Here is a 57671-nt window from a genome sequence, read left to right as displayed (position 1 = left end):
TACTGCCATATCCAACCGGAATTATTTTGAAAATCTTGCGACAACGCAGGACAACAAAGTCAGCAGTCATTTTGTGATAGGTTTGGAGGGAGAAGTGGTACAATGTATTCCCACTTCAGAAATATCCTATGCCACAAATTCCAGAAATGTAGATACCATATCCATTGAATGCTGCCATCCGGATGAAACAGGGCAGTTTAATACAGCAACCTATGATTCGGCGGTAAAGCTGACAGCGTGGCTTTGTACACGCTTTGGACTGACTTCGGATCAGGTGATCCGTCATTATGATGTCACAGGTAAAGACTGTCCGAAGTATTACGTGGAAAATCCCGATGCATGGATCCAGATGAAATCAGACATTGCAGCACAGATCCAGACAGATTATGCATTACAGGGGAAATAAAGTGTTATTGTTTATTTTGTGAGCAACAAGAAGTCTGGAAAAATAATTTCTGAAAATAGGGGCTTGAAAATTAAGAAGAAGTATTGTAGTATAACAGCAGAAGCTGCATGACTGGCGGAAAGTAGGATTACCTACAGGGAGTGCAGTGAAGTGAGAAGCCGACCGCCTGGGCAGCCTGATAAGGGGTGTCCAGGCGGTTTTTTGTTACCGTTCATATCCTGGGATAAGCCCCGGGCCTTACATTAGACAAGGAGGACTGTGAAAAATGACGACATTTTCACTTGAAAAAGAACTGAAAGAAAATTCCTATCCGGGAAGAGGAATTGTGATCGGACGTTCCGCTGACGGGAAACATGCAGTTACTGCATATTTTATTATGGGAAGAAGCGAGAACAGCAGAAACCGTATTTTTGTTGAGGATGGGGAAGGAATCCGTACACAGGCTTTTGATCCGTCCAAGCTTACAGACCCGAGCCTGATCATTTATGCACCGGTACGTGTCCTTGGAAATAAGACCATCGTAACAAACGGTGATCAGACAGATACGATCTATGAGGGAATGGACAGACAGCTCACCTTTGAACAGTCTCTCCGCAGCAGAGAGTTTGAGCCGGATGCGCCGAACTATACACCTCGTATTTCAGGTGTTCTTCATGTTGAAGACGGTAAATTCAATTATGCGATGTCTATTTTAAAGAGCAATAACGGAAATCCGGATTCCTGTCTTCGTTATACATTTGCCTATGAGAATGCGGCGGCAGGACAGGGACGTTTTATCCATACTTATAAATGCGATGGAAATCCACTTCCAAGTTTCGAGGGAGAGCCGAAGCTGGTAGAGATCCCAAGCGATATTGATGAGTTTACGGATCTCCTCTGGAAGAGCCTGAACCAGGATAATAAAGTTTCTCTCTTTGTTCGTTTTATTGACATTGAGACAGGAAAATATGAATCCAGGATCGTAAACAAGAATAAATAAGAAAATAGGGATATCACAGAGAACGGAGGAGCTTTTTCATGAAAGAATTACAGTTAAAATACGGATGTAACCCAAATCAGAAACCATCAAAGATCTATATGGCAGATGGAAGTGAGCTTCCGATCCAGGTACTCTCCGGAAGACCAGGATACATCAACTTCCTGGATGCCTTTAATGGCTGGCAGCTGGTACGTGACCTTAAGAAAGCAACCGGACTTCCGGCAGCAACTTCATTTAAGCATGTATCTCCGGCAGGTGCTTCCATCGGACTTCCGCTGAATGAGACACTGGCAAAGATCTACTGGGTAGGTGATATGGACTGGAAGAATTTTTCCCCGCTTGCATGTGCGTATGCAAGAGCAAGAGGTGCAGATCGTATGTCATCATTTGGTGATTTTATTTCTCTTTCTGATGTCTGCGACAAAGATACCGCAATGCTGATCAAGAGAGAGGTTTCTGATGGTGTGATCGCACCAGGATATACAGAGGAGGCTCTTGAAATTCTGAAGCAGAAGAAAAAAGGCAATTACAATGTGATCCAGATCGATGAAAACTATGTTCCAGAACCTTTGGAGCACAAACAGGTATTTGGAGTCACCTTTGAGCAGGGCCGCCAGGAGCTGGCAATTGATGATGCGCTGATCTCCAATATTGTAACAGAGAATAAAGAGCTTACGGAAGAAGCCAAGAGAGATATGAAGGTTTCTCTGATCATCCTGAAATATACACAGTCCAATTCTGTATGCTTTGTTAAGGACGGACAGGCTATCGGCGTTGGTGCAGGACAGCAGTCCCGTGTACATTGTACACGCCTTGCAGGTCAGAAGGCAGATAACTGGTATCTCCGTCAGTGTCCGAAAGTACTGGAGCTTCCGTTTAAAGACACGATCACACGTGCGGAGAGAGATAATGCCATTGATGTTTACATTGGTGAGGAATATATGGATGTCCTTGCAGATGGTGCATGGGAAAAGACATTCACAGAGAAGCCGGAAGTGTTCACAAAAGAAGAGAAGAGAGCATGGCTGGATGGTCTTACCGGCGTGACACTGGGATCCGATGCATTCTTCCCATTCAGTGATAATATCGAGCGCGCATATAAGAGCGGTGTAAAATATATTGCAGAGCCGGGTGGATCTGTACGTGATGACGCAGTTATCGATACATGTAATAAGTATGGAATGGTGATGGCATTTACAGGAATCCGCCTTTTCCACCACTAAAAGATGCATGCCTTGGCCATGATATGCAGCTGAAATAAAAGATAAAAAATATAAAGTCCCGAATCTGAATTTCTGGAAAAAAGAGATCAGACCCGGGACTTTTTGATCGAAAAAGGATAGTTTTAAAAATAAAAAAGAACTCTGAAAAACTCAGAGTTCTGAAGAGCGATAGACGGGGCTCGAACCCGCGGTCTCGACCTTGGCAAGGTCGCGCGTTACCAACTACGCCACTATCGCATATGTCTTATCGTTTCAAGTGTTTCCCTCAGCGACAAGACATATATTAGCATAGATTTTATATTCTGTCAAATGTTTTTTGGAATTTTTTTGAAATTATACACAACATATAAAGTTTATTCCAGACGTCTGAAATAGAACTTGTATATGACAATATTTCGGTGGTTTATGAGTTATTGTCTAAGTGGTAATAGCGCAAAACATGATCCGGATAGTATTGGTCACCATAGTCCCATGGACCGGCAGGATCATGAAGGGGATCATCTTCATCACGTTGTGTGCCGCCGCTTGCCATCTGAGCAAAGGCCTGAGCACTTTGGGCCGTCCACACAGTCTGACCGTTTTCTTCCAGATAAGCAAAATAGGAATCGGCTCCGAAATTGTATGCCTGCAGAGCCAGACGGATTTTGGAAAGATCAGTCGGACCGGTACAGACGGCCTTTTCCAGAGCATATTTCAGTTCCTGGATGCCACAGGAAATAGAGTAAGAAGGATCTGTGATACCATTGGGCTGCTGAGGATATCTGGTGTTGTAGGCTCCTTCTGAGGACTGCATGGGATCGGTACCCTGTCCGGAGCTTTCCTGCATCATCACAGCCAGGATCAGGTCTACATAGTCGGACATATCATATTGTGCTGCTTCGCTGGAAACCTCATCGCGATAAGCTTCACAGGCTGCATTGATCTGATGGGTTTCCTTCTGCCTGCCGGAAAATTTGGAAAAACGCAGAAGGATACAGCCCACGATCAGCAGAAAAAGACATGTCAGAAAGATCTTCTGCCTTCGCACCTGCTGTACACGGAGTTTGTGGCGCTGTTTTTTAGTAAGGGTTGGTTTCTTGTGTTTTGTATTCATATAAGTATTGTATCCGTTACGGATAGATTTGACCAGTTAAAAAATATGATCTTTTTGTTAAAAATTTCTGAAGACTGTCCTGTGAAATTGCAAAATATGATCTGATATGCTATGATAGTCGGGACAAACCGTAGAATGCCGGAAGAAAGGAGGCAAGATTTCATGCGAAAAAAGCTTCTGGCAATTATTTTATGTGCTTCTATGCTTTTCCCTGCATCCGTATCAGCAGAGGTACTGGGATATGAAGCAACACTGGATACATATACAAAGGAGAAAAAAACACCTCAGCAGTTTCAGATCGATGATGGGGCGGGAAATACAGTAAATGTTTTGGCGAAGAGTGATACGCTTTATGTTACAGCGAAAAATACGGAAATCCGGTCCAATCCGGGAGACAGTGGTACAGAGCTGCGTTCTGTGATCCTGGGAACGAAACTTGAAAGAATTGCAGTCTGTGACAATGGCTGGAGCAAGGTGACCTTCCAAAAGAAAGGTGAGGACAAGATCATCGGTTATGTTTCGGACAGCGTGCTCAGTGATACGGAGATCGTAAATAAATTTACAGATACAGTTACAGCGGCACAGGACAGTGATATCCTGGATTATCCCGGCAAGAAGGACGGAGAGGTTGTAGGAGAGGTCCTTCAGGATGATGAGCTGAAAAGAACAGGTACGGTAGATGCTATCTGGAGCAGGATCGTTTACACAGATGACAGTGGTTCAGATCACGTCGGCTATATTCCGACCAGCTGCCTGGAAGGTTATCAGGCTACGGAAGTGGCCAAGGCAGAGCAGGAAAAGAATACAAAAGCAGGATCCCTTACCAAGAGTTCCGGGGAGGGCGTTTTTGCGGATGCGGTGGATGGTGTAACTTCCACAGGTGGTTCCGGAAGTATCGCAGCTGGCGTACAGATCGGAACGCCGGTATCAGTATCTTCGGACGCGACACTGAAACCACTGGGAACATTCCGGATCACGCATTATTGTCCGTGCAGCATTTGTTGCGGACCATGGGCGAATGGAATTACTTCCACAGGAGTAACGGCCACTACCAACCGTACGATCGCAGTGGATCCGAGTCAGATCCCATACGGTTCCAAAGTAGTGATCAATGGACAGGTTTATGTTGCAGAGGACTGCGGAGGAGCGATCCGGACCAATTGCATTGATGTATATGTGGCAACACACTCCGAAGCAGAGCAGAAGGGCGTGTTTTATACAGAAGTTTATTTGCTTCAGTGATCAGAAAAAGACTGCTGTAGATTCCACAAGGGATTTGCAGCAGTTTTTTGTATAAAAAAACTCTGACCAGCAGAGGCTATTCTGCGATCAGAGTAAAAAAATAATGCCCAGAGCCGGAATCGAACCAGCGACACGAGGATTTTCAGTCCTCTGCTCTACCAACTGAGCTATCTGGGCATGTCTCTTTCGAGTACTTTGTTACTTTAACACATTTATGTAGAGAATGCAAGGAAAAAATAAAAAAAGCAGATGTTTTTCTGAAAAATCTGATTTTCAAAAAAACATCTACAATATTATGGCTACAGATTTATCTGGCAGCAAGATAGATTTTTTCCATATCTTTCATGTTCAGCTGTTTGAACACACCGATGGTACGGGTGTCTTCAAAGCTGCATTTAAACGCTAGATCATGGATCTCCTTTTCTGTAAGATCAAGACCAAGCTCATGAAGGCTGGTAGGCATCTGGATGGAACGGAAATAATCTTCCATGGCTTCTATGCCGGCAAGAGCAGTTTTGTTGAAGTCGGTACTGCAGGGAATGTCAAAGATATTGACTGCAAACTGGGCAAAGCGTTCCGGATTTGCATCATAAACGTAACGTGCCCAGCTTCCCCACAAAGCGGCAAGACCGGCTCCGTGAGCCACATCGTAGGTGCCGCCCAGTTCATGCTCCAGCTGGTGACAGGCCCAGTCACCACCGCCGGTTCCGCAGCCGGTAAGTCCATTGTGGGAAAGACTGCCGGCCCACATGATCTCTGCCCGTGCAGTATAATTATCCGTCTCCTTCATCAGGATCCGGGAGTTATAGATCACGGTCTGCATCAGAGATTCGCTGATACTGTCGGTGATCTCCATGGTTTCGATATTTACAAAGTACCGTTCCATAGTATGCATCAGGATATCCACACAGCCGCTTTCGGTCTGATATTGCGGCAGGGTATAGGTGAGGCGGGGATTTAAAATAGCAAAACGTGGGCGGCACAGATCGTTGCGGGCACTACTCCGTTTCAGCCAGCCCTCTTCATTGGTGATCACACAGGATCCGCTCATTTCACTTCCGGAAGCTGCGATCGTCAGGATAACGCCTACAGGAAGACAGGCTTTTGGGGTTTCGGTGCGGAGAAAAAAGTTCCATACATCTGTATCCGGATTGGCAAGTCCATAGCCGATGGCCTTGCAGGAATCAATAACGCTGCCACCGCCAACAGCCAAAAGAAAATCAACCTGTTCTTTGCGGCAAAGCTCAATACCCTCACGTACCTTGGAGAGACGGGGATTGGGAACCACACCGCCAAGAGTGACATAGGAAATTCCAGCTTCATCCAGAGAAGATCGGATCTCATCGATCAGACCGGAGCTTACTGCACTGTGGCTGCCATAATGGATCAGTACTTTGTTGCAGTTCTGCTCTTTTAGAACAGTGCCGATCTTAAGGTGTGTATCTTTTCCGAAAATAACCCGGGTAGGGGTAAAATATTCAAAATTTCTCATAGAGATTAGGCTCCTTTTTATGATTCATGATCTATTGATAAATATAAGGAATCCGTTTCCTTACAGGTCAAGCAGATATTTATGATCCCGCAGGGGTATCATCTTGATTCATTTAATTGGTTTAAAGTCGTTATAATAATAGCATAGAAGAGAAACAGACGCAAATAAAAGCTATTGAAAAAAAGGTGTAATTTTGGGGGAATGTGGTATAATGACTTCTGTGAAGGAAAAGTGACCTGATCACAGAAACAGACCAATGCGAAGCGTATATTATAGAACAGATCCAAACGAAGAAGAAAGCAGGTGTCTGAAATGGAGAATATCATTATCATAGGAGCAGGTCCGGCCGGAATCTCGGCAGCACTTTATGCGGCAAGAGGAAATATGGATCCGCTGATCATAAATACAGGGATCGGTTCACTGGAAAAAGCGGAGAAGATCGAGAACTATTACGGACTGGAACAGCCGCTGTCCGGCAGAGAGCTTTTCGAAAGAGGTCTTGCCCAGGCAAGAGCACTTGGAGTACGGATCCTGGATGCCCAGGTTGTGGGAATGGGTGGTTTTGATACTTTTGAGGTGAAAACTACCGCAGGAGATTTTGAGGCACGCAGCGTGATCCTGGCAACCGGAAGCAGGAGAGCTTCTGCCAGGATTCCGGGAGTAAAGGAATTTGAGGGAAAAGGTGTCAGCTACTGCGCAGTATGTGACGCATTTTTTTACAGAGGAAAAGAAGTGGCAGTGCTTGGAAACAGTGATTTTGCTCTTCACGAGGCGGAAGAACTTTCTCATACCGCTTCCCGTGTGACGATCTTTACAGATGGAAAGAAACCGGAATTTTCAAGAGAAAATCCGCTTCCGGTTAACACCATGAAGATCCAGGCGATCGAAGGGGATGAGCGTGTTTCCGGCATCCGCCTGAAAAGTGATGTGTCCATGCAGGAAGCAGGTACCGGAGCAGATTCTTTTGTGCCGGCAGAGGGAGTCTTTGTAGCACTTGGTACAGCCGGAAGCTCGGAGATGGCCCGCCAGATCGGAGCGGAACTGAATGAAAAAGGAAATATCCGGGTCAATGAAGAGATGGAGACTACAGTTCCGGGACTGTATGCAGCAGGTGATTGCACCGGTGGACTTCTCCAGGTGGCAAAAGCTGTTCATGACGGTGCCCAGGCAGGACTTTCCGCCTGTCAGTATGTGCGGAAGCTTCTGAAGGCGTAAGCATAAGCTGATACTAAAAATAAATACAGGATCAAGGAGGAATTTTATCATGGCAAAAGTTTTTACAACAGACAATTTTGAAACTGAGGTATTAAAGGCAGAAAAGCCGGTACTGGTAGATTTTTGGGCAACCTGGTGCGGACCATGCAGACGTCAGGCTCCGGTCGTGGAAGAGCTTGCAGAAGCCGGATATGAGGTTGGAAAGGTTGACGTAGACAAAGAGCCATCACTGGCACAGCAGTACAAGATCATGAGTATCCCCACACTGCTGGTATTCAAAGAAGGAAAAGAGACCGCACGTTTTGTGGGACTGACATCAAAGACAGAGCTTGAGGCAGCGCTTCAGTAACCAAAACAGAAAACAGAAAAAACAGATACAGCTCTGGGAACCGAAACGGTTTCCAGAGCATTGTTGGCTTACTGAAAATTTAGACAAGGGTTAATCAAAATATGGATGAGAAAATAATAAAAAAGAATGCAGTGCCTGTGATCGCGGCAATGATCACAGCGCTGGCCTTTTCTTTTACGGGCCTTCCAATGGATGGAAATACTTCTGTAGAAAAAATGAGCGATGTTTATAATGGATTGGGATGCACGGGCTTGCTTGCATGGATCCTGCTTCTTATTTTATACGTGAAAGGATGGGAGGGCTACCGGAAATACAGAAACTGGCAGGCACATGTTTTGGCAGTGATCTTTTCGGCGGGAATGCTTCTTGGAACTTCTTATTTTACAAATGGAAACTGGGATTTTCTGTTTGGCGCAAAGAAACAGATCCTGATCTCAGCCGGATGCTTTATAGGATTTTATATTATCTGTGATATGGGAATCACTTATTTCTGGAGGATTCCTGAGATGGAGTTCTTCCGAAAGGCCTGCGGGCGTATCCCGGCCAGAGAGGAAGAAGTAATGTGGTTCCGCCTGGCAAAGATATCTATGATCATTGGATGGACACCGTTTATCCTGGCATTTCTCCCAGGTTCGATCCCGGCAGATGGATTTCGGCAGCTGGATGTATTTTTGGGAGCTATGCCGCTGGACAATCATCATCCATGGGTCCTGACGATGATCATGGGTGGACTGCTGACACTTGGAAAAACTATCTGGTGTTATAATTTTGGAGTATTTTTGATCGTCATTGTGTTTACTTCTGTGGAAATCTGGTGTTACAGTGCGGTAGTCCGCTATCTGTACAGATGGAAGGCTCCAAAATGGATACTTTTTGGTACTGTTCTGCTGTTTGCATTTGTTCCCATATTTGGAAGCTATGCCCAGGCAGTGATCAAAGATGGATTATATACGGCAGTCATTACTTTGTATTTTGCAGTGTATATAGATATTTGTCATTCCTTTTCCAAGAGAAAGGCAGTATATTTATTTCTTCTGGGAATCAGTGTTTGTCTTACCCGAAATAATGGCATTCATCTGGTCCTGCCTTCTTTGATCCTTTTGTTTTTCTTCCTGGTAAAGGGCGCGAGGAAATATGCATTTATTGTAGCTGTCTGTGTTTTTGCCTGTTATCTGGGCGTAGAAAAGGGGGCAGCACCTGCCCTTGGCGTGGCACCTGGATCCCGATGTGAAATGCTTTCGGTACCGTTTCAGCAGACTGCCCGATATCTGAGAGAATATCCGGATGATGTAACCGCAAGTGAGAAGAAAGCGATCAACAGGATCCTGGATTATGATGTTCTTGCCGAGAAGTATAATCCGGAACTGTCGGATCCTGTGAAAATTACATTCAGGTTCAGAGATGATGATAATGATCCTAAATTGGATGGATACATGAAAGATTATTTTAAAGCCTGGTTTGCCATGTTCTGTCGTCATCCGGGAGTATATGTCCAGGCGACATTGAATAACACCTACAGCTATAATGATCCGTTCCATATGGGAAGAGGACAGCAGGGCGTGTACCGGTTCTACATAGATAAACTGTATCAGAAGAAATCCGGGATCGATGTCAGTTATGTTGGGCCAAAAAAAATCCAGTATATATTCCGGCTTTATGATGAATTATGGATGCGCGCACCTGGCCTGGGACTTATTTTAAGTGCAGGAACGTATACCTGGCTTACTCTGTTGCTGATGGGATATCTTCTGGTGAAGAAGCAATGGAAAAAACTCCTGATCTTTGCCATACCGGTGCTGAATATACTGATATGTCTTGTGTCTCCTGTAAATGGGATGATCCGTTATATGTGGCCGGTAATGACTATTATGCCGATGCTGTTCTGGTGGATCCTGCAGCCGGCACCTAAAACATCTTCAAATTAAAAAGTATTCATCATTTCATAAAGACGTCTTTTATCCAGAATGCGGATCGATCCCCGTGAGATCTGGATAGAGCCGTCTTTATTCATTTTTTTAAGGCTGCGGCTGACAGCTTCTCTGGCACTTCCGATGGAGCGGGCGATGGCTTCCTGTGTGAGAGCGAGCTCATCGGAACCGGTATCTGCAGCTTCATCCAGAAGAAAGGCTGCGATTCTCTGAGTCAGGGTCATAAAAAATGTCCGTTCGATTCCTGCGATCACATCTGAGAAATGTTCAGTTGTCCGTTTGTAGATGAAATTTTCCAGATAGATATTGTTTTTCATCAGCCGGGAAAAAGGAACTGCCGGAAGCAGAAGCAGATCACAGTCTGTTTCTGCATCGATCTGTACATCAAATGTAATGGCAGAAAGCATGCAGGAGGCGGAAAGAGTGCAGATGTCACTGTCCCTTAAACGGTAAAGGGTTGCTTCTTTTCCCTGAGCGGACAGTAGATAAACACGGAGAACTCCCTTCAGAAGAAAAAGAGTTCCCAGGCACTGGCGCTCTTCAGACTGTATGGCAGCACCTGCCGGGTAATGAAGCTCGCGAATGTTATCAAGAAGAAAATTCCGATCTTCTTCCGTCATATGTTCCCAGAAGGGAAACGCCTGAAAATAATTCAGACAGCTGTTTCGATCCATAAAAAGATTACTCCTTTATAAAAATATATAGTACTCATTTTAACGCTGTTTGGATGGAAATACAACAAAAACGGCATTTTTGCGACAGGAGGGAAATCCCTGTTTTTCTATTTACATCCGGTGGCGGGAACGTTATAATCATAAAGCGAAAAGGATCAACAGAGAAATAATGAAAACTGCCGGGGAAAGAAATTATCCGACAGAAGTTAGGAGAATATAAAATTTGAAAATCTTACTTGCAGCATGCAATGCAAAATATATCCATTCCAATCTTGCGGTATATAACCTGAAATCCTGTTCCGGAGAATACAGCTCCAGGGTTGTGGTCAAAGAGTATACGATCAATCAGATCAGGGATGACATTTTAAAAGATATTTATCTGGAGCAGCCGGATGTGGTCTGCTTTTCCTGCTATATCTGGAATATTTCCTTTGTCAGGGAGCTGGTGCCGGATCTTAAGAAAATCCTTCCACAGGTGGAGTTTTGGGCAGGAGGCCCGGAGGTATCCTACGATGCGGTGGAATTTCTGAAAAAGAATCCTGCGTTTTTTGGAGTGATGGTGGGAGAAGGAGAGGAAACCTTCCATGAACTGGCAGGTTATTATATAGAAAGAAAACCGGAAACTTTGAGCGGGATCCGCGGAGTAGCTTTTCGTGATGAAAACAAAGGCAGGGATATTGTACACACGGGCTGGCGGGAATTGATGGATTTAAGTAAAGTTCCGTTTGCATACAGCAATCTTACAGAGTTTAAAAACCGCATTATTTATTATGAGAGCAGCAGGGGATGCCCCTTTTCCTGCAGCTACTGCCTTTCTTCCATAGATAAGAAGCTTCGGTTCCGTGATATTGAGCTTGTAAAAAAGGAATTGCAGTTTTTTATTGATAATAAAGTTCCTCAGGTCAAATTTGTGGATCGTACCTTCAACTGCAAGCATGACCATGCCATGGAGATCTGGAGGTATATTACGGAGAATGATAACGGGATCACCAATTTTCATTTTGAGATTTCAGCAGATCTTCTCCGTGCGGAGGAGCTGGCGCTGATGAAAACCATGCGTCCGGGCCTGATCCAGCTGGAGATTGGTGTACAGTCCACCAATCCTCAGACCATCAAAGCCATTCGTAGAACCATGGATTTTGAAAAGCTGAAAGGGATTGTAGAGCAGATCCACAGCTTTGGAAATATCCACCAGCATCTGGATCTGATCGCAGGACTTCCCTATGAGGGATACGACAGCTTCCACAAGTCCTTCTGCGATGTTTACGCACTGCGTCCGGAACAGTTTCAGCTTGGTTTTCTGAAGGTGCTGAAGGGCTCACACATGATGGAAATGACAGGGGAATATCAGATTCTTTACAAGGATCGGGAACCCTATGAGGTACTTTCCACAGCCTGGCTGACCTACGGGGAGATTTTAAGGCTGAAAATGGTGGAAAGTATGGTGGAAGTGTATTATAATAGTGGGCAGTTCAAAAATACCCTTGTATTTCTGGAGAAGTATTTTGACGATCCTTTCCGGATGTATGAGGCACTTGGCAGATTTTATGAGAAAAAAGGATACTCGGAGATCTCTCATTCCAGGATGAGGCGCTATGAGATCCTTATGGAGTTTGCCGGAGAACAGAAAGAGATCCCGTCGGAAGCACTTTCCGATGTAATGCTCCTGGATCTTTATCTTCGAGAGAATTTAAAGAGCAGGCCATCCTTTGCTTCAGACCAGAAGCCGTATGAGCGGCTGATCTGGGATTACCGGAAAGCGAAAAAAATCCCGAAAACCGCCCATATCGAGGTGCTCCGGGATGGAAAGAAGCTTCTTTTTGATTATACAGACAGGGATCCTTTGACCAACAATGCGCAATTAACGGATATTACAGATGAGGTGAATGATAATTATGGGAATGTTTGATCCGAAAAAAAGAAAAGTGATCACAGCGATCATCGCAGTTATTCTGGTACTGGCAATGGTAGTTCCGACTGTGCTTTCGCTGATCATTTATTAAGGCGGCAGTTATGAAACTTGGAAAAAAAGCACTGGAGGCGCTTCAGGCAGAGATAGACGGACGGCTTATGCCGGGAGACGAGCTGATCGTGGCAGGCCCTGTGGCAGCAGAAGGAACTGCATGGATCACAAAGAATTATCATGACAGGCTGCGGGAGTTTTTTGCAGAACGGTTTCTCGAGGATGCTGTAAAGCTTCCTGAGGTTTACGGAACAGGAACAGAGAATGATAAAATTTGGAAAATGGCGGAAGAATCCGGAGCCAGTGCCCGATATCGGATGGGAGAAGGCGGCTTTCTTGCTGCCCTCTGGAAAATGGCGGAGGCATCCGGAGTAGGTCTTAGTGCAGATCTTCGAAGTGTGCCCATCCGACAGGAAACCATAGAGATCTGTGAGATCCTTGATGTGAATCCGTACAAGCTGCTTTCCGGCGGAAGTATTCTTATGGGAATCCATGGCGGTGATGCGTTTGTGCAGCAGTTGCGGCGAGAGGGGATCATGGCAGCAGTGATCGGGCAGACCGATTCCGGAAATAACAGGCTTCTTTACAGCGGCGGAAATGCCAGATATCTGGAACGCCCGGCAGAAGATGAGACCAAAAAGCTTGGCTTTTTGATCTCATGAGCAAGCAGCGAAGCGGATTGCGAATGCATATTTTGTATATTTAATGCTATGTAGAAAAGAGGAAAAAAATAAATGGGAGTTTTGAATATTGTGCTCCATGAGCCGGAAATTCCGGCAAATACAGGAAATATCGGAAGAACCTGTGTGGCAACAGGAACCAGGCTGCATCTGATCGAACCGCTTGGTTTTCGCCTGAATGAAAAGGCCATCAAGCGTGCAGGTATGGATTATTGGGAACATCTGGATGTGACCAGATATCTAGACTATGAGGATTTTCTCAAAAAGAATCCGGGAGCAAAGATTTATTACGCAACCACCAAGGCACCTCAGACTTATACAGATGTGCAGTATGAGGATGACTGTTTCATTATGTTTGGCAAGGAGAGTGCGGGAATCCCGGAGGATATCTTGGTAAACAATCAGGAAACCTGCGTGCGAATCCCGATGATCGGAGATATCCGTTCCCTGAATTTAAGCAATTCAGTTGCCATTGTGCTTTATGAGGCGCTGCGACAGCATAATTTTACGCATATGAATCTGGAAGGCCACCTGAGAAATTACGATTGGAAATAAGCCTGCAAAGAGTAAATAAAAACCGCTGATCCGGAAATACTGTAGGAGATATTGAGAGATATTTCTTTTACAGCCTTCCGGATCAGAGGTTTTTTGATGTTTTATTTTGCTTTTTCCAGTGTAAAGATAAATTCTGTTCCAACACCTACGGTGCTGATCACATTGATATTCTGCTTATGAGCGTTGATGATCTCTTTTACAATGGCAAGGCCAAGCCCGGTACCCTTGCGGTCTTTTCCACGGGAGACATCGATCTTATAGAAACGGTCCCAGATCCTGGAAAGACTTTCCTTTGGAATTCCGCTTCCATGGTCTTTGACTGAGACAAAAACCTTGCCATGATTGACTGTGGTTTCCAGTGTGATAGAAGAATTGTCGTTGCTGAATTTTACTGCATTGTCCAATAAATTGTACAGTACCTGCTGGATCTGTTCCATATCTGCACGGACAAAAAGCTCTTTTCCCGCAAGGAGGAGCTCCAGACGGATGTTTCGTTCCGAACAGGTTCCCTCAAAGGTGGCGGCTGTGGTACGGATCGTTTCATTGATATCAAAACGCCGCATATGCATCATACGCTTTTTGACATCCAGTTCGTTTAAGGTAAGGAGACTTCGGGTAAGCTTCTCCAGACGGGTGGATTCAAAAGCAATGACTTTCAGATAACGTTCCTGCATTTCCGGTGGGATGGTACCGTCCAGCATGGCTTCCACATAGCCTTTGATGGAGGTCAGAGGCGAGCGGAAATCATGGGACACATTGGAAATGAATTGTCGTTGATACTCTCCGTTTTTGTTTAGCTTGTCTGCCATGTAATTCAGGGAGTGGGAAAGATATCCCATCTCATCTTCAGAATCTACTGGGATCGTGTAGGTAAGATTTCCGTTGGCAAATTCCAGGGCACCCTTTAAGATTTCTTTCAGAGGTTTGTGGACCCTGTAAAAATAGATCAGAAGAAAACTGAAAAACAGTGCATAGATCACAATAAAGATCAGGACCATAACCTCTACGATATTGCTGCGGCTTTCGTAGAGGTTTTTCATAGGGTAGTGGATCACCAGATAACCAGTCACCAGATCCGTATCTTTTATGGGAACGACTGTGCTTAGCTGTGTGGTTTTTAATGTCCCGTAAAACGTACCGGAGGAATAGCAGGTATCTTCGTAATCTTCCGGTCGGAAGTTCCTGACGGTGATATCACCGGAATCAGAGGACTGCTGGTTTGTGTTTATCAGAACGTTCCCATCTGTATCCATAACCCAGAAATCTGCATTTTGAAAGGCTGCTGCAGAGGAAAGAGCCAGGGTGAGGGATTCGTTTTTGGGGTTTTTTACAGCCTGACGAAGTTCATTTTTGGAAACCAGTTGGCTGGCAGTGCGGTAAAGGGACTCTCCGGTAGAGCGCTCCAGCCTTTTTTCTACCAGGTAGGAGCCACCGGAGGAAAGCAGCAGAAAGCAGATTCCGCCCAGCATAAAGTACAGGATCAGCAGTTTAGTATAAAGATGCTGTTTCATGAATCCTTTACCTCAAATTTGTAACCGATCCCCCAGACTGTGGAAAGAGCCCAGTTTGGGTTATCCTTGATCTTCTCACGGAGACGTTTGATGTGAACGTCTACGGTTCTGGTATCGCCAATGTATTCATAGCCCCAGATGTGATCCAGAAGCTGTTCTCTTGTGAAAACCTGATTGGGAGAAGCTGCCAGGAAATAGAGAAGCTCCAGCTCCTTTGGCGGCATATCGATCTGGTGTCCCATATAAGTTACAGAATAGTTGGTCAGGTTGATCACCAGATCCGGATAGGAAACACATTTTTCCTTTGGTGCGGCAGACGGAGATTTTACATGAAATCTGCGCAGTACCGCACGGACACGTGCCACCAGTTCTTTGGAGTCAAAAGGCTTGATGATGTAATCATCCGCTCCAAGTTCCAGTCCCAGGACTTTGTCAAAGGTTTCTCCCTTGGCGGAAAGCATAATGATCGGTACATCGGAGGTGTGACGGATCTCACGGCATACCTGGTATCCGTCAATGCCCGGAAGCATGAGATCCAGAAGGATCAGATCCGGGTGAAAAATATGGAACTGCTTCAGGGCTTCCTCGCCGTCATTTACGATCTTAGTCTCAAAGCATTCTTTTGTGAGATAGAGAGCAACCAGCTCTGCAATGTTGTTGTCATCGTCAACAATGAGGATTTTCTGTTTTATAGCCATGGCTTCAGCTCCTTTTTATTTCTTGAATTCTACAATGGTCACGCCGGCATCGCCTTCTCCGAATTCGCCGAGACGGAAAGAAGCTACGTGCTTTTGGCGCTTCAGGTAATTGTGGACACCTTTGCGGAGGGCACCGGTACCTTTTCCGTGAACGATACGGACGGATTTCATGTGTGCGATATAGGCGTCATCCAGATATTTATCCAGCTCTGCAACTGCCTCATCTACGGTTTTCCCCAGAAGATTGATCTCTGTGGAAATGCTGGCTGCCTTGGACATACGGATCTTTCCGGCGCCGGTACGCTGCATGGACGGAGTGGTGATCACCGGCTCGTCCACAAGCTCCAGATCGGAGATATGAACCTTGGAACGGATGATACCCATCTGCACAAAGAGATATCCTCTGGAATCCGGATGACTGGAAACTGTTCCCTTGAGATTCAGGCTGAGCACCTTTACGGTATCGCCAAGAGAAAGATCGGATGGCTTCAGCTGTTTCTTTGGCTTTTGCTTCTGCTGCCTGGAAGACATTCCATTTTCGGCTTTTGACATACGTTTTTTCAGGTTCTGGCGCTCTTTTTCCACGGAAGCGGTATCTACGTGATCCTTCTGGAATTTATGGAAAAGCTTCATGGTCTGATCTGCGTATTCCTTGGTATCGCGGAGAATCGCATGTGCCTGTTCATTGGCTTCTCTGAGAATCCGCTCTTTACGTTCATCCAGTTTTTCTTCTTTTTCCTGAAGGGATTTTTTCAGCTCTTCTACCTGTTCTTTGTAACGGGCAATTTCAGCACGCTCGTTTTCGATGGTGACGCGGCTCTGCTCCAGGGATGTCAGAACATCTTCAAAAGATTCATCCTGCTCGCTGATCTGTTCCTTTGCTTTGTCGATGATGAAATCCGGAAGCCCCAGCTTGGAAGAAATGGCAAATGCGTTACTTTTTCCCGGAACACCGATCAGAAGGCGGTAGGTCGGACGTAAGGTTTCCACATCGAATTCACAGCAGGCATTTTCCACACCTGGAGTGGAGAGGGCATAGATCTTCAGTTCGCTGTAATGGGTGGTTGCCATGGTACGGATACCCTGCTCGTGAAGATGTGACAGGATCGCAATGGCAAGAGCGGCACCCTCGGTAGGGTCCGTACCTGCACCAAGCTCATCGAAGAGGACCAGGGAATCCTGATCTGCGGATTTCAGGAAGGAAACCACGTTTGTCATATGAGAGGAGAAGGTACTTAAGGACTGTTCAATGCTCTGCTCATCTCCGATATCAGCATAAACCTCGCGGAAAAGTGCAAGTTCGGAACGATCCAGCGCCGGGATATGGAGACCCGACTGTCCCATCATGGTAAGAAGACCTACGGTTTTCAGAGAAACAGTTTTACCACCGGTGTTTGGTCCGGTGACAACCAGGAGGTCAAAATCATCCCCGAGACGGATGTCAATAGGAACGGCTTTTTTCTTATCGATCAGTGGATGACGGGCCTGGCGAAGCCGGATCCGGCCTTCTGTGTTGAAAACAGGTTCACTGGCGTTCATGTCCATGGCAAGTGCGGCACGGGCAAAAATAAAGTCCAGCTGTACCATGATGGAAAGATCTGCGTGAATAGCCTCCAGCTCAGCAGCTACCTGCTGGCTTAAGGATGCAAGGATCACTTCGATCTCTTTCTGCTCTTTCAGCTCCAGCTCGCGGATATCGTTGTTCAGCTTGACAACAGCCATGGGCTCAATGAAAAGAGTGGAACCTGTGGCGGACTGGTCGTGAATCATACCGGGAACCTGGCCTTTATATTCAGCCTTTACCGGGATACAGTAGCGGCCGTCGCGCATGGTGATAACGGAATCCTGAAGATAATTCCTGGCACTTCCTGCAACCAGAGAAGAAAGCTGGGTGTGTATCCGGTCATTGGTGGCCTTGATGCTGCGGCGGATCTGGCGAAGCGTGCTGCTGGCATCGTCACTGATCTCATCCTCGGAAAGGATACAGCGGCGGATCTCTGTGCTGAGTGGTGTCAGAGGTTCCAGTGCCGCAAACATTCCGTCAAGGGAATCGGTCATTCCGTCATCACGGTCACTTCTGGAATAGGCCTTTACACGACCGGTATTCTCAAGAAGACTGCAGACAGAAAGCAGCTCCGGTGCATTCAGGGCGCTGCCAACAGTAAGACGTTTTAATGTGCCACGGATGTCCTTGACACTGCCGAAGGAAATGCCGCCTTTTTTGAACAGGCGTGCAAGGGCATCGTGTGTCTGCAGCTGCATGGACCGGATCTCTTCAATGTCTGTGGAAGGGGTAAGCTTCCGACAGAGATCCTTTCCCATGGGGGAGGAGGCCTTGTCTGTGAGCAGATCTATGATTTTATAGTATTCAAGTGCTTTGTATGCTTTTTTGTTCATTGTTGCTGTAGTTACTCCTTTTTGTTACTTCTGTTGATTCCGTGTTTTTCTGCGTAACACAGGATATGCAAAAAAACACTTCGTTTCCTATTTTACATGATTTCCATAGCAAAGGAAAGTAAAATGTGTTATGATACTGAATAAAGCCCGGAAGTAAGTGGAAACTGTGCAAAAATGCCAGAAAGCCCGGACCGGGATGCGGCCAAAGATCATAAAGAAAGTCTGGCTATGAATGCAAAGTGTGAAGCGGATGTGTTCGTGAGTATGTCTGCTTTGAAAGTAAAAAGAACAGAAAGGCAAGAATTTTATGCGTTTTTTAAATGAATTACATGAGGGAGACAGAGTAAACGGGATCTATCTCTGCAAACAGAAACAGGCAGCTACAACGAAGAATGGCAAGCCCTATGAGAATCTGATCCTTCAGGATAAAACAGGTGTGATCGATGGTAAGATCTGGGATCCCAATTCTCTGGGAATTGATGAGTTTGATACTCTTGATTACATTGAGATCATGGGAGATGTGACAAGCTTTGCAGGCGCCATGCAGCTGAATATCAAGAGAGCACGCAAGGCAGGAGAAGGGGAGTATGATCCGGCAGATTATCTTCCTACCAGTGAGAACAGTGTGGATGATATGCAGAGCCAGCTACGAGAGCTTATCAACAGTGTGAAGAATCCCTATCTTTCCCAGCTTCTGAAGAAGCTCTTTGTGGAAGATCAGGAATTTATGAAGATATTTGAGGGACATTCTGCAGCGAAGACCGTACATCATGGCTTTATCGGCGGGCTGATGGAGCACACTCTTGGAGTGACCCGTCTCTGCGATTATATGGCGAATGCATATCCACTATTGAACCGAGATCTTCTGATCACAACCGCACTTCTTCATGATGTGGGCAAAACGAAGGAGCTTTCTGCTTTTCCGATGAATGATTATACAGATGAGGGACAGCTTCTTGGACATATTGTGATCGGGGCACAGATGGTGCATGATCTTGCAAAAGAGATCCCGGATTTTCCGGAGAAGCTTGAAAATCAGGTGATCCACTGTATTCTTGCACATCATGGTGAGCTTGAGTACGGTTCTCCCAAGAAACCGGCACTTGCAGAGGCAGTTGCCCTGAATCTGGCAGACAATACAGATGCAAGGATGGAGACACTGACAGAAATTTTTCACGCAGACAAAGGCAAAAAAGAATGGCTTGGTTTCAACCGGCTTTTTGAGTCCAATTTAAGAAGAACAGGAGATATTTAATACATGGAATTCCGTAAAAACGATATACTCACTTTAGATATAGAGGATTGCGGAGTTGACGGTGAAGGTATCGGGAAAGCCGATGGCTTCACCGTTTTTGTGAAAGACGCCGTGATCGGAGACCGGATCAAAGCCAAGATCATCAAGGCAAAAAAGAACTATGGCTATGGCCGCCTGATGGAGGTGATCACACCGTCTCCATACCGTGTGAAACCTGTCTGCTCTATTGCCCGCCAGTGCGGAGGATGCCAGCTTCAGGCATTATCCTACGAGCAGCAGCTGAAATTTAAAGAGAAAAAGGTTCGTGGACATCTGGAAAGAATCGGAGGTTTTCAGAATCTTGATATGGAACCGATCATGGGGATGGAAGACCCCTATCATTATCGAAACAAGGCACAGTTTCCGGTAGGAAAAAATAAAGACGGAAAGATCATCACAGGCTTTTATGCAGGAAGAACCCACTCCATCATTGATAACCGAGAATGTATTCTGGGAGTGAAACAGAATAAAGAGGTTTTGGACCGTGTGATCGGACACATGGAAAAATATCATGTACAGCCCTACGATGAGGCCACGGGAAAAGGTCTTGTACGTCATATTATGATTCGTTACGGCTTCCATACAGATGAGATGATGGTCTGTCTGATCTTAAACGGAGATAAGATCCCTGCAGAAAAGGCTCTTGTGGAATCACTCTGTGAAATTCCGGAAATGACCAGCATTACCATCAATGTTAATAAAAAACGGAACAATGTGATCCTGGGTGATCAGCTTCGCCTCCTTTGGGGACAGTCCTATATAACGGACAGCATCGGAGATATTTCCTATCAGATCTCTCCCCTGTCCTTTTTCCAGGTCAATCCCATCCAGACCGAAAAACTGTATGGAAAGGCTCTGGAGTACGCCGGCCTTACGGGAAATGAAACTGTCTGGGATCTGTACTGCGGAATCGGAACTATCTCCCTGTTCCTGGCCCAGAAAGCAAAATTCGTCCGCGGCGTGGAGATCGTACCACAGGCCATTGACAATGCAAGAGAGAATGCGAAGCTCAATGGCATTGAGAATGTAGAGTTTTTTGTCGGAAAAGCAGAGGAAGTGCTGCCGAGAGAGTATGAGAAGAATGGCGTTTATGCAGACGTTATCGTGGTAGACCCGCCACGGAAGGGCTGTGATGAGGTACTTCTGAATACGATCCTTAAAATGAAGCCGGAGAGGGTTGTGTATGTGAGCTGTGACAGTGCGACACTGGCGAGGGATCTGAAGGTGCTGTGTGCGGAGGATTATGAACTGGTGCGGGTTTCTACTACTGATATGTTTCCGCAGGGAGTCCATGTTGAGACTGTGTGTTTGCTGTCAAGAAAATAAAATCAAGTGCTGAAAAGCGGCGTATTTCCGGGCTTTTTGTAAGGTTGGTATCATCAGAGAAGCCTTGCGGAAAGCTCGGTTTTATTATATGGAAACATATCTACTTTTCGGTCTGATTGGAGAGAAATTGAGTACCGGAGAATAGCGGTAGGGTTTAGGCTGTGGATTAGATGTCAGAGGTTGTGTCACTAGGATTGTTGTCAGAGCCGACCGCAGTTTAAGCCACTCGATACTAAGGGGCAGACTTGGCAGTGGAATAGATAACAGGAGGATTTGAAAGATGATGGATAAAGATTATTTGTATCAGATTGATATTCGAGAATGGATAGAGAGAGGATTAGATGCTGACATAATGGTTCCTGTATCAGGAAATAAAATTGATAAAAAGTATGATATATACCTTCAGAGTTTTCTTCTTCCTTTGAATGAAGTTGAAAATGATATGGAAAATGATACATATAATGCACATACATTGATGCCTGGAATTACAGTTTACGGTTCTTGGGAGGATGATGAAAAGGTTTATCATCGTTGGGGAAATGACAATGGTTATGAACCACTTGTTATAAAAAGAGAATATAATGGCGTAGCTACAGATTCAATAGAAATTGTTGAAGAGTTTCGATTATTATTCAATCTGTATTTCAATTCACAAAAAAATGAATATATTGATGTTTCTAACGGTGAAGGAATTACCGTAGTGAAAATGAATGATAATGGGTATGTAACTATACATAAAAGATACTTAAAAACGTATCTAGCAGTAAAAGAAAAAGTATTGATGATACATATTGATAGCAGGTGCGTTTCTATCGATAATTCGGAAAAAATCAAGGAAGATGGATTGGTTTATAGAAATAGCGAAAACACAATTTTTTATGCACTTAATATCGGAAATACATCAACTGGACTAAAAAGGAAAAATTATTCCATCATTTATGCAAAAAATGTTGTCTCAGGTTGCAGTTTATGTGATAGTAATATTTGGCCGTATAATGAAGAAAAGACTTATGTTGATTTTATTATTGGTATAGATGAGAACGGAAAAGAAATACGCCATACTTGTAATCCGAAAGAATTAAACAACTACTTCGGGGCAAATCCAACAGCGCCGCACTATTTAACACCTGTATATTTTGACAGTGCAGTACTGAATAAGTATTATTCGAAACCTGAAATTTATAAAGTCGAAGATGGAATTATTCGATGTGGTGTATTGTGGTCATTGTATATTGATAATAGTAATTCAGATTATGTATCAGCTTATTTAGGTGATTTAGGAAGAGATTTACCAAGTGAAGCCGAGCAGCATTATTGGAGGGGATTTAACAAGTCGATTGGAGGAAAATTGAGCAAAACAAAAATAAAGAGAGATTTTATGTGTATTGCATCAGACTCAGAGTCTCCAGATTTTGTTTTTAAGAAAGCTTATACACGATTAAATAGAGTTTTCACTGAAAAGTATGGATGGCCTTTATTTTTATCATTAACAGAGCAGGATGCTTATAATTTTGAAATATTACGAGTTCCAGTAAATAATTCAATTACTGAGATGGATATGCTGGTTCTTTCTTTAGTCAAAATACTGATTGATTCTTTAAATGAAAAGAGCATTTCAAAACGGTTAACTGGTAATTACGAAAAACTTGTAGGTAGCATTTCAAAAATAGAAGCTTGGCTATGTGAAAGTAATATCGAAAACTATAATGAGCATATTAAGTTCTTGAGAAATCTACAGGAGTTACGTTCAAGTGGAACGGGACATCGTAAAGGAAAGGGATATCAAAAAATTACGAAAAAGCTTGATGTGAAAAAAGAAAACTATGCAGAAACCTTTTCCTGTTTGTTAAAAGATGCTACTAACTTTTTAACGTTCATGGAATTAAATATTGAAAATTTGAAATAAAATGAAAAGGCTCCCCATCACCGGGAATTATCCAGTGGTGGGGAGCCATTGTATATCTATAGAGTTATGCATCCACATCAATGCTGACGCCAGATTTCAATTCAACTATTATGCGGTCATCCCAGATGGTGATCTGCTTAATCCAGCGTCGCACCAGTGATTCATCGAATTCAGTAAGGAGGGCGGTCTGCTGTGAGATGTAATCCTGCAAGTCGTTAATTCTCTTTATCTGTTCATCCCTTGCGGCGGTATCGACAGTGGTTTTCTGACGAAGTTCTCGGAATCTGAAGATCTCATCCGCTATTTCGTCGTAGTCCTCTTTACTGTTGGCTTTTTGAATCAGCTCCTGTTGCAGGGCCATTAGCTTCTTGTCAATGCTGTCTATGGCTGTTACCTGTGAAGCTCGGATGACTGCGGCAATGTTAAGCTGGAGCTGTGCCTGATAGTTATTTTTGTCGCCGAGTAATTGATTGATGGCATTGACAACGGCATCCTGAAGAACCAGCTCATTGATGGTTCGAGCGTGGCATTCAAGTCCGGTGGATTCCAGCCTGCTGATGCAGCGCCAGACAATTGATTTGACGCCTCGATTGTTCCAGTGGAGTCTTCGGAACATTTCACCGCATTCGCCGAAAATGACGATTTGGGAGAAGCAGTGATTGCAACTGTAGCTTCGTTTTTTGCCATTGTCACTGGTTTTTACCACTCGTCTGCGGACAAGTTCTTCCTGTATCTGCTGGTAAATGTTCTTCGGAATAAGGGCTTCGTGATCGCCTTCTACATAGTATTGTGGAACAAGACCGTTATTTTTAACTCTGGTCTTGTTTAGAAAGTCTGTAGTGTAGGTCTTTTGAAGCAGGGCATCACCGATGTATTTCTCGTTTCGGAGAATTTTGTTGATGGTGCTTGTGTGCCACTTTTCCCCTCCGGCACCGGTAAGGATACCGTCACGCTCCAGGCCTGCAGCAATCTTGTCCATACTGAGACCTTCTAAATATTCTCGATAAATGCGCTTTACGATTTCTGCCTGTTCTGGATCGATGATGAGGTTGCCGTCCGCGTCTTTCGTGTATCCAAGAAAACGATTGTGGTTGATTTGTATTTTCCTTTTGTGATGATATGCTCTATCACCACGGTTCCGGCGGCTTGGCCCTGTCTCCAAAGTCGGGCGTTGGTCTGCTGATATAATTCCAGTGACCATGTCAGACCAAACCAGATAAGGGTGGAACCGCCAGCCTGTAGATTGAGTCCATGACCAGCAGATGCAGGATGAATGACTGCGACTGGTATCTTTCCAGCATTCCAGTCGGTGATGTCCTTGCTGGACTTTATTTCTCTCACATCAAAGCGCTTTTTGATTCGTGACACCTTCCAAGGAGAGTGGAAGCCCCATCGTGGCGGACCATATCATAGAGCAACGCCAGCTTTCCGGTTTCAGATATTCTCCGGTCGGATAACCTAAGAAACGAGAAAGACAGATGCGTTCAAAGGTAGCGTTGAAGGCCCACTTGATGACACATTCATCCTCTAGAGCAAGAAGGATTTCTTTTGGAATCTGTTCTCCGCAGGCAAGATCAATGACCTGAACGGGCTGGTTATCTACACTGTAGGCAAAGAGTAAGATTTCAAAATCAGGTGACTCTACATAGCGATATACTCCGGTTTTCTGAAGTGGCACATCGCTGTAGGTTTCAATATCGATACTGAGTGTTTTCATGAGATTGTCCTTTCTACAAAACAGGCAGCAGAGAAATCCCTGCCGCCTGCCTTGTTACTGTTTATCTTTATTGGATTTATATTTATTGATGTCACGACGAATGTGGTATACCGCATAACTAACAAGGTAAAAAATGATTTTTCCTACGTTGTAGATGATGAAGCCATATACCGCCGCAAAAAAGGTATAGGAGATGACATTAGCAATAAATAGATTTAAGATTTCTGCAAATTCATTCATAGGTTGTCTCCTTTTGTCAGAAAATGTGCTGGCGGCAGTGAGTTCCACCGCCAGCAGGTTGATAGATTACTTAAAGTCTTTCATGCGCTTTTCGTGGTATTCGAGGTCGCGCTTGTCTTTTTCCTGCTCACGCTTTTCACGTTTATGGTCGTTGATGATACTCTGAATCATAGAGATTGCAGTAGTGAGACCGACGCAAGCGAAGCAGCCGATACAGATGTTTACAAGAATTGTGCTAATCACGATTGTCTCCATAGTTTGCTACCTCCATTAGTCAAGAAAATCATCGTCGTTATCAGTTGCAAAGTCAGATTCAGCAGATGCCTTACCGCCAAGAGGCTCGCCATCATGAATCTTCTGCAAATTGTTAAGGCCACAGGCGATGCCTTTATTGCCAGAGCTGTTGAAAGCGTAAAAACTGATGCTGGCACGACCGTAGATTCCAGAGTAAACCTCAGAACGAGTGAGGATAGGATTGCGGTCTGCATCTACGATACCAGGTGCAGAGGTTGCATTTGCATTCACAAAGAAGCTGCCAGCGTATGCAGGATCGTCCGGTCTTTCAAGATCTCCGTCACGAAGAGGCGTCTTAAGTACAGAAAGAGCAGGTACGGATTTACCATTGCCCTTGAGCTTTGCTTCACCTTCACGGTATGCAGCCTCGATAGCAGCTTCAATCTTTGCAACAGTCTTTGTGTCGGATTTTGGGATAATCAGGCTGACACTATATTTCGGAGTGCCACCGTTGATGGATTTAGGTTCCCAGACGTTGGCATAGCTCCAACGTGTGTTAGGACCAGTGATAACCTTCATGGGATTTGTCATTTTTACATTTTTACTCATTGTCATATTCCTCCATAAATCATTTTTTGCTGTGTTCATTGCCGGGCGTTTATCGCTTTCCGGCACAAGAGTAGGTTTGCCTTGTGGCTTTTCAATATAGGCTGCAAGGAGTTCCTCGAAGCGAGATTTGCCGAGTAGCTTTTGCATAGCAGTGATACCAAGTAGCTTCTTTTCATAAGGGTCAAAACCAGCAGATTCGACAGCCTTTGATACAGCGGCTTCGTTGGTATATCTGCGATTAGAGCGACCTTCGACCAGCTTCCAACCGGTCCATTCTTTACCGCTGATTGCCTGCTGGAGTGCATACTCCTTGATGTCGTTGGCCCAGGAGACCAGCTCGTCGACACGGGAAAGAATGACTTCAATTTCTGAATCCGTAAGCAGTGGTGGCAGTTTGAAATCGTGCTGTGCGAGTAGAAGATTGGCTTCTGCTCTGGCCCGGCATTCATGCTTTGCCTTACAGAATCCGCACCATTCACCGCACAGGAAGTTTCCATCACTGGCAAAGGCGAGGTCTGCGGTAGGCTTCAGAACTTCATCGGCCCACTGATACAGGTCATCCTTACTGACTTCATAGGTAGAAACGTTCTGACGTCTGGGCTGGTAGATGGTCATGCTGACCGTATCGATGTCATAAATATCATCGAAAAGCTCCAGAGCGCCAAGAGCGTAGCATTTCATCTGTGGATTGTCTTCAGCGCAAACAAGTATTCCAAGACCGTGTTTGTAGTCAATCACATGCATAGTTCCATCGCTGATGAGAATAGCATCTGAGGTTCCGAAGCCTTGTTCCACCCAACGGGAAAAGTCCACTCGTTGTTCAATCAGAACAACTGGATCGGAGCAGGTCTGCTTGGCATCTTCCAAAAGCTCCATAATAAAGCTGGCGTACCCGGTGGCACAATCTTCCATTTCGGCGTTGTACCAGTCGAGACTTTTGGTTGGATCAGTAGCTTCCATGCCGAGAGCTTTAAGGAGCTTGTATTCACAAAGAGCGTGTGCGTCGGTACCTTCTGCAGCATAATCACTACCTTTATCCTCATAGGTTTCGCAGAGTCTTGCTGACGGTGGGCAGTGGAGCCAGCGGTCAGAAGATGATGCGGAGAGGATTGAATGTCCTTTAGGTGGCATATTAGAGCACCTCCACTTCCCTAAGCAGGGCTTCATAATGTTTCGGGTCTACGAGTGACAACTTGCTTGCACCGTACTTTTTAAGAAGCTCTCGAATTTCAGCTGTATGCCCGGCACGAGATTTATCAGCCAGAACAGCTCGAACTTCCTCAAGGGTCAATGCAGTTTTCGCAGGAGCAGCAGGGGCTTCTGCTTTTTCAGTAGCTTCGGATGCTCCTCCAAACTGCTGTGCGAGCCAGTTTGCTACATCGTTAATAGCAGCGGCGGCATTTCTCAGCTCTTCGATGGTCATAGCCATATCGCTCATTTTTGACATTTTCTGTTCCTCCTTCCTCGGATTGTCTGTGTGCGGCGATGATTCTGAGATTCTTCGCCATTCTTGCGGATACCTGACTGATTGCAGTGAGAGTAGCAATCACTTCTGCGTCAGTGCCGCTTCGGTTGTGAAAAGTCTGTTTCACGATGTTCACCTCGCTTTCTGTAGGTCGCTTTGTTTCGCCTTACACTACTCAATGGAGGTGAGATTGCCGTTTGGCCGAAAAAATATAAAAAAGTTTTTGAAAAGAAAAATCGTCCCCTAAAAAATCAGAGGACGACCATTCATATTAGATGTAGTCCTTAAGCTCGGAGCGGAGCTTCTGGAACAGCTTGTCCCTGCGATACACGAATGTATTACGAGAGAGGCCCATTTCCTTGCCGCAGTCACGTTCCGATTTTCCTTCCATAATAAGCTGGCAGATAAGACGGCCTTCCGGGTCCAGCTCGTTCAGCTTTGCGTAGAGGGCACGAAGAAGTTCTGCGTCCTCCATTAATTCAGCGATAGCTGCGGATTCATCCGGCATGTCATCAAGCCAGCTCTTTTCATTTCCTTCACCGTCGCTTACGGTGTTATCGAGAGAAAGCTGATCGCCAGCCTTGACATACGGACAGGTCATACAGTCCATGTCGCATAAATAGCGTTTGCTTGCAGGGCAGACACAACGGCCATGTTCCTGCTGGCGTTTACGGTAGGCGTTGATGTCACGGTAGTAGTTCGTGTAGAACTCCTTGTTTACGTCTACCCAGCTTTTGGATTCCTTGATGTAGATACGATACTGTTTGCTCTGATTGTCTTTGTTTGCCATAACATTTACCTCCTGTGATTGGCATAGATTTGTGACCAGTCACAGGTGGAAACAGAGATTTCAGGCATATTTCGCTGTAGAGTTTATTGTTCGTTCATACTCGCTACATTGAAAATAATGTCGAAAAGTGTTATGATGATTTAGTAGGGTTTGTTGGGGGTTGCTCTGGTTTATATTCATCAGATTCGACGGCCGACAAACATCAAAAAATCCCTGTGGCTTTTCACAGGGCTAGAAAATAGTAAGTTGAGTAGGCCTGCCATTCACAGTTGAGTAAGTTGAGTAGGTAAATTTGGTTAGAGGGACAATCAATGACAAAAAATGAAAATTTAAGACTGTGTGGCGGTACGTTTTTCACCTTGCTTTTAGAGGCTAGAAAGCAACTGCTGGGTGCAAATGAACACTACGCAGGAAAAAAAGATGGATTAACTGAATATGAAACTTTGATTGGTTTGGCCAGAGTGATACGTTCTGATTTAGCGACACCAATGCCGACTGAAATTAAAACAATTCAGGGTAACGCTTCAGAATATAAGAAATGTAAGAATGCAGGCGGAGGCTACTTCCCGTTCGGTGATAAAACGGCATTGAGAGTTTTTGACGAAAGAGTGAAGAACGAGTATGTGGATACATTGAGAAAAATGTGCCGCTTTGTGGATGACTTCATTGATGCTGGAGGAGATATAAAAAAAGACGAGCTACTCGTGAAAGCACTCGTCGAATTAATATCGTTGGATAATTGCATTGATGATAGCCAATCTTTCTATATCAAAGAAGATGGAACAACAGCGCAGAAAAAAGAACTCATAAATATGAAAGAAATTCCTTTGCAGTCATTTCTATTAGGTATATTTCATTATTCGGTATGTAGTGTTGATAATGTAGTTGGAGCTGAAACATTCGATTTCTGGTGTCCGTCTGCCGGTGGAGCAAAAAGGACTTACAAAGGAGATATTGGTGCCGATTGGCCAGTAGATATCAAACTCAGATACATTCAGCTTGAAGATTGTGACATAGCTGAGAATGATGCTAATGGCTCACCAGAAGATGTCATAGTTGAAGCGGACTGTGAAGATCCTCATCAGAACAAAGAAAAATCTAAACAGCAAATGGTTTTTAATTTCAACGTAACTGGAAATAACAATAGCTTCATTCAGCATGTCGATAGCATTACGAACAATTATTATGGAGGGCAGAAAAAAGATGGAGAATAAATTACAGCCATCACAACCGGGAGCTTTGCAAGCGCAAACACCGAATACGACATTTAATTTGCCCGGTAACAATAATACATTGGTAGCTCATACAGACGCTGTGAACAATACCTATAGCGTAATGATGGTGGGTGGGGCACCACCCATGCCGGGAAGCCCTAACGCAGTGCACACCATTACATTAAATACAGATTTCTATCACCTTCTGGTTGTTGGAGATGATGAATTAAATCCTCAGTACTGTCATTGCCTTGTTCGAAAGGACAGAGCAATAACGGAAAGTACCTCAAAAGAACTGAAAGCAGCTTATGCGGCTTTGCCAGAAGATGCAATATCGGTGCTGAAAACCTATCCGGCAATTATTGCGACTGAGAACCACACTTATGGGAAAACAGATGAAGACCACTATGCTGCGTATGGGTTGATTGTTGATGTAAAGATTCAGGACAATGGCATTAAAGTATATTATCAAATACTTAACTGGATACCACAGCAGAAAATAAATGAACTTCGGTTTGAACTCGGAATCGAAGGCTGCAGCGGAACGAATGAATTGAATCGTATGCACTGGGCAATAAAAAAGATAAATGCAGTAGAGGTATTAAGGGAAGCTGGGATACAAGTCTTTTCTTTATAAATACGCAACCACTCATCTGGAATCGAACATGGAGGAATAATATGAGTGCAGAATATGAAAACATGCAAGTTGAAAAATGGGTAAACCTTGAAGATGTAGCAGAACACCTAAGTTTGAGTCAGGATACAGTCCGTACTTGGATAAAAGAAGGAAAATTACCTGTATATAAAGCTGGAAAACGATATAAATTCAAAATCTCTGAAGTTGACGAATGGGTCAGAGAAGGAAAAATTAAAGAATAGAAGCAGGAGGTAGATTTGCATATGAACCCTAAAATGAAATCAGCAATAGAAAAAATAACGTTAAACGATGCCACATTTTCCAATGAGGTTATAGAACCGACGTATGTAAATTTCTTCTATGGGAAGAATGGTGCAGGCAAATCTACCATTGCACGAACGTTTAAGGCAAACGATGAGCGTTTACAGTGGCAAGCTGGGAAGGCATCAACTGACTATGATGTTCTTGTGTATGATACAGATTTTATAAATGCTAACTTGCGTAACTATGGAAATCTTGCTGGTGTATTCACCGTAAATGAAACTAATATTGCTATTCAAGAGCAGGTTGATACACTCAATGCAGAACGCAAGAAAATGGGTGAGGAATATAACGGACATAAGGCCGCTATAGACCAGAAAACAGCGGATAAGAATACCGCTTTATCGACATTTCAATCAGACTGCTGGAGCAAGAGTGCGGAAGCCAGAACACTATTCGATGAAGCTATTAAGGGTAAGAAAAAAGCTGCATTATTCGCTCAAGAAATTTTAGCAATTACGCCGGTTGCTCATGATGTTGAAGATTTAAAAACTCTATATGGGACCGTTTTTTCTGGCGATGCACAGCAGTACAACATGCTGTCTAAGGCAGGTAAAGTTACCTATGCATCCCTGCCGGGATATGAATTGATGGGAAAACCAATCTCCAGCAGCAGTGATACGGACTTTGCAAAATTTATTAAAGCCCTAAAAGCTACTGATTGGGTGCGAAGTGGTCATACTCATTTTGCTGGCCAGACAGACGGAAAATGCCCATATTGCCAGCAAAAACTCCCGTCTAACTTTGATAAAGAAATAGCTGCATGCTTTGATGCACAGTATCAAGATGACATCTCTGCGATTAATGCTTTTCAAAGAACATATGAATCAGAGATGGATTCCGTTGTAGCAACGCTGGAGGGCAATGTATCTGCTGCTATGCCGGAATTAGACTTGTCAGAATATGAAGTAAAAGTTCAGCTTCTTGTGGATGCGATAACCATTAATAAACAGAGAATTGCAGCAAAGATTAAAGAGCCGACATCCATTGCTTCCTTAGAAGATACTGATAGTTTGCTCATTGAGATTGGCACTCTGATTGATGGCTTTAATAAGAAAATCAAAGAAAATAACGAGATAGTCAGAGACCTCAAAACAAAGAAGGTTCTATGCAAAAAGCAGGTGTGGGAGTATCTTGCAGAGCTTTTGAAAGCTGATGTAGCTGCGTACAACAAAGCACTGTCTGATTTGGACACTGAAATAAAAGCATTGAAAGATAAAATGGAACAGTTAAAAAAGGATGCTACTGCCAAGAAGAAAGAGGCCAATGAACTAAACAAACAGATTGTGAATACTGAGGCCACTATCGATAGCATCAATGTTCTGCTTGATAATTCTGGTTTTGAAGGTTTCCATCTTCGTGCAAAGGACGGAGTAGCAAATACATATGAGGTTATTCGGCCGGATGGAACTGTTGCAGAAAAACTGAGCGAAGGTGAAAGAAACTTTATTGCATTCTTGTATTACTATCACCTTGTGAAAGGAAGCCTTAATAGTGAAGCTGTAAAAGATAAAATTGTTGTTATTGATGACCCGGTATCCAGTATGGATAGTGGAGCATTGTTCATCGTCAGTGCTCTGGTCAGAGAGATGATTGAGGTTTGTTACAACAATACGGACTATCGAAGCCATAAAGTCGACGGCGACTATATTAAGCAGATTTTCATTCTGACTCACAATGTTTATTTCCATAAGGAAATTACGCATCACCAAGCAAAGAGATATCACAGCGTTTCGTTCTATATGATTCGTAAGATAGAAAACATTTCTTCAGTTAAACTTTGTGTGCGTCAGAGTCAGAGAGTACCTACCGAGCAAGAGAACTATAATCCAATTCAAAACTCGTATGCTGCTCTGTGGGATGAATATAAGGAACTGAAAACAGCAAATACGGTGAAGAATGTAATCCGACATATTCTTGAATACTACTTTATTCAGATATGTGGCTACGAAGGAAACGACCTTCACAAGATTGTTCTGGAACAGAATAAGCTGTTGTTTGTGGATGAAGTGGAAGGACAGAAGCCTAATTATGACCGATACAACCTTGCTTCAAGCATGCTCACATATATGAACGACGGCCCAGCTGTTATAAGTGATGGCTTCAACTATATTGATGATGGCAGTGATGTGGAACAGTGCAAAAAAGTGTTTGAGTTGATTTTCACTGCCATGCATCAGGAACAGCACTATAAGATGATGATGGGAATCGAGGACTAAGTCCCGATTTTTGGACACTTAAACATATAAAATTAACAATGACTAGGGTTAGGAAGCTCTTAGTCTGATTGGAGGAAAATATAATGGCACAAAAGCAGACTATCGATGCAATGTGGGACGATAGCCCTATCGATGTATCAACAGAGGTGAATTTTATCTGGTCTATTGCAAATAAGCTGCGTGGTACATACCAGAGTGATAAATATAAAGATGTAATCATTCCGATGGTTATCATCAGACGTTTTGAGTGTGCGCTGGAACCTACCAAAGACAAGGTGGTTGCACAGTTTAAAGCAAACCCAAATTACCCGGCAAAAGCTATGTATCGTATTTCGGGGTTTCAGTTCTACAATACTAGTGAATTTACACTTGCAGAATTGATTAATGATGCCGACAATTTAGCAGCCAACTTTAAAGCGTATCTTCAGAGTTTTTCTCCTAATGTGCAGGAGATTATTGTGTCTGCTGAGAAAGGTTTGGACTTTTATAAGCAAATTGACAAGATGGATAAAAACGATCGCCTGTTAAGTGTCGTCAAAGCATTTTCAGAATTGGATTTGAATCCTCGCACGATTGATAACGTAAAGATGGGATACATTTTCGAGGATTTAATTCGTAGATTCTCTGAAAACGCTGAGGCTGGTGATCATTACACTGGACGAGATATCATTAAATTGATGGTAAATATTTTGTTAGCTGAAGGCTGTGACGATATCTTTGACGACGGAAAAGTAATTACAGTTTTGGATCAAGCATGTGGTACAGGTGGTATGCTCTCCACAAGCTATAACTTCATTAAGAGATATAATCCTACTGCAGATGTTCGTCTTTTTGGGCAGGAAATCAATCCGGAATCTTATGCTATCTGTCTTGCAGAAATGCTCATCAAAGGTCAGAATGCAGAGAATATCTGCTATCAGGACACTATGAAGAAAGATCGATTTGCTGAAACCAAGATGCGCTTTGTTATTGAAAATCCGCCATTTGGTACTCCGTGGGGAGGTAAAGATGCAGCTGAAGGTGTAGAAAAAGCAGTTAATGATGAATATGCAAAGGGATTTGAAGGCCGTTGGGGTGCTGGGCTCCCTGGTTCCGGCGATATGCAGATGCTGTTTTTGCAATCTGCTATTGACAAAATGGATGATAACTTTGGTCGTGCTGCTATTATTGAAAATGGTAGTCCATTATTTTCAGGTGGTACAGCTTCTGGCGAAAGCCAAATTCGTCGTTGGATGTTAGAAAACGATTTAATCGAAGCAATTATTGCATTGCCAACAGATCTGTTTTACAACACGGGCATAGCTACATATATCTGGGTGCTTTCAAAAAATAAACGTGCTGAGCGCAAGGGCAAGATTCAGTTGATAGATGCTTCGTCCTTCTTCCACAAACTGCGCAAGGCTCTGGGTGATAAGAAAAATGAAATATCTCCGGAAGACCGCAGCACCGTAACGAAGCTCTATGCAGAATTTGCAGAAAACGAGTACTGCAAGATTTACGACAACGAGGAGTTCATTTACCGTGAGTACACGGTTATGCAGCCTCTTCAGCGTAGCTATGCCATTACAGAGGAGCGTATCGAAGCTATGCTGTCTAAGGGTGCGCTTTCTTCTCTCTATGATCAGGCTAAGGTTAATGAATTGGAGAATGCTGAAGAACTAACTGGCAAAGAACAGAAAAAATTGGAATCATTCCAAAACAATCAGGCCTTATACGATGAGATTATTACTACATTGAAAGCTGTCACTTCAGAACAAGTATATAATTCACCGACTGAGTTTATGCCTGTACTGACTAAGGCACTTGCTTCGGCAACATCTGATAAAAAATTGCTCGACAAGATTGCTAATGGCCTCTCTATTATGGATAAGAATGCAGAAATTCAACGTGACCGCAAGGGAAGGATTATTTACGACAAAGAAACCAAGGACACCGAACTGGTGAAATGGGAGGAAAGCATCGAAGATTATATGGCACGTGAGGTTTTGCCTCATATCCCGGATGCCGCCGCTTTCTTTGAGGAAGATCTTGGAAAGAAAAAACCTGTCATCAAGACCGGTGCTGAAATCCCATTCACGCGGTATTTCTACAAATATCAGGCATCAACGCCAAGTGAAGAGCTGGAAACAAAGTTTATGGAACTGGAATTTTCGGTTTCAAAGCGTGTGGCAAAGCTGTTTGAGTAAGGTGGTGCTGATATGAGAGAAATGAAAGCGAGTGGAATCTCTTGGTTGGGAGAGCTTCCCTCCAATTGGGAACTAAGAAAAATAAAATACTGTTTGCAAGAACGAGTTGAGAAAAATAATCCTGTTAGGACAACAGAAATTCTTTCGTTGACTGCTAAACAAGGCGTCATTCCATACGATCAAAAAGAAGGTGGAGGAAACAAACCTAAAGAGGATGTGAGTGCATACAGACTGGCTTATCCTGGGGATATCGTAATGAATAGCATGAATATATTGTCTGGCTCTGTGGGGCTGTCGCAATATTTTGGTTGTGTTAGTCCTGTTTATTATATGCTTCGCCCTTGGAATGCAAAGGAAGATGTACGCTACTATAACTATATCTTTCAGACAACGATGTTTCAACGCAGTTTGTTTGGACTTGGAAATGGCATTCTTATTAAAGAATCTGGAAATGGAAAATTGAATACAATTCGAATGCGCATTCCGATGGATAAGTTTGGCGGCCTTTTTATACCGGTTGCTCCAACAGGTGAGCAGCACCGCATTGCCGATTTTCTCGATGCTAAATGCGCTGAAATTGATGTGCTGACCACCGACATTCAAACTCAGATCGACACGCTGGAGCAGTACAAGCGGTCTGTTATCACCGAAACTGTCACCAAAGGACTGAATCCCGATGCCGAGATGAAGGACAGCGGGATTCAATGGATTGGCAATATGCCTTCACATTGGGAGGTTATTCGTGGCAAGTACATTCTACGATATATGCAGAAGCCGGTGCGTGATGATGATGGTGTAATAACCTGTTTCCGCGATGGTGAGGTAACCCTGAGAAGCAATCGACGTGAAGATGGTTTTACGATGTCTGATAAAGAAATCGGTTATCAAGGCATTGATATCGGTGATCTGGTTGTACATGGTATGGACGGCTTTGCAGGCGCTATTGGCATTTCTGATTCAAGAGGCAAGGCGTCACCTGTGCTTAATGTTTTAGATACCAACCAAAACAAGCGATACATTATGTACTATCTTCGTAGCATGGCGTACAGTGATGTATTCCTTGCACTGGCAACCGGAATTCGAGTTCGTTCTTGTGATTTGCGTTGGAACAAGTTAGCGGATCTTTCATATCCTGTTCCACCGCTGGATGAACAAAAAGCGATTGTTGAACATGTCGATGCAGTGCTTGCAAAGGCGGATGATGTTATCTCTGATAAGAAAGAGCAGCTTGCAACACTTGACGAATATAAGAAATCACTCATCTTTGAGTATGTAACTGGGAAGAAGGAGGTTGTCTAATGGCTACTTTTGAAGAACAACTTAATAATCTGCTAGAAAGGACTCATTCTATTAAAAGCCCAATTAATGCAGCGGCAATCGGTACGGATATAAACGAATATAATCGTCCGAGTGAAGTATGGATCAATGATGTAGAGATTTTTTACAATAATTATCTTAAAGAACATCCATTAGGCGACCGCATGAAAACAATTCTGTTTCATAGAAATCTGGATGCTTACAAAAATCTCGTTGGATGTTTGGAGAGCATCAGTAAGGACCAAGATTTTATAAATAAAATGAACGGAATTTCAATGGTTAGTGTACCAAAGTATCAGGCAAAAACCTTGCCTGAATTTGATGTGTTTATTTCCCATGCTAACAAGGACAAAGAAGATTTGATTGAAGAATTATATCAGTCATTAAACAAACTGGGGATTAAGATTTTTTATGATAAAGAGTCTTTGGAGTGGGGAGATAATTGGAAGGATCGTATTCTGAACGGCACGAAAAAAGCAGAGTTTGCAATTATCGTTATTTCGGAAAACTTCTTTGATCGAGAGTGGACCGAGCGTGAATTGAATGAGTTTTTAAATCGACAGAATAGAAATGGACAGAAGCTGATTCTTCCGATTTTGCACAACATTACGGTTTCACAGTTACAAGAAAAGTATCCATCTATAGCGGATATACAAGCGATTGACTCATCCAAGTATAGTTGCGACCAGATTGCTTTGCTTTTTGCACGTCAACTAATCAAACGGCTGAAAAGTGAGTAAGGAGGGATAATCAATGGATGATAAAACGATAATTGATATTACGAACTTGGATGCGGAAAAACATGCAGAAAATGCTGCAAAACGAGTTGCTTCATACAGCGAGAAGCTTCTTCATCACGCATCAATTCTTTCCGAAAAAGAATATCAGAAATTTCTTCTTGAAAGACTGGAAAAGGATAATGGTTACGTTGTTCGTAAGGCAAGTGACTTTGATCGTTATTTTGCAGTTGACCGTGAGATGCTCTTTAAGTTTCTAGAAGATACTCAGCACGAAACGATGGAATATCTGAGAAAAATATATAAGTCTGATTTGGAAGAGACGATTGTTAGTTTTATCAATGCTGAAACGACAAAAACTCGTGGCAGCCTTCTTGATGTGCTGAAGCATGGAATCGAAATTTCTAATCAGAAGCTGGAACTCATGTACACAAAACCGGCAACTACATTCAATCCAGATTTGACTAGAAAGTATGGACAGAATATTTTCTCTGCAATGGAGGAAGTGTGGGCCAGCGATAAAGAACGAATTGATGTTGTTATCTTTTTGAATGGACTAGCTATTATTGCATTTGAACTTAAGTGCAATGCAGCTGGGCAGTCTTATCAGGATGCAATTTATCAGTTCCGAACCGACCGTAGCCCCAAAACACGTCTTTTTATGTTCAAAGCAGGTACGTTGGTAAACTTTGCTATGGACTTAGAAGAAGTGTATATGACAACAAAACTCGCAGGTGACGCTACATTCTTCCTTCCTTTTAATATGGGAAACGGAGAAGGTGTAACTGCTGGTGCTGGAAATCCTGCGTTTGAAGATAAGTATAGCGTATCTTATATGTGGGAAGATATCCTTACAAAGGATACGATTTTGGACTTAATAAGTAAGTTTATTTTTGTCGAGACAAAAGAAAAAGTAGATGATAAGACCGGGAAAATCAAACGTTCTGAGAATTTGATATTCCCTCGTTATCACCAGCTGGATGTTATTCGAAAAGTGCTTGCCGATGTTAGAGAAAATCGCACTGCACAGAATTACTTGATTCAGCATAGCGCTGGATCTGGAAAAACAAATTCTATAGCATGGTTGGCACATCGTTTAACATCTCTTCATGACGAAGAAAACAAGATAATTTTTGACAACATCATTATTGTCACTGACCGAGTTGTTGTTGACCGTCAGCTTCAAAAAGCAATCATGGGAATGGAGCATAAGGCCGGATTGATTCGTGTTATGGACGATAAGTGCAATTCAGCTGACCTTGCGATTGCATTGAATGGTAATACAAAGATTATTGCAACCACAATTCAAAAGTTCCCGTATATTGTTGATAGTGTAAAGGACCTTAAGAATAAAAGTTTTGCAGTAATTATTGATGAGGCACATTCTTCTACTGCAGGTAAAGATATGGCTGCGGTAACAATGTCGCTTGGTTCTGGTGATCAAACTGAATCAGATGTTGAAGATATGATTTCAAGTGAAATCAAAAGAAACGGTAAGCAAGCAAATGTATCAATTTTTGCATTTACAGCTACACCTAAGCCGACAACAATTCAGTTGTTTGGTCGTTTGAATACGCATGGCCAGAGAGAAGCATTTCACGTTTATTCGATGAAGCAGGCTATAGAAGAGGGCTTTATTCTTGATGTTCTGCAGAACTATACAGAGTATTCAACTTTTTACCAGCTTAACAAGGAAATCGAAGACGATCCTCGTTGTAAAACGAATGCGGCAAAGAGGCAGATTGCACGCTTTATAGAATTGCATGATACTAATATTGCACAGCGTGTAGAAGTAATTGTTGAGCATTTCCGAACAACGGTAATGCAGGAACTGGGTGGCCAGGCTAAGGCAATGGTTATTACCGCGTCCAGACAAGGTGCTGTTAAATATAGACAGGCTTTTGAGGAGTACATTACCAAGAAAGGTTACGACGGAATTCATGCTCTGGTTGCATTTTCTGGAAAAGTAAAACTACCGGATGATGATAAAGAATATACAGAGGCATCTATCAATGGTTTTCCGGAGGATAGACTCACCAAAGAATTTGATACAGATAATTATCAAGTGCTTTTGGTTGCTAATAAATATCAGACAGGTTTTGATCAGCCAAAACTGTGCGCAATGTATGTTCTGAAAAAACTAAGAGGTGTTAATGCTGTCCAGACACTTTCGAGACTGAATCGTATTTGTGCTCCATATGATAAAAAGACATTTGTGTTGGATTTTGTAAATACATACGAGGATATCAAAGCTGCATTTGCTCCATACTACACCACAACATTACTGGCAAATTCAGTAACGCCTAATGCAATTTACGACTTGGAAGCTACTATTGATGCCTATGCATTATTTGATCCGGCTGACATTGAAGCTGCAAATGATATATTGTATTCACAGAAAGTAACAGGAAAACAGAAGCAAAGATTGACATTCTTCCTGCAGAAAAGCAAGAAGCTACTGGAACATTATGAATATGAAACACAGCGTCAAGCTGTGGCAGATATGCGTGGATTTGTTCGTTATTATGAGTTTTTGCTTCAAGTTTCTAGTTTTGAAGATACTGATTTGCACAAGAAATATAACTTTATTTCATACCTGTTAGCTTATATCAATATTAAGCATCCGGGTGGTGGTTTTAATTTAGATGGAAAGATCAAAGCCTCTCAATTTGTTCAGAAAAAGGGTGAAGAACATGTTTCATCTGATCTGGTTGCAAAGCCGGTAATGAAATTGCCAACGGCGGAACACTTTGGTTTGAGTGAGGATAAAGAAAAGAGACTGTCTGAAATAATCGATGAGATTAACAGCAAGACTGGCAAGAACTATGATAACGATGTTGTTGTAAAGGCTATGCTGCAGATTAGAGATATCCTTATGAAATCAGATAAACTTAAAACAAGTGCTAAGAATAATACACAGCAAGACTTTGAGTTCTCTTATTTTGATGATATTGATGATGCACTTATTGAAGGATTGTCACAGAATCAAGATTTCTTTTCAATGTTGTTGTCAAATGATGAAATGAAACATCAGGTGATGGGAATTTTTTCTGATGAGATTTATAAAAGTCTTAGAGAATCAGTATAAAGGCGGTGAAAGACAGTGTTCGATAAATTTCGACTAAAAGAAGTGCTGGTAGAGTACAAAAAACGCTTTGTGCAACAACAGTGGCCTAATGAAAAATATAAATGGGAGGCTGTGCAATGCTTTCAGTTAAATTGGGATGTCAATTCAGATGATTTTGCACAGATGCTAACAAAGTCACTTGCTCAGACGGCTAATTTGTTGACATCGGTAAATAACTTCCCAGCAAGAATGATTACCAAGTTTGCAGAGATTGCGCCAGAAGAAGTACGCTCAATGTATATTGAACTGTATGATGAGAGCAAGGATTTATACGAGAGAGTAGCCAGCTTCAAAAATAAATCTAATACGTTATTAGAGAGGTATGGCAATGGAGCGGCTCAGCATTACCAGTATGAAAATGCGATAATGACATATTTATGGCTTCGATATCCGGATAAATATTACATCTACAAATTGAGTGAAGTAAAAGCTGTCTCGTCGGAGCTGGAAAGTGATTATCGATTCAAAAAGGGTGCTTATGCTGATAACATCAGGAATTTTGTGGCATTTTATGATGAGATTTGTGCTGAACTTCAGCAGGATGATGAACTTAAAAATCTGCTTAATTCTCAGCTGACATCTACATGTTACGCTGATCCTGAATTACGAACTCTTACAATAGATGTGGGCTTCTTTATTTCTCGCTATTGGAACAAGGAGGAACCAGGTCCTAAAGCGGATGAGTGGTGGCCGACTGATTATACTCCGGCATTAACGGTAGAGGATTGGTTAGAGCTTCTGACAGATAAAGACGTATTTAATGAGAGCAGTCTCGAAATCATGAAACGAATGAAGGATTATGGTGGAAAGGCTACTTGCACTCAGCTTGCTGTGAAATATGGAGAAACCAAGAACTTTTATAATAGTGGATCTGTTGCATTGGCAAGACGTATTGTTCAAAAAACTGGATGTCCAGTAATTGCAAGAGATGAAGAAAACTCTCGATTTTGGCCTGTATTATATGTTGGTAAGAATGCTGCAAAAGATGAAGAAGGATCTTATGTTTGGAAACTTCGTGATGAATTAGCAGAAGCTCTAGATCAAGTCGATTTATCAGAAGTCCTTTTGTATGCGCAAGATGAAGAAGGAGAAGAAGATCATAGATACTGGTTTTTGAATGCAAATCCCAAAATATGGAGTATGGCTAGCATGCCAGTTGGAGAAGTACAGGATTATACATTATATAATGATAATGGCAATAAACGGCGTATTTTTCAGAATTTCTTAGATGCAAAGGCTGGAGATATGATAATCGGCTATGAGTCCACACCGGTAAAGCAGGTAGTTGCAATTCTCAAAATTAGTGCGGAACAAGATGGAAAATCAATTTATTTTGAAAAAGTAGAAGGGCTGTCTTCTCCAATTGATTATGCAACTCTGAAAGCTTGTCCAGAACTTGAAAAGATGGAGTACTTTGGTAATCCGCAGGGTAGTCTGTTCAAACTGACAAAGGGTGAATATGATTTCATTTATGACATGATTCGTGATGAAAATCCAGCACCACCTGCAGCAGATAGTATTGAAAAATATGACAAAGAAAAGTTCTTAAATGATGTATATATGACTGAAGCAAAGTATGAGCGCTTAGTTGCAGTTTTGAAAAAGAAGAAAAATATTATTCTTCAAGGTGCTCCAGGTGTTGGAAAGACATTTGCGGCAAAGAGACTTGCATATTCGATTATGGGTGAGAAGGATGATGATCGCATAGAGTTTGTGCAATTCCATCAAAATTATTCCTATGAAGATTTCATGATGGGGTATAAGCCGGTTGAAGATGGATTTGAATTGAAGTATGGTATTTTCTATAGATTTTGTCAAAAGGCTGCAAACCATCCTGATAAAGATTATTTCTTTATCATTGATGAGATCAACCGTGGAAATATGAGTAAGATCTTTGGTGAGTTACTCATGTTAATTGAGGCAGATTATAGAGATACGAAAGCAACATTAGCCTACAATGGCCTAAGTTTCTCTGTCCCAAAGCGTCTACATATCATTGGTATGATGAATACTGCTGATAGAAGTCTGGCGATGATTGATTACGCACTTCGTCGTCGTTTTAGCTTCTTTGATATGGAACCGGGATTTGATTCAGAAGGTTTTATTAAATATCAGGAAGGATTCGCAAACGACACATTCAATACTCTGATTGACCGTATTAAGGAATTGAACCAAGAAATTGCTAAAGATAAATCACTTGGTAAAGGTTTCTGTATTGGGCATAGCTATTTCTGTAACACAGATGAGTGTACAGAAGAATGGATGCAAGATGTGGTTGATTTTGATGTGTTGCCTATGTTAGCAGAATACTGGTTTGATGATACAGACAAACTGCAACGTTGGGAGAATATTTTGCACGGTGTATTTCAATGACAAAGGATAAGAGCATTTTAATCAATAATATTTATCATATGCTTTCTTATACTTTTCAGGCACTGAACCAAGAAACCTATGAAGATGTTGCAGTAGAGTCTTTTGACGAGATGTATAATCTGCTGGCAGCGATTCTGTCTAAGGGAATTGGATTGCAGTTAAAGCAAGGGCTATATAGAGAATACATAAGTCGTCAGGAAGAACTTTCAGTTATGCGCGGCAAAATAAATATGCCGGGTACAATTAAAAATAGGTTGGCACATAAAAGGGTACTTACTTGCGACTTTGATGAGTTGTCAGAAAACAATTTACTGAATCAAATACTGAAAACAACTGTTACGCTTCTTTTACGCAATGGAAAAGTGCAAGCAAAATACAAAGATGATCTAAAAAAGAAAATGTTGTATTTTTCAAATGTAGAGATAATAGAACCAACAGGAATTAAATGGTCGTCCATTCGTTTTCAGCGTAACAATCAAACATATAGAATGCTTGTAAGTATTTGCCAGTTGATTATTGAGGGGATGCTTATTACAACAGATTCAGGTGACTATAGGTTAGCCTCTTTCGTAGATGAGCAACGTATGTGTAGGTTGTATGAGAAATTTATTCTGGAATATTACAGCAGACATTATCCTGAATTATCTGTCAGTGCATCACAGATTCCGTGGTCACTGGATGATGGTATTGGAACCATGCTTCCGGTCATGCAAAGTGATATTCATCTGCAACGTGGCAATACTGTACTTATTATTGACGCAAAATACTATAGTCACACAACACAGTCCCAGTTTGATAAACATACGATTCATTCCAATAATTTGTATCAGATTTTTACATACGTAAAAAATCGGAGTTATCAATTTGGAGAGGAGAAAAATACAGTTTCTGGAATGCTTCTCTATGCAAAGACAGAAGAAGAAATACAACCGGACAATGTGTATCAAATGCATGGAAGTCAGATAAGTGTTAAAACTCTAGACTTGAACCAGCCTTTTGCGGAGATTGCTAATCAGATGGATAGAATTGTGGAGTCACATTTTTCTGGACTTGCAAAGAAATATTAAAGCCATCAATTTTGTTGTGATTTTCAATTGGTGAAATGAGAAGAAAGCAGAAGGAGGTCTCTTATTTGAAAAAGAAAAAAGATGAAATAACCATCCGTTCCAGCGCTGCAGAATATTTGACTTATGTTGCTTCTGTCGGTGATCAGCAGGACAGCATTGAGATGCGCTATGAGGATGAGAATATATGGCTGACACAGAAGATGATGGCCACGTTGTACGATGTGGATGTTCGCACCATAAATTATCATGTAAAAAAAATCTTCAGTGATAGCGAATTACAAGAGGATTCAGTTATCCGAAAATTTCGGATAACTGCCGCTGACGGAAAAAGCTACAGCACAAATCACTATTCCTTGGAGATGATTATTGCAGTAGGCTTTAAAGTAAATTCAGAGCGTGCGGTTCAGTTCCGTAAATGGGTCAATCAAATTGCCAAGGACTACACCATCAAAGGCTGGGTTATGGATGACGAACGTCTAAAAAATGGTGGATCAGTGCTTACAACAGAATATTTTGATCGTTTGCTTGAGCAGATTCGTGAGATCCGTTTATCTGAGCGTAGATTCTATCAGAAGATAACGGACATCTATGCTACAGCTCTTGATTACGACCGCACATCCAAAACAACAAAGCAGTTTTTTGCCAAGGTGCAGAACAAGATGCATTATGCAGTTCACGGACATACGGCAGCAGAGTTGATTTATGAGCGAGCAGATGCTGATAAGCCACATATGGGGCTGACCACGTGGGCAGCAGCACCGGAAGGAAAGATTGTAAAAAGTGATGTGAGTGTTGCGAAGAATTATCTTTCAGAGCAGGAAATGCGTTCATTAGAGCGTATCGTTTCTGCTTATCTGGATCTGGCCGAGGATCGTGCAGAACGTTACATTCCGATGACAATGGAGGACTGGGCAAAGCGTCTGGATCTATTCCTGATGGCTGATGACAGAGAGGTCCTTCAGGATGCAGGAAAGATCACGGCAGAGATTGCCAAGGCTAAAGCCGAGACTGAATTTGAAAAGTATCGTGTTATTCAGGACAGATTGTTCATGTCTGACTTTGATAAATACATGTTGGAACTGGAAGAGAATGCGAAGAAGTAATAGGATCGGTCCTCTCTTTCAATGCTGGATTTTCAGGTATGATAAGGTCGAGTGCATGGAAACCTGGCTATCAGTTAGGACGAAAAATAGCTGTTGACCTGTTTTTGTAGGAAGAACGGACAAGGTTGAGGCGATGGAGGTTCCTTGCAAAATTTGACTTTTATGTTTGAATCACTATAATAGTAGAAACGAATAAAAAAGTTGAACTTTTTCCGTGAACAGGTGAGGTTTAGGCTGTGATATGGATAGCGGAATGTATCAAGAATTTTCTGCTACAGAATTTGTAGATATGTTTCCGCAAACAAACGGAGATATTTTGGTACATACCATATTAGTCTGGATAGGTTCCCGATGACCGACATCAATCCGGACCTATCGAGCCATGTGGAGACTGTGGTTCTTTTGTCCCAACTGAAACAAAAGCCGGCATGAAGGTTTCCAATCTGTATATCTCACAGGTAAAGAGAAAATGCGGAATTGAGGTTGGAAAGAATTATAATTTACCTAAAAATGAAGATAGCAGGCAACCGCAGTGTCCAGAAGATAAAGAGAGTGCAATTGTGGAGGCATTGAAGCATTTTAAGATGAATAGTTAATAAAGAGAGGTGCAGATGCTATGCCAGGTATACTCGTGGTTGAAGATGATGAAAATTTAAATCGTGGAATTACATTCTCACTGAAAAAATCCGGATATGAGGTTTTTTCAGCAGAATCAGTGAAAAAAGCGAAAAGAATTGCAAGTGATAATAATGTGGATGTTACCATTTGTGATGTGAATCTTCCGGATGGGAATGGACTGGAATTTGTAAGGTGGATGAGATGCAATTATAATACATACATTATTTGTCTTACAGCACTAGATCAGGAGATGGATCAGGTCATGGGATATGAAGCAGGGGCAGATGATTATATTACAAAGCCGTTTAGTCTTTCGGTACTTCTTTTGAAAATAGAAGCACATTTCCGCCGCAGACAGGAGAAAACGGAAGCCGGAAAGATGATTTCGGGAGATATCGTATTTATCGCAGGAGAAATGAAAGTCCTGATAAAGAGTCGTGAAATCAGTCTGACAAAAACGGAGTTGAAAATGCTGACTTTTTTTCTTCAGAATCCGAAACAGATTCTTTCAAAAACACAAATATTGGAAAATGTGTTTGATCTGGAAGGGGATTTTGTGGATGAAAATACAATCGCTGTCAATATCAGAAGACTCCGTGAGAAAATTGAAGACAATCCGGCTGCACCGGTCTATATAAAGAATATCAGAGGTCTTGGGTATATATGGAATCAGGAGGTAAGGCAGTGACAAAGAGATATCACAGGAAACTCACATCAGCCTTGTCTTTGGTATTGCCGGTCATATTAGTGTTTGTAATATTAAATTGCTTTACCACGTATGTGTTTTATGAAGATTATAAATATAAAATGAATCTTATGACAGAGATTGCTGCAAAGGAAGAATTTTCCGGGCTGGATGCTGTTTCGGAATTGCTTAAGGATAAGGATATTGAAACTAACGAACAGGGAAGGCGATTATTGGAGCAATATGGATACTGGGGGAATAAAGGGAATGCATTTTATTCGCAATTCCGGCATCAGGTTATGGTGACCGGTGCTGTAAGCATTGTGATATGCGTGCTTCTTTTGACTTTTTTACTTTATTGGAAGAAAAAAGAAGATGCGTGTCATCAGAAAATTTTAGACCAGTTGGAAGAAATTCTGATCAGATTCCGTGAAAATAAATTTGATGATTTACTGAAAACGGAAAATCATGCAGAACTGGAAAAATTGAATGACCAGCTTGAAGCAATCGGACATCATATTCAGTTGATAAAGGAAGAAGCAAGGGCAGAAAAGGAGAACACGAAAGAAATGGTTTCTGATATTTCTCACCAGTTAAAGACACCGGTTGCAGCTTTGGATACATGTTTTAGTGTGCTGATGCAGAATGACTTAAGTGCCACAGAACAGGAGGAGTTTCGTATCCGTTGTCGGAGTGCTCTGGATGGACTGGAGACATTATTGCAGTCGCTTCTTGAAATATCCAAGATGGAAACTGGACTGATTCAGATTAATAAGAAAAAACTTCCGCTTATGGATACTGTCATATCTGCTGTGAACCGCACTTATCCTAAAGCGGATGAGAAAGAAATTGAATTCGTTTTTGACTATGAAAAAGAGCTGGAAACATGCACGATTATGCAGGATAAAAGGTGGCTTGGTGAAGCTGTGATCAACGTTCTGGATAATGCGGTCAAGTACAGTCCGTGTGGTTCAAAAATATTTATCCGGTTACAAAAAAGAAACGATCTTGTAAGAATGGAAATTGAGGATCAGGGAATTGGTATTCCGCAGAATGAGTATCACAAAATTTTCCAACGATTTTACAGAGGAAGTTCCAAGGAGGTCATGGAAAAGAGTGGTACAGGAATCGGACTTTTTCTATCGAGAGAAATTATCGAAAAACACGCAGGTACGATTACGGTAACCTCCGGCAAAAAGAAAAAAGGAAGCACGTTTGTGATTCAATTACCATATGTTGGTTAAATTTTAAGTGAGCAGAAATCTTACAATTCTGTAAGATTTCTGCTCGTTTTTTGAAAGTGAAATGAAAGATTGTCCTGATACAATTTGGATGTAGGTTGAAAAATGACCAAATATATAAACAGGCAAAGAAAGCGTGCTGAAAAGGTACGCTTTACAGAATTGAAAAGGAGGCAACACATGAGTGTGATATTAGAAACCAAGCAGCTTTGTAAGTTTTATGGCGCAGGTGAGAATCAGGTCAAAGCGGTCAATCAGGTGGACATTCAGATTGAGCAGGGAGAATTTGTCGCAATTGTTGGAAAGTCAGGTTCCGGTAAAAGTACATTACTTCATATGCTTGGAGGGCTTGATACCCCGACAAAAGGCAGTGTTACTTTAGCAGGGAAAGATTTATACAGGATGAAGGAAGATGCCCTTGCTGTTTTCCGCAGAAGAAAAATCGGATTTGTTTTTCAGGCATTTAATCTGGTTTCATCTGTTAATGTCTGGGAAAATATTGTACTGCCACTGGGGCTGGATGGAAGAAAAGTGGATGAAGCGTATGTAAATGATATTATTGCAACTCTGGGGATTGAAAACCGGATTTATAATCTGCCAAATCAGTTATCCGGAGGACAGCAGCAGAGAGTAGCAATTGCAAGAGCACTGGTGAATCGTCCGGAAATTATATTTGCAGATGAGCCGACAGGAAATCTTGATTCTAAGACCAGTGATGAGGTAATCGCTCTGCTTAAGATGACAGCAAAAAAATATGGACAGACAATTGTAATGATTACCCATGATGACGAAATTGCACAGGTCGCTGACCGTATTCTGGTGATTGAGGACGGACAGGTGGTGGATTTCAGATGAAGACAATAAGCAGGATTGCATATAGCAATGACAAAAGGAACAGGACAAGAAGTATACTGATCATGATGGCAATCTGTCTGACCACGATGCTGCTTGTTATCATCAGTACTGTGGGAAATGGGGTAATTCATTTACAGAAAAGTCAGGCGGCAGGATCATATGGAAGCAATTATGGTCTGTTTGTTTCCGCAGACGGATCGCAGTTAAAAGAAGTAAACCGCCGTGCGGAAATAGATGCTACAGGCACTATGTGCACCGAAGGTATCATAAAAGGCAATGAAAAAGGCGGGTTTGTCTGCATGGATGAGACTGCAAGAAAAATGCTTCCTTATAATAAAGAATATGAGTTGAAGGAAGGAAAGTATCCGGAAAAAATGCAGGAAATTGCCGCAGGAAGAGCATTTTTTCGTGCAATGGGGTATGGTGATGTAAAGATCGGAGATACGGTTACACTGGATTACCGCGCAGGGATGCAGTCAGAATATAAGCCGGAAGAATTTGTTGTCAGCGGAATCCTATATGATCGGGATAAGTATACCATCGAGGCATCTTATGTTGCTTTCGGGTCACAGGAGTTTTATGATGAGCACGTCGCAGAGAATGACAGACAGTATAATATTTATTTTACTTTAAATGATTCTGCAAATGTATCTATGAATAATATTGATTCGGTTATAAAGCAGATTGCAGCAGCTTGTGGGATCGAAGAAAAAAACGTTATAGTCAATGATCTCTATTTGCAATGGGTCTTGCAGCCGAGTTATGAAACGATTGCGGTATGCGGGGTTTTGATTTTTGCAATTGTACTTTTCTCTGTTGTGGTCATTTATAATATTTTTCAGGTTGGTATTGCCAACAAGATACAGGAGTATGGAAAAATCAAGGCTCTGGGAGCGACAAAAAAGCAGATGAAACAACTGATCTTCAGAGAGGGTATGTTTTTGACAATTTCTTCAATACCAGTTGGATTGCTTCTTGGTTTTCTGATTGCAAAATGCGGTTTTAACTGGCTGGTAGAACAGGGAAAACTTGTATCAACCGGAACTGGCTCTATGGGAGTCCAAAATCAGCAGATGCCACTGTTTTCCCTGCCTGTTATGCTTCTATGTATTTTCGTGTCATTTTTTACCGTTGCTTTGGCGCTGCGTAAACCAATGAAAATTGTTTCACGGATTTCACCTATCGAAGCAACACGGTATTTAGAAAATGCAGAAACACACAAAAAAGGAAAACGAAATGGCAGAAAAAATGTCACCGTGTTTTCTATGGCAATGGCAAATATAACGGGTAATCCAAAAAGAACCATTGGTACCATCCTCACACTGGGGCTTTCCTGCGCATTGTTTGTGATTATCTCTAATTATGTAGGAAATATTGATACGGAGCATGAAGCACGTCTTTCCGTTAATCATGGACAATTTGAACTGCAGCTTGACTATTCTGCTGAGTACGATGAAAGATATCCGGAGAATAATCTGGATACGATTCTGACGGATAATCCATTGAATGATTCAATGATTGAAGAAATCAAAAGCATTCCAGGAGTGACAGATGTCATGACGAGAGAGATTGTCTCTGTAAATCTGAACGGAACAAGATTTCCGGCTGATATTGTGAGTAAAAATGATTTTGATTTTATGCGCCAAGACGGGGATATTGGCTCTATGGACTATGATCAGGCGGTAAAGAATGGTGAAATTTTCTTTGGTTGGTTGATGTGGATGGAACAAGATGGATATGCTCCGGGTGAATCCATTGCATTTGACTTTGAGAATGGAAGTGAAACCTATACCTATCAGGGAAAGATTGCAGGATCCTTTGTAAGCGCGGACACTTATCTTGTCATTCCGGAAGGTGTATACCGTTCCATGAATCCGAGGGGAACAGCCTATGGCTATCTGTGGGTGGACTGTGATAAAAAAGATGTTGCATCTGTGGAACAGAGTCTGAATACTTTGATTTCTAATACTTCGCATATAAAAATGGATACCTATCATGCACAGTTACAATCTGCAGAATTCACAGCTCGCATGATGAAGCTTGGCTGTTATCTGTTTATGGCGGTTGTAGGACTCATCGGTTTTATGAATATGGCAAACACCATAATCATGAATATTACGACAAAAAAGCAGGAATATGGTGTATTACAGGCTGTGGGTATGACAAATAAACAATTAAATTTATGTCTGCAGTTACAGGGAATGATGTTTACGGTTGGTACCATATGCGTAGCTTTGATCATTGGTCTGCCGCTCGGCTATGCACTTTTTTCCTATGCAAAACATAATGGAATATTTGGAATGAATATCTATCATGTTCCAATCGTACCAATTTTTATTATGATTTTTTTGGTCGGTCTGTTGCAGATTGTACTTTCCTGCGTTTTAAGCAGTAATCTGAAAAAAGAAACGCTGGTAGAAAGAATAAGGTATCAGGGATAGCACCTACCCACATCTGTAAATTGCCCTCAAGATATAATCTCGCATATTCAAGTGGTTCATCGACTGCAAGTGAAGTCAATGCACAGTCTGATCCGGGTGTGGTTTTTAAATCCTTTTCGGCTTCCCAGCAGTCAATGCGAAGCATATAGCCAACATTTGTATAAATGTCAATGCTGTTTCGTTGTGGATTGTATTCTGCAAATATTGTTCTCATCGTATCCCATCTCCTTATCATTTAATCAATCATTAGTAGCAAAAATTAAGAAGCATTTCAATCAGTCCACCATGTCACTTTTATTTTATGTTATACTGTTTTATATAATTTTTTTGCCCTTGTATTTGCCCTTATCAGAGTTCATAAACACTGATGGGACGATATAACACAAGGGAAAAAATAAGGGAAAGCTCACCTGCGACAAATCCAGTGTTTTCAAGGGTTTGCGGAGAATTTAATAACAAAATATAACAGTTATTAAATCTCTTAAAACAGGTGAAATCTCAATCGGAATTTGAAGAGGTAGTTAAGATGAAAGACGGAAAACACCCAAACCCCAATACAATCCATCCAATTGCAGGGTATGATAAAGAAATATATGTGAAGCCGACGATTACAAATCCGAATATTATTGTCGGGGACTTTACTTATATTGCCGATTCGGATTTTGAAAGTCATGTTTCACACTTATACGAGTGGAATGATGACAAACTCATCATCGGAAAGTTCTGTCAAATCGCCGCCGGAGTTGAGTTTGTGATGAACGGTGCAAACCATCAGATGAACGCCGTCTCTACATTCCCGTTCTATACCTTGGAGGGATGGGAAATGTCGCCGCCTGCAAAGACGGATCTGCCATTAAAAGGAGATACCGTTATCGAAAATGATGTTTGGATCGGGCAAAATTCGGTAATCCTTCCCGGCGTTCACATTGGAGATGGTGCAATCATTGGTGCAAACAGCGTTGTGGGAAGTGATGTTCCACCATATACGAAGGTCGTTGGGAATCCTGCAAGAGCAATTCAAAAACGCTTTGACGATGAACTGATTGAATTGCTGCTGAGATTCAAGTGGTGGGATAGGAGCATTGACGAAATCAACCGGCTGATTCCAATCTTGACTTGCAGTGATTTGGATAAAGTGAAAGCTGAAATCAAAAAGCAATTAGGCTGACAAATTCTAGTTTGCAATACCTAAATCCTAGAAAAGGAGACCTGCCGATGTGCGCACAAAAGCTATCGTTCGATTATGCACACATCTTGCACACTGTGCGTATCGTTCATAATGCACATAGTGTTCATCGTTCACGAGTACAAAAGGGGAAATCGTGTGATTGTATCAATTTTGTAAGGGCAACCGATCCTGCGTGTGGTATGGGTGGTTTCTTGCTTGCAGCTTATGGGCATATGAAGAGACAGAGCAAGGATATTGAAAAGCAGAAGTTCCTTAAGAATCATGCTTTATTTGGAGCAGATAATACTGCACTTGTAGTAACACTTGCATCAATGAATCTTTACTTACATGATATCGGTGTAAACAAGAGCCCTATTGCATATCAGGATTCTCTTATTGATACATCAGATAAGATGTACAAGGTGATACTAGCGAATCCACCATTTGGAACAAGACCTCAAGGAAGTGTGGAGGTTGCAGCTAATAGACCTGAGTTTGTAAAAACATCCGATAATAAGGTTAACTTCTTACAGCATATCATGTCTATTGTAAAAACAGGTGGACGTGTTGGTGTAGTTCTTCCGGATAGTGTACTTACAGATACTGGTGCAACAGCACAGGTAAGAGAAAAGCTTTTGAAGGACTTTAATCTTCACACCATACTAAGAAAAACTTGGAGGATACTATGAAACAGGCGATTGTAAATTTTTGCAAGTCAACGGATACGGGATTGTTCTTGCTAGATATGCCGACCGGCTTCGGAAAAACATATAGTGTACTTGAGTTTATGGTCGACTATTATGATTCGCCGGAATTCAAGGATAAGAAGATTTTTTTTGTTACAACTCTTAAGAAAAATTTGCCGGATAAGGAGTTGCGTGAACATTTTGCAAAGCGCGGTAAAGCAGATGATTATGATAAATATTGTTTGCGAATAGAAGCTAATGCAGATATGGTTGTAGAAAAATTGGATGAGTTATATCGTGCCAGAAAAATTCCAGCAGCAATCACTATGAAACAAGAATTTAAGGATTTACATGGTTCAGTAAAACTATTAAACGAATACAGAGATAAAAAACGTGAATTAAAAGGAACCAGTAAGGACATTATAAATGTTTTATGCAAGAACGCAGAGGATGCAATTCGTAAGCAGCAGGAAGGTGCCTTTCGTAAGGTGATAGAAAGCGAGCTGAAGCAGTTCAGAACACCAAAGGAAAAGTTAAAGAATATCGCTAATAATCCGGAATATCATTGGATAGGAGAATTGTATCCGGCGGTATATACGAGAGCGAAGCGAATATTTTTTATGTCAATGGATAAGTTTTTCTTGGGAAACACTACTATTATTGAACCTACATATAGCTTTTACAATAATGATATTACAAAAAATGCAATTATTTTTATAGATGAGTTTGATGCAACAAGAGACAGGTTACTTAATCAGATCATAACAAGAGGCTTAGAAAATCATATTGATTATTTAGGTCTGTTTCATCGTGTATATGCATCTTTGAAGACGAGAGATTTTCCGGCAGAGCTTACTACTGCATCGAAGTTACAACAAGTATATCTTGATGAACAAAAAAACGCGAAAAATCCTATGGAAATTATAGAAGGATTTGGTGGTGTGTTTGATGAAACATATAACCGTTTTGCGATGCAATATAGCTTCAAAACAGAAGAAGATGGTAAGGGCGATAGAAGTCGTAATTTTATTTTCAATGACTTACAGTTTCATTCGGTATTTGAGGGAGAAAATGCTTTTATTGATATAGATACCGATATGAAGGCAAAACAGAACTGGTTGCGTTTTACAAAAAGAAGACCAACAGAGAAAGATGGTGGCGTATTAAGTTTGCTTGCCAGTGTTAAAGGCTGCTTGACTTATTTTCAGAACGGAGCTAGAAATCTTTCGTTTAATTATAAGCATCATAAGGATGAGGATAAAAGGTCGGGTGACGATGATTATACGTTTGAAAATGCAATTGAGTCAGTGCTGACAGAGTTTCATTTATCAAGAGAACAGATAAGGTATTTGAAGCCTATCGTAATGGGAGGCCAGGTAAAGTCGAAGAAAGATAAAAAAGACAGCAATGGAAAAATGTCGTTAAAGTATTTTGACCGCTCTGTCTATAATAGGGGATTTCGCTATTATGATTTTATAGATGATCCTAATCACAGTATGCGTTCGGAGATTCAATTATTTGATTTTCAGGATTCGCCAGAACGTATTTTACTTCACTTGTCTGAAAAGGCTCAAATTATAGGTATTTCAGCTACCGCAACACTTGAAACGGTTGTTGGCAATTATGACTTAGAATATCTTCAAAGGATGTTGCAGGATAAATATTATGTGATGCCAGAAGCAGATAGGTGTAGATTACAGGAGTCATTTCAAACTTTTGTTGCAAACTATGATAAAGTAAATATTCATGTGGAGCCAGTTTCTTATAATGCGGATGATAGAGTTGAATTATCAGAGATATTTAACGGAAACGAAGCACTTATAAAGAAGTATGCGGAAAAATTATCAATATCATTTGAGCGCGTTGAATATGCAAAGAATAACTTTATTCGTGTTGTAAAGGTAATGAAGGCATTTATCTTAAATGATTCGGTTAAATCCTTCTTGTGTCTTAATAATAAATTGCCGCAGGAGAATAAGGGGCTTTTTGATATTAAATTATTAGAGGAATTCGCAGACGCTATTATTAAGCTTTATGGTATCAAGGGATTAAAAGGTAAAGACTTGTTATACAGTATAAATAGTGAAGATTATGATGCTAAGCGTGCGGAGTTTATACAGAGATTGTCAAAGGGAGAAAAACTCTTTGTTATATCTTCCTATAATACAGTTGGTGCGGGACAAAATTTGCAATATAAAGCACCGGGGAATGCTACTATTGTAGCAGTTAATGATTACGATAGAGGAGATATGGAAAAGGATTTCGATTGCATATATCTTGAGAAGCCGACGAATCTTCTGGTGAATGTGGATAGCAAAAAGGGAATTGAAGCTGAAGATTTAATTCGTTTTGTATATCAGATGGAATTCTTGATGGAAAGAGGCGAAGTTTCTCGTAAAGATGGGATTGCAGTAATTAAAGATGCATTTATATGCTTCAGTGGTGGATATACTTTTTCGGGAAAAAAGGGAGAACCATATAAAACAGATTCTGTAAATAATTTTGCGATTCGAACATTAATACAGGCAGTAGGAAGAATATGTAGAACTGGTCTTAAGAATCCGGATATATATATTTATGTGGATAATACCATTTTAACAGATTACGATTTGTCTGTTGTGGAGCAACGAATGTTGAATCCTGAATTTGCAGAATTAGTTAAAGTGGGTAAAACATATTATAATGGTCAGGCAAATGAAAATTCGGATATTGCCGTAATGGAAAATCGTGCCGGAACATTAGCACTGAAGGCAATGCAGATTATAAATGAGCTGAAGCGCAATTGGACTGAGGATAGTATAGATTATTGGAAAGCATTGCGTGAGCTATGCCTTATGAGGCCTACACTAAGCAGAAAAAACGTAGAACAGAATTCGCAATATCAGCTTGTATATATGTGTGCGCCGGGAGAAATTACAGCTTATTCTTATGAGCAAGAAGGAGACTATAATAAAAATATAAATATCAAGTTTGACGGTAGTCTTCCACGAAAGATGTCAGAGGATGAGGTGCATTTGAAAGAGATTATGCAAATCCCAGGAGTGAAAGCATTGTTTGAAAAGCATGGATATGCAACGAGCTTTGTTCCTAGTGAGTTTATATTGACGCCACCTATGTTTAATAATATTTATAAAGGTGCCTTAGGCGAAGTTGTTGGTAAATATATTTTAGAACAATATGCAGGAGTAACGTTGCAGGAAATGCCACCGGAGTTTTTTGAATTGTTTGATTATACCCTAGGTAATGGCGTGTATGTTGATTTCAAGTTATGGAAAGAAACCATGTTAATATCTGCGGAAGAAGAAAAGAAAAACGTCCTGGAAAAGCTAGATAAGTGTGGAGGAAAGAGAGCGGTAATAATCAATATTATGCTTGATCACAATATGCAGATTACGTCTAGTGATAATGGTAGAATTATTGAGATACCATATTTATATCGGTTGGATAGAAAAGAAATAGGAACAGAAATCATAGCAAAAATAAATCGGGAGGGATATTTGCAATGAGTATAAAGAAACTTTATTCGAATGAACTCCTGGCTTCGTTTGAATATTCCAACATTGACAAAGATTATGATTTTTATTATGTTACAACATCGGATAAATATATAAAAGGTGGAGCTACTTTTCTAGATATTGATGATATAAAGATATCAGCTCTGCAATTTGAAAGCGGAAAGAGTTTTTGGGTTATGCTTCCTAAAAACGCTATTTCCAGAGCTGAGTTTGTACGTTTGTTGAATGCAAAAGAGGATGGAGATAGTTTGTCTATAAAATCTATGACAAGTAGCAGTATACCGGAGTATTTGTTGACACAATTGTTTTTGAATGCGCTAACGAGTCCGGTTGATGAAATGATATCTTTTAATAATCTGTCAGGGAAATTATTATGTTTTCGACCTGCATGGCTGAATAAGGATAAGGAGAATTTTATTTGGGGTATGCAGTGCCTTGAGGTGAAAATCGGAGATGATATGTGTGTAAAATTGGTAGCACATAGGTTGACATCACTGGCACTTAAAAAGCAAATGAAATTTGAAAAAAGAAAGTTACAGGATTTTCCGCAATATGAGTTTAGTTATAACAATAATACTTTAAAACGAGTATCTAATGAAAATAAAGACCGTAGAGAAAACTTTATTATAAAACCCGTAGATGGTGAAAGGGGTAGCATTACATTCTTTGACTTTACGGATTATGAAACGTTTTCATGTACCAAGATGGGTGTTTTATATGATATTTTGAATGCCTTACATGATGAATTTGGTAAGTATATTCGCGTTAAATTTAAACAATATAGTATTGACGAAGTTTTGGAATATAAGCGTGCGTCGTTGGAGTTATATAAGGATATTGTTAAAAAGGAAGTTTTGAATTCTGGAATTAATATAGTGGATGCTGTACACACTGAAACTTCTGAAGATTATTTGCAGGATGTAGCGGATGGTATTAATAAAATTATTCCAGAGGCAAAATGCAGCGTTGGTAAAAGATTATCAAAGAAGAAGCTTAACGTACGATATATACATGATAAATCTTTCTATTCAGATTCGGAAGTGGACCCGCATCAAGAAAGCATGGAGGATTATGTTGTTCAGCATATTACAGTAGAGAATTTTAAACACCAATCATCAGCGGCAGTTTATAATATTCTGAAAGAGCTTGTAATTAAGAAGGACATTGCTACTGGTAAAATTACATTGGTGGATTGGAGTCAATACGGATATAAAGCAGACTGGTTATTTGGTGTAGTTTTAGACGGTACATATTACTTCATGACCATTCATCCGGACGGTTCATTTAAAATTGAAGCATTGAAACGAAATCTTTTTACCATGACAGAGTATGATAAATACATGGATTATTTCGGTTTGAATGAAGAAAATAAAAATGATTATAGAGGAGTTATAGGTCTAGTAAAAGATGCAGAGGGTAATATTAATCTTATAAAGGATACTAATATGTATTCTATGCCTGATTATACTGCGATGGGTGATGTGCTTAAGAATGTAGCTAGTGAAGGTAGATTTCCAGGAAAAGACGTAGTAACTTGGCTTCGTCTAGTAATGGATACAACAGATAAAATAAAAGTACACGCAGAATTGGATATAGTTATCCCGCATATCGACGTGAATGCAGAATACACGAAAGCCAATGTAATGGGATTATTCAAAGGAATTACAACAAAGAAAGAAGTTGTGCGCTATGTTTTTGAGAATACCGGTATTATGCTATATGCCTACCTGCGTGGAGAAGAAGAGAGACGCGAGTATCTTTCCGGAAATATAGACATTAATTATTTTGATTATGATGATACGCATGCAAAATATTCAGTTGGTGAAATTGGTAATGGAATGAAATACACAATTGAGAGAGCCAGCGTAGTGCGTGAGATACAGGCGGTAGAAGGCAGCAAGTTAATTTTTAAGAAAGTGTTGCCACTTATGGGAGTAGAGTTTGTAAGGTATGGAATGTTAACGGTTGTTCCGTTTCCGTTTAAGTATTTAAGGGAATATATTGTGAAAGAAGAAAAGAGCGTATAAACAATGAAGGTCACTAGCGCAGTACTAGCGGCCTTCTTCGTTTTTACGCTTGGTATAATCGCTGGATTTTTGTATACGGTAAATAGTTAGTACCGTGCTTTTCACCTAAAACCATGAGATAATCCCTTTGTAAAACTAAAAGTTTTTT

At 41.6% G+C, this 57671-nt stretch carries 46 protein-coding genes, 2 tRNA genes, 4 pseudogenes and 1 riboswitch (1 of these 53 running past the window's edge); of the genes and pseudogenes, 33 read left to right on the top strand and 19 right to left on the bottom strand.

Going from position 1 to position 57671, the window contains the following annotated elements; all coding sequences use genetic code 11:
- The 3 genes from LKD46_RS12930 to LKD46_RS12920 form a co-directional block, all read left to right on the top strand.
- On the top strand, positions 1-406 hold the 3' portion of the coding sequence (locus LKD46_RS12930) for a peptidoglycan recognition protein family protein (RefSeq protein ID WP_044961668.1). It extends 311 nt beyond the left edge of the window; only the last 406 of its 717 coding nucleotides appear in the window; its start codon lies beyond the left edge, outside the window; the stop codon is at positions 404-406.
- 97 nt (positions 407-503) lie between these two features.
- Positions 504-585, top strand: a riboswitch (ZMP/ZTP riboswitch).
- Between the two features lie 86 nt (positions 586-671).
- The gene (locus LKD46_RS12925; protein WP_015524355.1) at positions 672-1385 is read left to right on the top strand and encodes an IMP cyclohydrolase; all 714 of its coding nucleotides are present in this window, start codon (positions 672-674) and stop codon (positions 1383-1385) included.
- A 38-nt stretch (positions 1386-1423) separates the two neighbouring features.
- Positions 1424-2608: a phosphoribosylaminoimidazolecarboxamide formyltransferase gene (locus tag LKD46_RS12920; RefSeq protein ID WP_110103451.1), complete on the top strand. Its 1185-nt coding sequence runs from the start codon at positions 1424-1426 to the stop codon at positions 2606-2608.
- A 164-nt stretch (positions 2609-2772) separates the two neighbouring features.
- Here the strand turns inward: LKD46_RS12920 and LKD46_RS12915 are convergent.
- Both LKD46_RS12915 and LKD46_RS12910 read right to left on the bottom strand, forming a co-directional pair.
- Positions 2773-2845, bottom strand: a tRNA-Gly gene (locus LKD46_RS12915).
- A gap of 166 nt (positions 2846-3011) precedes the next feature.
- Positions 3012-3701 (bottom strand): lysozyme family protein, encoded by a 690-nt coding sequence (locus LKD46_RS12910; RefSeq protein WP_044961647.1) that lies wholly within the window; start codon positions 3699-3701, stop codon positions 3012-3014.
- A gap of 162 nt (positions 3702-3863) precedes the next feature.
- On the opposite strand from LKD46_RS12910, the gene LKD46_RS12905 reads away from it, so the two are divergent.
- The gene (locus LKD46_RS12905) at positions 3864-4943 is read left to right on the top strand and encodes a 3D domain-containing protein (RefSeq protein WP_227574210.1); all 1080 of its coding nucleotides are present in this window, start codon (positions 3864-3866) and stop codon (positions 4941-4943) included.
- A gap of 104 nt (positions 4944-5047) precedes the next feature.
- Here LKD46_RS12905 and LKD46_RS12900 read toward each other — a convergent pair.
- Positions 5048-5120, bottom strand: a tRNA-Phe gene (locus LKD46_RS12900).
- Positions 5121-5250: 130 nt separating this feature from the next.
- Complete coding sequence (locus LKD46_RS12895) at positions 5251-6435, bottom strand: iron-containing alcohol dehydrogenase (RefSeq protein WP_118752498.1); 1185 nt, start codon at positions 6433-6435, stop codon at positions 5251-5253.
- A gap of 312 nt (positions 6436-6747) precedes the next feature.
- Here LKD46_RS12895 and LKD46_RS12890 point away from each other — a divergent pair, with 312 nt between their 5' ends.
- From LKD46_RS12890 to LKD46_RS12880, 3 genes are all read left to right on the top strand, one after another.
- Entirely contained in the window at positions 6748-7650 is a 903-nt protein-coding gene (locus LKD46_RS12890) for an NAD(P)/FAD-dependent oxidoreductase (protein WP_021651805.1), read from the top strand.
- A gap of 49 nt (positions 7651-7699) precedes the next feature.
- Positions 7700-7999 carry a thioredoxin gene (gene trxA, locus LKD46_RS12885; protein ID WP_021651804.1) on the top strand — a complete coding sequence of 100 codons (300 nt, stop codon included), beginning with the start codon at positions 7700-7702 and terminating at the stop codon, positions 7997-7999.
- A gap of 101 nt (positions 8000-8100) precedes the next feature.
- The gene (locus tag LKD46_RS12880; RefSeq protein WP_227574209.1) at positions 8101-9924 is read left to right on the top strand and encodes a DUF6020 family protein; all 1824 of its coding nucleotides are present in this window, start codon (positions 8101-8103) and stop codon (positions 9922-9924) included.
- Here LKD46_RS12880 and LKD46_RS12875 read toward each other — a convergent pair.
- Positions 9921-10601 (bottom strand): Crp/Fnr family transcriptional regulator, encoded by a 681-nt coding sequence (locus tag LKD46_RS12875; protein ID WP_021651802.1) that lies wholly within the window; start codon positions 10599-10601, stop codon positions 9921-9923. The two genes, LKD46_RS12880 and LKD46_RS12875, sit on opposite strands and share 4 nt — an antisense overlap.
- A 223-nt stretch (positions 10602-10824) precedes the next feature.
- On the opposite strand from LKD46_RS12875, the gene LKD46_RS12870 reads away from it, so the two are divergent.
- From LKD46_RS12870 to trmL, 3 genes are all read left to right on the top strand, one after another.
- The gene (locus LKD46_RS12870; protein ID WP_227574208.1) at positions 10825-12510 is read left to right on the top strand and encodes a B12-binding domain-containing radical SAM protein; all 1686 of its coding nucleotides are present in this window, start codon (positions 10825-10827) and stop codon (positions 12508-12510) included.
- A 104-nt stretch (positions 12511-12614) separates the two neighbouring features.
- Complete coding sequence (locus LKD46_RS12865) at positions 12615-13226, top strand: AIR synthase-related protein (protein WP_110103447.1); 612 nt, start codon at positions 12615-12617, stop codon at positions 13224-13226.
- A 72-nt stretch (positions 13227-13298) separates the two neighbouring features.
- Positions 13299-13799: a tRNA (uridine(34)/cytosine(34)/5-carboxymethylaminomethyluridine(34)-2'-O)-methyltransferase TrmL gene (gene trmL / locus LKD46_RS12860; RefSeq protein ID WP_015524365.1), complete on the top strand. Its 501-nt coding sequence runs from the start codon at positions 13299-13301 to the stop codon at positions 13797-13799.
- Between the two features lie 101 nt (positions 13800-13900).
- Here the strand turns inward: trmL and LKD46_RS12855 are convergent, their stop codons facing one another.
- From LKD46_RS12855 to LKD46_RS12845, 3 genes are read right to left on the bottom strand one after another with little or no spacing between them, the layout of a single operon-like run.
- A complete protein-coding gene (locus LKD46_RS12855; RefSeq protein WP_110103446.1) occupies positions 13901-15310 on the bottom strand; it encodes a sensor histidine kinase in 1410 nt (469 codons plus the stop codon).
- The gene (locus tag LKD46_RS12850; protein ID WP_110103445.1) at positions 15307-16008 is read right to left on the bottom strand and encodes a response regulator; all 702 of its coding nucleotides are present in this window, start codon (positions 16006-16008) and stop codon (positions 15307-15309) included. Before LKD46_RS12850 ends, LKD46_RS12855 begins: the two co-directional genes overlap by 4 nt.
- A 15-nt stretch (positions 16009-16023) precedes the next feature.
- Positions 16024-18405, bottom strand: coding sequence for an endonuclease MutS2 (locus LKD46_RS12845; protein ID WP_227574207.1), 2382 nt, complete (start codon positions 18403-18405; stop codon positions 16024-16026).
- A 307-nt stretch (positions 18406-18712) separates the two neighbouring features.
- Between LKD46_RS12845 and LKD46_RS12840 the strand changes: the two genes are divergently transcribed.
- The 3 genes from LKD46_RS12840 to LKD46_RS12830 all read left to right on the top strand — a co-directional run bounded on the left by LKD46_RS12840 (position 18713) and on the right by LKD46_RS12830 (position 22931).
- Positions 18713-19660, top strand: a complete 948-nt coding sequence (locus LKD46_RS12840; RefSeq protein WP_015524370.1) for a 3'-5' exoribonuclease YhaM family protein — start codon at positions 18713-18715, stop codon at positions 19658-19660.
- 3 nt (positions 19661-19663) lie between these two features.
- Positions 19664-21025, top strand: a complete 1362-nt coding sequence (rlmD, locus tag LKD46_RS12835) for a 23S rRNA (uracil(1939)-C(5))-methyltransferase RlmD (RefSeq protein ID WP_118752502.1) — start codon at positions 19664-19666, stop codon at positions 21023-21025.
- Positions 21026-21305: 280 nt separating this feature from the next.
- A complete protein-coding gene (locus LKD46_RS12830; RefSeq protein ID WP_110103442.1) occupies positions 21306-22931 on the top strand; it encodes a hypothetical protein in 1626 nt (541 codons plus the stop codon).
- 64 nt (positions 22932-22995) lie between these two features.
- Here LKD46_RS12830 and LKD46_RS12825 read toward each other — a convergent pair whose 3' ends face one another.
- The 10 genes and pseudogenes from LKD46_RS12825 to LKD46_RS12780 all read right to left on the bottom strand — a co-directional run bounded on the left by LKD46_RS12825 (position 22996) and on the right by LKD46_RS12780 (position 27986).
- Entirely contained in the window at positions 22996-24027 is a 1032-nt protein-coding gene (locus LKD46_RS12825; RefSeq protein WP_227574216.1) for a recombinase family protein, read from the bottom strand.
- Positions 23946-24299, bottom strand: a pseudogene (locus LKD46_RS16785) (ATP-dependent helicase); the annotation flags it as partial. The gene LKD46_RS12825 and the pseudogene LKD46_RS16785, both read right to left, overlap by 82 nt.
- Positions 24295-24648, bottom strand: a pseudogene (locus tag LKD46_RS12815) (hypothetical protein); the annotation flags it as partial. The pseudogenes LKD46_RS12815 and LKD46_RS16785, both read right to left, overlap by 5 nt.
- Positions 24649-24702: 54 nt before the next feature.
- Positions 24703-24888: a hypothetical protein gene (locus LKD46_RS12810; RefSeq protein WP_110103440.1), complete on the bottom strand. Its 186-nt coding sequence runs from the start codon at positions 24886-24888 to the stop codon at positions 24703-24705.
- Positions 24889-24954: 66 nt separating this feature from the next.
- Entirely contained in the window at positions 24955-25131 is a 177-nt protein-coding gene (locus LKD46_RS12805; RefSeq protein WP_330383008.1) for a hypothetical protein, read from the bottom strand.
- A gap of 27 nt (positions 25132-25158) precedes the next feature.
- A complete protein-coding gene (locus LKD46_RS12800; RefSeq protein ID WP_173740051.1) occupies positions 25159-25731 on the bottom strand; it encodes a DUF2815 family protein in 573 nt (190 codons plus the stop codon).
- Positions 25732-25749: 18 nt separating this feature from the next.
- A pseudogene (locus LKD46_RS12795) lies at positions 25750-26862 on the bottom strand (DUF2800 domain-containing protein); the annotation flags it as partial.
- A 1-nt stretch (position 26863) separates the two neighbouring features.
- On the bottom strand, positions 26864-27178 hold the full coding sequence (locus LKD46_RS12790) for a DNA ligase (RefSeq protein ID WP_110103439.1): 315 nt from the start codon (positions 27176-27178) through the stop codon (positions 26864-26866).
- Positions 27114-27323, bottom strand: coding sequence for a hypothetical protein (locus LKD46_RS12785; protein WP_146207156.1), 210 nt, complete (start codon positions 27321-27323; stop codon positions 27114-27116). Before LKD46_RS12785 ends, LKD46_RS12790 begins: the two co-directional genes overlap by 65 nt.
- 144 nt (positions 27324-27467) lie before the next feature.
- Positions 27468-27986, bottom strand: a complete 519-nt coding sequence (locus tag LKD46_RS12780; protein ID WP_110103438.1) for a helix-turn-helix transcriptional regulator — start codon at positions 27984-27986, stop codon at positions 27468-27470.
- 311 nt (positions 27987-28297) lie between these two features.
- Here LKD46_RS12780 and LKD46_RS12775 point away from each other — a divergent pair, with 311 nt between their 5' ends.
- The 16 genes and pseudogenes from LKD46_RS12775 (at position 28298) to LKD46_RS12690 (ending at position 50127) form a co-directional block, all read left to right on the top strand.
- A complete protein-coding gene (locus LKD46_RS12775) occupies positions 28298-29200 on the top strand; it encodes a hypothetical protein (RefSeq protein WP_110103437.1) in 903 nt (300 codons plus the stop codon).
- Positions 29190-29837: a hypothetical protein gene (locus LKD46_RS12770; RefSeq protein WP_118752505.1), complete on the top strand. Its 648-nt coding sequence runs from the start codon at positions 29190-29192 to the stop codon at positions 29835-29837. The genes LKD46_RS12775 and LKD46_RS12770 overlap by 11 nt, the downstream gene beginning before the upstream one ends.
- 41 nt (positions 29838-29878) lie before the next feature.
- Positions 29879-30079 (top strand): helix-turn-helix domain-containing protein, encoded by a 201-nt coding sequence (locus tag LKD46_RS12765; protein WP_008976224.1) that lies wholly within the window; start codon positions 29879-29881, stop codon positions 30077-30079.
- A gap of 21 nt (positions 30080-30100) precedes the next feature.
- The gene (locus LKD46_RS12760; protein ID WP_110103435.1) at positions 30101-32377 is read left to right on the top strand and encodes an AAA family ATPase; all 2277 of its coding nucleotides are present in this window, start codon (positions 30101-30103) and stop codon (positions 32375-32377) included.
- An 83-nt stretch (positions 32378-32460) separates the two neighbouring features.
- The gene (locus tag LKD46_RS12755) at positions 32461-34563 is read left to right on the top strand and encodes a type I restriction-modification system subunit M (protein ID WP_110103434.1); all 2103 of its coding nucleotides are present in this window, start codon (positions 32461-32463) and stop codon (positions 34561-34563) included.
- A 12-nt stretch (positions 34564-34575) separates the two neighbouring features.
- Positions 34576-35862 carry a restriction endonuclease subunit S gene (locus LKD46_RS12750; RefSeq protein WP_110103433.1) on the top strand — a complete coding sequence of 429 codons (1287 nt, stop codon included), beginning with the start codon at positions 34576-34578 and terminating at the stop codon, positions 35860-35862.
- Positions 35862-36620: a toll/interleukin-1 receptor domain-containing protein gene (locus LKD46_RS12745; protein WP_110103432.1), complete on the top strand. Its 759-nt coding sequence runs from the start codon at positions 35862-35864 to the stop codon at positions 36618-36620. Before LKD46_RS12750 ends, LKD46_RS12745 begins: the two co-directional genes overlap by 1 nt.
- 13 nt (positions 36621-36633) lie before the next feature.
- Entirely contained in the window at positions 36634-39705 is a 3072-nt protein-coding gene (locus LKD46_RS12740; protein WP_199579969.1) for a type I restriction endonuclease subunit R, read from the top strand.
- Positions 39706-39720: 15 nt separating this feature from the next.
- Positions 39721-42117 (top strand): AAA family ATPase, encoded by a 2397-nt coding sequence (locus LKD46_RS12735; RefSeq protein WP_110103431.1) that lies wholly within the window; start codon positions 39721-39723, stop codon positions 42115-42117.
- Entirely contained in the window at positions 42114-43184 is a 1071-nt protein-coding gene (mcrC, locus tag LKD46_RS12730) for a 5-methylcytosine-specific restriction endonuclease system specificity protein McrC (protein WP_110103430.1), read from the top strand. The genes LKD46_RS12735 and mcrC overlap by 4 nt, the downstream gene beginning before the upstream one ends.
- Positions 43185-43249: 65 nt before the next feature.
- Positions 43250-44287, top strand: coding sequence for a virulence RhuM family protein (locus LKD46_RS12725; RefSeq protein WP_110103429.1), 1038 nt, complete (start codon positions 43250-43252; stop codon positions 44285-44287).
- A gap of 425 nt (positions 44288-44712) precedes the next feature.
- Positions 44713-44883: pseudogene (locus LKD46_RS16780) on the top strand (tRNA (uracil-5-)-methyltransferase); the annotation flags it as partial.
- Between the two features lie 20 nt (positions 44884-44903).
- Positions 44904-45593, top strand: a complete 690-nt coding sequence (locus LKD46_RS12715) for a response regulator transcription factor (protein WP_008120506.1) — start codon at positions 44904-44906, stop codon at positions 45591-45593.
- Positions 45569-46834, top strand: a complete 1266-nt coding sequence (locus tag LKD46_RS16565; RefSeq protein WP_110103428.1) for a sensor histidine kinase — start codon at positions 45569-45571, stop codon at positions 46832-46834. Before LKD46_RS12715 ends, LKD46_RS16565 begins: the two co-directional genes overlap by 25 nt.
- Positions 46835-47011: 177 nt before the next feature.
- On the top strand, positions 47012-47686 hold the full coding sequence (locus LKD46_RS12695) for an ABC transporter ATP-binding protein (RefSeq protein WP_006426335.1): 675 nt from the start codon (positions 47012-47014) through the stop codon (positions 47684-47686).
- A complete protein-coding gene (locus LKD46_RS12690; protein ID WP_110103427.1) occupies positions 47683-50127 on the top strand; it encodes an ABC transporter permease in 2445 nt (814 codons plus the stop codon). Before LKD46_RS12695 ends, LKD46_RS12690 begins: the two co-directional genes overlap by 4 nt.
- On the opposite strand, the gene LKD46_RS12685 is transcribed toward LKD46_RS12690, so the two are convergent.
- Positions 50024-50341, bottom strand: a complete 318-nt coding sequence (locus LKD46_RS12685; RefSeq protein WP_227574206.1) for a DUF6061 family protein — start codon at positions 50339-50341, stop codon at positions 50024-50026. The two genes, LKD46_RS12690 and LKD46_RS12685, sit on opposite strands and share 104 nt — an antisense overlap.
- 312 nt (positions 50342-50653) lie before the next feature.
- Between LKD46_RS12685 and LKD46_RS12680 the strand changes: the two genes are divergently transcribed.
- Genes LKD46_RS12680 through LKD46_RS12665 form a run of 4 tightly spaced genes read left to right on the top strand, consistent with a single transcriptional unit; the run spans position 50654 to position 57523 of the window.
- Positions 50654-51295, top strand: coding sequence for a CatB-related O-acetyltransferase (locus LKD46_RS12680; protein ID WP_055166451.1), 642 nt, complete (start codon positions 50654-50656; stop codon positions 51293-51295).
- Positions 51296-51342: 47 nt separating this feature from the next.
- Positions 51343-51984 carry an HsdM family class I SAM-dependent methyltransferase gene (locus LKD46_RS12675; RefSeq protein ID WP_110103426.1) on the top strand — a complete coding sequence of 214 codons (642 nt, stop codon included), beginning with the start codon at positions 51343-51345 and terminating at the stop codon, positions 51982-51984.
- A complete protein-coding gene (locus LKD46_RS12670) occupies positions 51981-55487 on the top strand; it encodes a hypothetical protein (RefSeq protein ID WP_110103425.1) in 3507 nt (1168 codons plus the stop codon). Before LKD46_RS12675 ends, LKD46_RS12670 begins: the two co-directional genes overlap by 4 nt.
- Positions 55484-57523, top strand: a complete 2040-nt coding sequence (locus LKD46_RS12665) for a hypothetical protein (protein WP_110103424.1) — start codon at positions 55484-55486, stop codon at positions 57521-57523. Before LKD46_RS12670 ends, LKD46_RS12665 begins: the two co-directional genes overlap by 4 nt.
- The last annotated feature ends 148 nt before the right edge of the window (positions 57524-57671 follow it).

This window comes from Blautia fusiformis (assembly GCF_020686995.1).
GTDB lineage: Bacteria > Bacillota > Clostridia > Lachnospirales > Lachnospiraceae > Blautia_A > Blautia_A fusiformis.
The sequence above is the reverse complement of the archived record's forward strand: the minus strand, read 5'-3'. Positions and strand labels throughout refer to the sequence as shown.

Bases quoted from the DNA above. Each gene is read 5' to 3' on its own strand.
- LKD46_RS12925 (WP_015524355.1), top strand. From the start codon at position 672: ATGACGACATTTTCACTTGAAAAAGAACTGAAAGAAAATTCCTATCCG.
- LKD46_RS12920 (WP_110103451.1), top strand. From the start codon at position 1,424: ATGAAAGAATTACAGTTAAAATACGGATGTAACCCAAATCAGAAACCA.
- LKD46_RS12910 (WP_044961647.1), bottom strand. From the start codon at position 3,701: ATGAATACAAAACACAAGAAACCAACCCTTACTAAAAAACAGCGCCAC.
- LKD46_RS12905 (WP_227574210.1), top strand. From the start codon at position 3,864: ATGCGAAAAAAGCTTCTGGCAATTATTTTATGTGCTTCTATGCTTTTC.
- LKD46_RS12895 (WP_118752498.1), bottom strand. From the start codon at position 6,435: ATGAGAAATTTTGAATATTTTACCCCTACCCGGGTTATTTTCGGAAAA.
- LKD46_RS12890 (WP_021651805.1), top strand. From the start codon at position 6,748: ATGGAGAATATCATTATCATAGGAGCAGGTCCGGCCGGAATCTCGGCA.
- trxA (WP_021651804.1), top strand. From the start codon at position 7,700: ATGGCAAAAGTTTTTACAACAGACAATTTTGAAACTGAGGTATTAAAG.
- LKD46_RS12880 (WP_227574209.1), top strand. From the start codon at position 8,101: ATGGATGAGAAAATAATAAAAAAGAATGCAGTGCCTGTGATCGCGGCA.
- LKD46_RS12875 (WP_021651802.1), bottom strand. From the start codon at position 10,601: ATGGATCGAAACAGCTGTCTGAATTATTTTCAGGCGTTTCCCTTCTGG.
- LKD46_RS12865 (WP_110103447.1), top strand. From the start codon at position 12,615: ATGAAACTTGGAAAAAAAGCACTGGAGGCGCTTCAGGCAGAGATAGAC.
- trmL (WP_015524365.1), top strand. From the start codon at position 13,299: ATGGGAGTTTTGAATATTGTGCTCCATGAGCCGGAAATTCCGGCAAAT.
- LKD46_RS12855 (WP_110103446.1), bottom strand. From the start codon at position 15,310: ATGAAACAGCATCTTTATACTAAACTGCTGATCCTGTACTTTATGCTG.
- LKD46_RS12850 (WP_110103445.1), bottom strand. From the start codon at position 16,008: ATGGCTATAAAACAGAAAATCCTCATTGTTGACGATGACAACAACATT.
- LKD46_RS12845 (WP_227574207.1), bottom strand. From the start codon at position 18,405: ATGAACAAAAAAGCATACAAAGCACTTGAATACTATAAAATCATAGAT.
- LKD46_RS12840 (WP_015524370.1), top strand. From the start codon at position 18,713: ATGCGTTTTTTAAATGAATTACATGAGGGAGACAGAGTAAACGGGATC.
- rlmD (WP_118752502.1), top strand. From the start codon at position 19,664: ATGGAATTCCGTAAAAACGATATACTCACTTTAGATATAGAGGATTGC.
- LKD46_RS12830 (WP_110103442.1), top strand. From the start codon at position 21,306: ATGATGGATAAAGATTATTTGTATCAGATTGATATTCGAGAATGGATA.
- LKD46_RS12810 (WP_110103440.1), bottom strand. From the start codon at position 24,888: ATGAATGAATTTGCAGAAATCTTAAATCTATTTATTGCTAATGTCATC.
- LKD46_RS12800 (WP_173740051.1), bottom strand. From the start codon at position 25,731: ATGAGTAAAAATGTAAAAATGACAAATCCCATGAAGGTTATCACTGGT.
- LKD46_RS12790 (WP_110103439.1), bottom strand. From the start codon at position 27,178: ATGTCAAAAATGAGCGATATGGCTATGACCATCGAAGAGCTGAGAAAT.
- LKD46_RS12780 (WP_110103438.1), bottom strand. From the start codon at position 27,986: ATGGCAAACAAAGACAATCAGAGCAAACAGTATCGTATCTACATCAAG.
- LKD46_RS12775 (WP_110103437.1), top strand. From the start codon at position 28,298: ATGACAAAAAATGAAAATTTAAGACTGTGTGGCGGTACGTTTTTCACC.
- LKD46_RS12770 (WP_118752505.1), top strand. From the start codon at position 29,190: ATGGAGAATAAATTACAGCCATCACAACCGGGAGCTTTGCAAGCGCAA.
- LKD46_RS12765 (WP_008976224.1), top strand. From the start codon at position 29,879: ATGAGTGCAGAATATGAAAACATGCAAGTTGAAAAATGGGTAAACCTT.
- LKD46_RS12760 (WP_110103435.1), top strand. From the start codon at position 30,101: ATGAACCCTAAAATGAAATCAGCAATAGAAAAAATAACGTTAAACGAT.
- LKD46_RS12755 (WP_110103434.1), top strand. From the start codon at position 32,461: ATGGCACAAAAGCAGACTATCGATGCAATGTGGGACGATAGCCCTATC.
- LKD46_RS12750 (WP_110103433.1), top strand. From the start codon at position 34,576: ATGAGAGAAATGAAAGCGAGTGGAATCTCTTGGTTGGGAGAGCTTCCC.
- LKD46_RS12745 (WP_110103432.1), top strand. From the start codon at position 35,862: ATGGCTACTTTTGAAGAACAACTTAATAATCTGCTAGAAAGGACTCAT.
- LKD46_RS12740 (WP_199579969.1), top strand. From the start codon at position 36,634: ATGGATGATAAAACGATAATTGATATTACGAACTTGGATGCGGAAAAA.
- mcrC (WP_110103430.1), top strand. From the start codon at position 42,114: ATGACAAAGGATAAGAGCATTTTAATCAATAATATTTATCATATGCTT.
- LKD46_RS12715 (WP_008120506.1), top strand. From the start codon at position 44,904: ATGCCAGGTATACTCGTGGTTGAAGATGATGAAAATTTAAATCGTGGA.
- LKD46_RS16565 (WP_110103428.1), top strand. From the start codon at position 45,569: ATGGAATCAGGAGGTAAGGCAGTGACAAAGAGATATCACAGGAAACTC.
- LKD46_RS12695 (WP_006426335.1), top strand. From the start codon at position 47,012: ATGAGTGTGATATTAGAAACCAAGCAGCTTTGTAAGTTTTATGGCGCA.
- LKD46_RS12690 (WP_110103427.1), top strand. From the start codon at position 47,683: ATGAAGACAATAAGCAGGATTGCATATAGCAATGACAAAAGGAACAGG.
- LKD46_RS12685 (WP_227574206.1), bottom strand. From the start codon at position 50,341: ATGAGAACAATATTTGCAGAATACAATCCACAACGAAACAGCATTGAC.
- LKD46_RS12680 (WP_055166451.1), top strand. From the start codon at position 50,654: ATGAAAGACGGAAAACACCCAAACCCCAATACAATCCATCCAATTGCA.
- LKD46_RS12675 (WP_110103426.1), top strand. From the start codon at position 51,343: ATGTGCGCACAAAAGCTATCGTTCGATTATGCACACATCTTGCACACT.
- LKD46_RS12670 (WP_110103425.1), top strand. From the start codon at position 51,981: ATGAAACAGGCGATTGTAAATTTTTGCAAGTCAACGGATACGGGATTG.
- LKD46_RS12665 (WP_110103424.1), top strand. From the start codon at position 55,484: ATGAGTATAAAGAAACTTTATTCGAATGAACTCCTGGCTTCGTTTGAA.